Source organism: Pedobacter gandavensis, assembly GCF_032677645.1.
GTDB lineage: Bacteria > Bacteroidota > Bacteroidia > Sphingobacteriales > Sphingobacteriaceae > Pedobacter > Pedobacter gandavensis_A.
Genome location: NZ_JAVTSB010000010.1, coordinates 230,686 through 288,356 on the forward strand (window position 1 = coordinate 230,686; position 57,671 = coordinate 288,356).

The 57,671-nt window shown below is 40.3% G+C and carries 47 protein-coding genes and 1 pseudogene (1 of these 48 running past the window's edge); 21 read left to right on the plus strand and 27 right to left on the minus strand.

Translation table 11 applies throughout. The annotated features are described in order from the left end of the window. Positions 1 to 133 precede the first annotated feature (133 nt). From R2Q66_RS17630 to R2Q66_RS17645, 4 genes are all read left to right on the plus strand, one after another. Positions 134 to 1,390 carry a DcaP family trimeric outer membrane transporter gene (locus R2Q66_RS17630; RefSeq protein ID WP_316751430.1) on the plus strand — a complete coding sequence of 419 codons (1,257 nt, stop codon included), beginning with the start codon at positions 134 to 136 and terminating at the stop codon, positions 1,388 to 1,390. A gap of 46 nt (positions 1,391 to 1,436) precedes the next feature. Further along, entirely contained in the window at positions 1,437 to 2,483 is a 1,047-nt protein-coding gene (locus R2Q66_RS17635) for a type II asparaginase (protein ID WP_316751432.1), read from the plus strand. Positions 2,484 to 2,622: 139 nt separating this feature from the next. Then, a complete protein-coding gene (gene aspA, locus R2Q66_RS17640; RefSeq protein ID WP_410479441.1) occupies positions 2,623 to 4,035 on the plus strand; it encodes an aspartate ammonia-lyase in 1,413 nt (470 codons plus the stop codon). Next, positions 4,032 to 5,378, plus strand: coding sequence for an anaerobic C4-dicarboxylate transporter (locus tag R2Q66_RS17645; protein WP_316751436.1), 1,347 nt, complete (start codon positions 4,032 to 4,034; stop codon positions 5,376 to 5,378). The genes aspA and R2Q66_RS17645 overlap by 4 nt, the downstream gene beginning before the upstream one ends. Before the next feature lie 123 nt (positions 5,379 to 5,501). On the opposite strand, the gene hxlA is transcribed toward R2Q66_RS17645, so the two are convergent. Together hxlA and hxlB are read right to left on the minus strand one after the other, a co-directional pair. Continuing rightward, entirely contained in the window at positions 5,502 to 6,134 is a 633-nt protein-coding gene (gene hxlA / locus R2Q66_RS17650) for a 3-hexulose-6-phosphate synthase (RefSeq protein ID WP_316751438.1), read from the minus strand. 85 nt (positions 6,135 to 6,219) lie between these two features. Next, on the minus strand, positions 6,220 to 6,810 hold the full coding sequence (gene hxlB, locus R2Q66_RS17655) for a 6-phospho-3-hexuloisomerase (RefSeq protein ID WP_316751440.1): 591 nt from the start codon (positions 6,808 to 6,810) through the stop codon (positions 6,220 to 6,222). Between the two features lie 201 nt (positions 6,811 to 7,011). On the opposite strand from hxlB, the gene R2Q66_RS17660 reads away from it, so the two are divergent. Both R2Q66_RS17660 and R2Q66_RS17665 read left to right on the plus strand, forming a co-directional pair. Further along, complete coding sequence (locus R2Q66_RS17660; protein ID WP_316751442.1) at positions 7,012 to 7,869, plus strand: helix-turn-helix domain-containing protein; 858 nt, start codon at positions 7,012 to 7,014, stop codon at positions 7,867 to 7,869. A 20-nt stretch (positions 7,870 to 7,889) separates the two neighbouring features. After that, positions 7,890 to 8,621 carry a DUF92 domain-containing protein gene (locus tag R2Q66_RS17665; protein WP_316751444.1) on the plus strand — a complete coding sequence of 244 codons (732 nt, stop codon included), beginning with the start codon at positions 7,890 to 7,892 and terminating at the stop codon, positions 8,619 to 8,621. Between the two features lie 40 nt (positions 8,622 to 8,661). On the opposite strand, the gene R2Q66_RS17670 is transcribed toward R2Q66_RS17665, so the two are convergent. From R2Q66_RS17670 to R2Q66_RS17690, 5 genes are all read right to left on the minus strand, one after another. Continuing rightward, on the minus strand, positions 8,662 to 9,534 hold the full coding sequence (locus R2Q66_RS17670; RefSeq protein ID WP_316751445.1) for a pirin family protein: 873 nt from the start codon (positions 9,532 to 9,534) through the stop codon (positions 8,662 to 8,664). Between the two features lie 72 nt (positions 9,535 to 9,606). Continuing rightward, on the minus strand, positions 9,607 to 10,248 hold the full coding sequence (locus tag R2Q66_RS17675; protein ID WP_316751449.1) for a hydrolase: 642 nt from the start codon (positions 10,246 to 10,248) through the stop codon (positions 9,607 to 9,609). A 46-nt stretch (positions 10,249 to 10,294) separates the two neighbouring features. Further along, positions 10,295 to 10,849 carry an NAD(P)H-dependent oxidoreductase gene (locus R2Q66_RS17680; protein WP_316751451.1) on the minus strand — a complete coding sequence of 185 codons (555 nt, stop codon included), beginning with the start codon at positions 10,847 to 10,849 and terminating at the stop codon, positions 10,295 to 10,297. Positions 10,850 to 11,037: 188 nt separating this feature from the next. Continuing rightward, entirely contained in the window at positions 11,038 to 11,607 is a 570-nt protein-coding gene (locus R2Q66_RS17685) for a Crp/Fnr family transcriptional regulator (protein ID WP_316751453.1), read from the minus strand. 117 nt (positions 11,608 to 11,724) lie between these two features. Further along, a complete protein-coding gene (locus R2Q66_RS17690) occupies positions 11,725 to 12,360 on the minus strand; it encodes an isochorismatase family protein (protein WP_316751455.1) in 636 nt (211 codons plus the stop codon). Positions 12,361 to 12,571: 211 nt separating this feature from the next. Between R2Q66_RS17690 and R2Q66_RS17695 the strand changes: the two genes are divergently transcribed. Next, positions 12,572 to 15,037 (plus strand): YfhO family protein, encoded by a 2,466-nt coding sequence (locus R2Q66_RS17695; protein ID WP_316751457.1) that lies wholly within the window; start codon positions 12,572 to 12,574, stop codon positions 15,035 to 15,037. A 104-nt stretch (positions 15,038 to 15,141) separates the two neighbouring features. On the opposite strand, the gene R2Q66_RS17700 is transcribed toward R2Q66_RS17695, so the two are convergent. From R2Q66_RS17700 to R2Q66_RS17710, 3 genes are read right to left on the minus strand one after another with little or no spacing between them, the layout of a single operon-like run. After that, complete coding sequence (locus R2Q66_RS17700; protein ID WP_316751460.1) at positions 15,142 to 16,065, minus strand: metallophosphoesterase family protein; 924 nt, start codon at positions 16,063 to 16,065, stop codon at positions 15,142 to 15,144. A gap of 50 nt (positions 16,066 to 16,115) precedes the next feature. Beyond that, a complete protein-coding gene (locus tag R2Q66_RS17705; protein ID WP_316751462.1) occupies positions 16,116 to 17,906 on the minus strand; it encodes a RagB/SusD family nutrient uptake outer membrane protein in 1,791 nt (596 codons plus the stop codon). A gap of 29 nt (positions 17,907 to 17,935) precedes the next feature. Further along, positions 17,936 to 21,139, minus strand: coding sequence for a TonB-dependent receptor (locus tag R2Q66_RS17710; protein WP_316751465.1), 3,204 nt, complete (start codon positions 21,137 to 21,139; stop codon positions 17,936 to 17,938). A gap of 239 nt (positions 21,140 to 21,378) precedes the next feature. Here R2Q66_RS17710 and R2Q66_RS17715 point away from each other — a divergent pair, with 239 nt between their 5' ends. After that, positions 21,379 to 21,981: a TetR family transcriptional regulator gene (locus tag R2Q66_RS17715; protein ID WP_316751467.1), complete on the plus strand. Its 603-nt coding sequence runs from the start codon at positions 21,379 to 21,381 to the stop codon at positions 21,979 to 21,981. Here R2Q66_RS17715 and R2Q66_RS17720 read toward each other — a convergent pair. Then, entirely contained in the window at positions 21,978 to 22,259 is a 282-nt protein-coding gene (locus R2Q66_RS17720) for a CBU_0592 family membrane protein (protein ID WP_316751469.1), read from the minus strand. The two genes, R2Q66_RS17715 and R2Q66_RS17720, sit on opposite strands and share 4 nt — an antisense overlap. Before the next feature lie 273 nt (positions 22,260 to 22,532). Here R2Q66_RS17720 and R2Q66_RS17725 point away from each other — a divergent pair, with 273 nt between their 5' ends. The 3 genes from R2Q66_RS17725 (at position 22,533) to R2Q66_RS17735 (ending at position 28,734) form a co-directional block, all read left to right on the plus strand. After that, positions 22,533 to 26,399 (plus strand): TIM-barrel domain-containing protein, encoded by a 3,867-nt coding sequence (locus R2Q66_RS17725; protein WP_316751471.1) that lies wholly within the window; start codon positions 22,533 to 22,535, stop codon positions 26,397 to 26,399. A 172-nt stretch (positions 26,400 to 26,571) separates the two neighbouring features. Beyond that, positions 26,572 to 27,318: a carbonic anhydrase family protein gene (locus R2Q66_RS17730; RefSeq protein WP_316751473.1), complete on the plus strand. Its 747-nt coding sequence runs from the start codon at positions 26,572 to 26,574 to the stop codon at positions 27,316 to 27,318. 57 nt (positions 27,319 to 27,375) lie between these two features. Continuing rightward, positions 27,376 to 28,734, plus strand: a complete 1,359-nt coding sequence (locus tag R2Q66_RS17735) for a hypothetical protein (RefSeq protein ID WP_316751475.1) — start codon at positions 27,376 to 27,378, stop codon at positions 28,732 to 28,734. 25 nt (positions 28,735 to 28,759) lie between these two features. Here the strand turns inward: R2Q66_RS17735 and R2Q66_RS17740 are convergent, their stop codons facing one another. Continuing rightward, on the minus strand, positions 28,760 to 29,233 hold the full coding sequence (locus R2Q66_RS17740) for a 3'-5' exonuclease (protein ID WP_316751477.1): 474 nt from the start codon (positions 29,231 to 29,233) through the stop codon (positions 28,760 to 28,762). Between the two features lie 264 nt (positions 29,234 to 29,497). Between R2Q66_RS17740 and R2Q66_RS17745 the strand changes: the two genes are divergently transcribed. Continuing rightward, entirely contained in the window at positions 29,498 to 31,888 is a 2,391-nt protein-coding gene (locus R2Q66_RS17745; protein ID WP_316751479.1) for an ABC transporter permease, read from the plus strand. Positions 31,889 to 32,153: 265 nt separating this feature from the next. Here the strand turns inward: R2Q66_RS17745 and R2Q66_RS17750 are convergent, their stop codons facing one another. The 10 genes from R2Q66_RS17750 to R2Q66_RS17795 all read right to left on the minus strand — a co-directional run bounded on the left by R2Q66_RS17750 (position 32,154) and on the right by R2Q66_RS17795 (position 46,559). Then, positions 32,154 to 33,425 carry an amidohydrolase family protein gene (locus R2Q66_RS17750; RefSeq protein ID WP_316751481.1) on the minus strand — a complete coding sequence of 424 codons (1,272 nt, stop codon included), beginning with the start codon at positions 33,423 to 33,425 and terminating at the stop codon, positions 32,154 to 32,156. Positions 33,426 to 33,443: 18 nt separating this feature from the next. Continuing rightward, complete coding sequence (locus R2Q66_RS17755) at positions 33,444 to 34,592, minus strand: TlpA disulfide reductase family protein (RefSeq protein WP_316751484.1); 1,149 nt, start codon at positions 34,590 to 34,592, stop codon at positions 33,444 to 33,446. Continuing rightward, positions 34,589 to 35,668, minus strand: a complete 1,080-nt coding sequence (locus R2Q66_RS17760) for a TlpA disulfide reductase family protein (RefSeq protein WP_316751486.1) — start codon at positions 35,666 to 35,668, stop codon at positions 34,589 to 34,591. The genes R2Q66_RS17755 and R2Q66_RS17760 overlap by 4 nt, the downstream gene beginning before the upstream one ends. Positions 35,669 to 35,684: 16 nt before the next feature. Beyond that, complete coding sequence (locus R2Q66_RS17765) at positions 35,685 to 37,175, minus strand: PKD-like family lipoprotein (protein WP_316751488.1); 1,491 nt, start codon at positions 37,173 to 37,175, stop codon at positions 35,685 to 35,687. 11 nt (positions 37,176 to 37,186) lie between these two features. Then, positions 37,187 to 37,948, minus strand: a complete 762-nt coding sequence (locus tag R2Q66_RS17770; protein ID WP_316751489.1) for a DUF4843 domain-containing protein — start codon at positions 37,946 to 37,948, stop codon at positions 37,187 to 37,189. An 11-nt stretch (positions 37,949 to 37,959) separates the two neighbouring features. Continuing rightward, positions 37,960 to 39,402, minus strand: coding sequence for a RagB/SusD family nutrient uptake outer membrane protein (locus R2Q66_RS17775; protein ID WP_316751491.1), 1,443 nt, complete (start codon positions 39,400 to 39,402; stop codon positions 37,960 to 37,962). Between the two features lie 18 nt (positions 39,403 to 39,420). Next, positions 39,421 to 42,792 (minus strand): SusC/RagA family TonB-linked outer membrane protein, encoded by a 3,372-nt coding sequence (locus R2Q66_RS17780; RefSeq protein WP_316751493.1) that lies wholly within the window; start codon positions 42,790 to 42,792, stop codon positions 39,421 to 39,423. 361 nt (positions 42,793 to 43,153) lie between these two features. Continuing rightward, on the minus strand, positions 43,154 to 44,374 hold the full coding sequence (locus R2Q66_RS17785) for a FecR family protein (RefSeq protein ID WP_316751495.1): 1,221 nt from the start codon (positions 44,372 to 44,374) through the stop codon (positions 43,154 to 43,156). 95 nt (positions 44,375 to 44,469) lie between these two features. After that, positions 44,470 to 45,069 carry an RNA polymerase sigma factor gene (locus R2Q66_RS17790; RefSeq protein WP_316751497.1) on the minus strand — a complete coding sequence of 200 codons (600 nt, stop codon included), beginning with the start codon at positions 45,067 to 45,069 and terminating at the stop codon, positions 44,470 to 44,472. 857 nt (positions 45,070 to 45,926) lie between these two features. Continuing rightward, positions 45,927 to 46,559, minus strand: coding sequence for an NAD(P)H-dependent oxidoreductase (locus R2Q66_RS17795; RefSeq protein ID WP_316751499.1), 633 nt, complete (start codon positions 46,557 to 46,559; stop codon positions 45,927 to 45,929). A gap of 104 nt (positions 46,560 to 46,663) precedes the next feature. On the opposite strand from R2Q66_RS17795, the gene R2Q66_RS17800 reads away from it, so the two are divergent. From R2Q66_RS17800 to R2Q66_RS17810, 4 genes are all read left to right on the plus strand, one after another. Further along, on the plus strand, positions 46,664 to 47,014 hold the full coding sequence (locus R2Q66_RS17800) for a helix-turn-helix domain-containing protein (protein ID WP_316751500.1): 351 nt from the start codon (positions 46,664 to 46,666) through the stop codon (positions 47,012 to 47,014). A 199-nt stretch (positions 47,015 to 47,213) separates the two neighbouring features. Further along, positions 47,214 to 47,540 carry a transposase gene (locus tag R2Q66_RS23920; RefSeq protein ID WP_410479438.1) on the plus strand — a complete coding sequence of 109 codons (327 nt, stop codon included), beginning with the start codon at positions 47,214 to 47,216 and terminating at the stop codon, positions 47,538 to 47,540. A 194-nt stretch (positions 47,541 to 47,734) separates the two neighbouring features. Next, positions 47,735 to 48,484 (plus strand): glucose 1-dehydrogenase, encoded by a 750-nt coding sequence (locus tag R2Q66_RS17805; protein ID WP_316751502.1) that lies wholly within the window; start codon positions 47,735 to 47,737, stop codon positions 48,482 to 48,484. Positions 48,485 to 48,554: 70 nt separating this feature from the next. Further along, complete coding sequence (locus R2Q66_RS17810; protein ID WP_316751504.1) at positions 48,555 to 49,136, plus strand: TetR/AcrR family transcriptional regulator; 582 nt, start codon at positions 48,555 to 48,557, stop codon at positions 49,134 to 49,136. Positions 49,137 to 49,336: 200 nt separating this feature from the next. Here the strand turns inward: R2Q66_RS17810 and R2Q66_RS17815 are convergent. The 3 genes and pseudogenes from R2Q66_RS17815 to R2Q66_RS17825 all read right to left on the minus strand — a co-directional run. Then, positions 49,337 to 49,703: pseudogene (locus R2Q66_RS17815) on the minus strand (transposase); the annotation flags it as partial. A gap of 211 nt (positions 49,704 to 49,914) precedes the next feature. Next, positions 49,915 to 51,021: an NAD(P)-dependent alcohol dehydrogenase gene (locus tag R2Q66_RS17820; RefSeq protein WP_316751506.1), complete on the minus strand. Its 1,107-nt coding sequence runs from the start codon at positions 51,019 to 51,021 to the stop codon at positions 49,915 to 49,917. A 141-nt stretch (positions 51,022 to 51,162) separates the two neighbouring features. Further along, positions 51,163 to 51,702: a DUF4334 domain-containing protein gene (locus R2Q66_RS17825; protein ID WP_316751508.1), complete on the minus strand. Its 540-nt coding sequence runs from the start codon at positions 51,700 to 51,702 to the stop codon at positions 51,163 to 51,165. 301 nt (positions 51,703 to 52,003) lie between these two features. Here R2Q66_RS17825 and R2Q66_RS17830 point away from each other — a divergent pair, with 301 nt between their 5' ends. Together R2Q66_RS17830 and R2Q66_RS17835 are read left to right on the plus strand one after the other, a co-directional pair. Further along, positions 52,004 to 52,915, plus strand: coding sequence for a helix-turn-helix domain-containing protein (locus R2Q66_RS17830; RefSeq protein ID WP_316751510.1), 912 nt, complete (start codon positions 52,004 to 52,006; stop codon positions 52,913 to 52,915). A 952-nt stretch (positions 52,916 to 53,867) separates the two neighbouring features. Beyond that, entirely contained in the window at positions 53,868 to 54,974 is a 1,107-nt protein-coding gene (locus R2Q66_RS17835; protein ID WP_316751512.1) for a hypothetical protein, read from the plus strand. A 437-nt stretch (positions 54,975 to 55,411) separates the two neighbouring features. On the opposite strand, the gene R2Q66_RS17840 is transcribed toward R2Q66_RS17835, so the two are convergent. Both R2Q66_RS17840 and R2Q66_RS17845 read right to left on the minus strand, forming a co-directional pair. After that, entirely contained in the window at positions 55,412 to 55,867 is a 456-nt protein-coding gene (locus R2Q66_RS17840) for a hypothetical protein (protein ID WP_316751514.1), read from the minus strand. A 48-nt stretch (positions 55,868 to 55,915) separates the two neighbouring features. Continuing rightward, positions 55,916 to 56,356 carry a hypothetical protein gene (locus tag R2Q66_RS17845; RefSeq protein ID WP_316751515.1) on the minus strand — a complete coding sequence of 147 codons (441 nt, stop codon included), beginning with the start codon at positions 56,354 to 56,356 and terminating at the stop codon, positions 55,916 to 55,918. 163 nt (positions 56,357 to 56,519) lie between these two features. Between R2Q66_RS17845 and R2Q66_RS17850 the strand changes: the two genes are divergently transcribed. The 3 genes in view from R2Q66_RS17850 to R2Q66_RS17860 are tightly spaced (each overlapping or abutting the next) and all read left to right on the plus strand, a layout consistent with a single transcriptional unit that may run on beyond the window. Continuing rightward, a complete protein-coding gene (locus R2Q66_RS17850) occupies positions 56,520 to 56,900 on the plus strand; it encodes a metalloregulator ArsR/SmtB family transcription factor (protein ID WP_316751517.1) in 381 nt (126 codons plus the stop codon). Continuing rightward, a complete protein-coding gene (gene merTP / locus R2Q66_RS17855) occupies positions 56,897 to 57,502 on the plus strand; it encodes a mercuric transport protein MerTP (protein WP_316751519.1) in 606 nt (201 codons plus the stop codon). Before R2Q66_RS17850 ends, merTP begins: the two co-directional genes overlap by 4 nt. Next, on the plus strand, positions 57,492 to 57,671 hold the 5' portion of the coding sequence (locus tag R2Q66_RS17860) for a GDCCVxC domain-containing (seleno)protein (protein ID WP_316751521.1). 39 nt of this gene lie beyond the right edge of the window; the window shows 180 of its 219 coding nt (coding positions 1–180); it begins with the start codon at positions 57,492 to 57,494; its stop codon lies beyond the right edge, outside the window. The genes merTP and R2Q66_RS17860 overlap by 11 nt, the downstream gene beginning before the upstream one ends.

Here is a 57,671-nt window from a genome sequence, read left to right on the forward strand (position 1 = left end):
TATTTCCTTCATTCTGCTACCTCTTTATGAAAAACTACTCTCTACGCTTGCAATTGCTATTCCTGGCGATGTTAAAGGATTTTTTCTTTTTGAAGGATTACTCATGCCATCATTTTCCCTTTAAATCGCAACTATGAATACAACCTTTACTAAAGTTAAAGTATCCTTTGGCTTACTTCTGGCTGGCTGCTCGTTAATCACGACCCAGGCACAGGCTCAGCTCATCAAATATGAAAGCAAGGACTCGCTAAATGGCAAGCCAAAAATCAGCTCTGCATTAATTGGCCGGTTAAAGCTCAACGGCATTTACGACATCAGTGGAAATCTACATGGCAACAGCTCATTTCTCATCCATGAGAACGATGTTTTTGGTCGCAATAAACCTGCGTTTTGGGTGGATATGCGCCAAAGTCAGATTCGATTCACGACGACTACTCAATTGAAAAACGGCAAAGAGATCAGATCCATGCTGGAAGGTGATTTTGAAGGTGGACCAAACCGGACTTCCTTATTCAGGTTGCGTCATGCCTGGATCAAGTACAACAATTTCACGTTAGGCCAGAATTGGTCAACTTTCGGTGATTCTGATTTATGGCCGGCAAGTTTACTGGATTGGGATGGTCCAACCGGAATGGTCTTGAGCAGAAGAATCCAGCTGAATTACAAAAACAAATTCAATCCAAACGGTAAGGCGGGTTATGAGGTTGCAGTAGAGCAGATGGAACCTCGCAGATTATACGATTATACCACTAACGATGCGTTGGGAGTAGATTATGCGCCCAAAAGGATGCCCGATGTGATTGGTGCTTTAAGGTATGATTACGACAATGGTGGCTTCTTAAAAGTTGCCGGTATCTATAGAAACGTTGGTTACGACTCTAAAAATCTCTTAGAAACTGCACCTGAAGTTAAGTTCAAATCAGAAAATGGCTGGGGTGCAACTGCTATCGCCAGCATCTTTTTCAATAAGAAATCTGGTTTAACAAATAACCTACAAGCTCAATTTAATGTAGGAAAAGGCATTGCAGATTATTTTCTGGCAGTTGGTGGTTCTGGATTAGATGGTTTTGCCAAAGAGAACAAAATGGGAGAATTAAATCTATTAAATGTACATGCCGGTTTCATTTCTTATCAACGTTTCTGGACGCCAAAATTCCATACGATGGTGATCGCTTCTTACAACCACTTTTATGGTGCAGAAGCAACGGCAAGTCCATGGAATGAAATGACGAATTACCACTTCACACTAAACCTTTCTTACAACATACTTGACAATTTAATGGTTGGTTTTGAGCCTCAGATCGGCTATAAAGAACTCCATCTGGATGAAGGCATCAAAAAAGGAAAGGATGCAGTGCGCATCAACTTCGGCATGTTATACAATTTTTAAAAGCAGCAAAACATCTATCTACAATACATCGTATAAATCTACAATTATGAAAAAACTACTATCACTTTTAGTCATGGTCCTGTTGCTACAGGTAGCGTATGGCCAAAAACCAAGAATCATTATACTCGCTACCGGTGGCACTATTGCCGGAGAGGGCGCTTCCGCAGATCGTGCGGGATATACGGCCGGTAAAATCCCTGTTTCTGAGCTGATTGGCTCTATTCCTACAATTAGTCAGATTGCAGATGTGAGTGGCGAGCAGATTTCTTCGGTAGGAAGTCAGGATATGAGCCTGGAGATCTGGAAAAAATTAGCCCTGAGAATCAATGAAATTTTCAGTAAAAAAGAAGCGGATGGCATCGTGATTACACATGGTACAGATACGCAGGAAGAAACGGCTTATTTCCTTGATTTAGTGATTTCTTCTGATAATCCGGTTGTATTGACCGGTTCTATGAGAGCTTCTACAGCGATTAGCGCGGATGGTCCTAAAAACCTTTTTGATGCCATTACCGTTGCTGCAAGTCCGAAAAGCAGAAATCGTGGGGTATTGGTTTCCTTCAATGAGTCTATTTTCAGCTCCAGAGATGTGACCAAATTGAGTACAACAAAAGTGAATGCATTTGGTGCGCCAAACAGCGGTCCGGTTGGACAGGTTTTCGACGGAAAAGTAGAATATTACAAGACTTCTGAGCGTCGTACGCCACATGTTGCCCCATTTACCATTACTAAAAACACGGTTTTCCCTAAGGTAGAGATTTTTTACATGTATACAGATCCCTCTCCAAGCTATTTTGATTGCCTGTTAAAGGATAAAGTAGCAGGGATTGTGATTGCAGGTGTAGGTAATGGAAATTTCTCTAAACCAATTACCGCAGCCGTTAAAAAAGCAATTGCAGACGGCATTGCCGTTTGTCGCGGGAGCAGATGTATTTCCGGCCGCGTGGTAGAAGATGGAGAAGTAAATGATAAGGAATTGGGAACTATTGTTTCCGACGACTTAAACCCTCAGAAAGCAAGAATACTGCTGATGTTGGGCTTAACAAAAACTCATAAAGCTGCTGAACTTCAAAAATATTTCCTTCAATACTAATTTTTGCTTCGATTAATCCCGGGTGCATTGTTCCGGGATTTTTCACCAATCAAAAAGATTCCAGCATCATTAAGCTGATGCTTTTCTTTCCAACAAACAAGATTTTAACTATTCAAAACATACTATTAAACTTTATACTATTATGGCAACTTTTCGAATTGAACACGATTTTTTAGGCGAAAAAGAAATCAGCAATGACTGTTATTATGGCGTTCAAACGATGCGCGCAAAAGAGAACTTCGACATCACTGGTATTCCGATTGGTTCTGAACCTCTTTTTATCCAGGCTTTCGGTCATGTTAAAAAAGCGGCTGCACTGGCCAACAGAGACCTTGGAATTCTTGATGCTAAAAAAGCGGAAGCCATTGTTTATGCTTGCGACAGACTAATTGCCGGTGAGTTTACCGATCAGTTTATCAGTGATTTGATTCAGGGAGGTGCCGGTACTTCCACCAATATGAACGCCAATGAAGTCATTGCGAATCTTGGTCTGGAATATTTAGGTTATAAAAAAGGTGATTATGTTCATTTACACCCAAACAACCACGTTAACCTTTCTCAAAGCACCAATGATGCCTATCCAACGGCCTTCAGAATTGCCGTTTACCTGAAAATCAACCATTTCGCCCTTGCGTTGGAAGAGTTACAGGAAGCATTTTTCTTCAAAGGGAAAGAGTTTAAAGATGTGCTGAAAATGGGAAGAACGCAGCTTCAGGATGCGGTTCCGATGACCTTAGGTCAGGAGTTTAACGCATTTGCTACTACTTTAGGAGAAGATGTGTTGCGTATTAAAGAAGCAGCATTGTTGATTACCGAAGTAAATATGGGCGCTACGGCCATTGGTACGGGCGTAAATGCACCAGAAGGTTATTCTGCTTTATGCGTTAAATACTTAGCGGAAATCAGTAAAGTTCCCGTGATTCTGGCGGCAGATTTAATTGAAGCTACTTACGATACCGGCGCTTTAGTGCAGTTGAGTGGTACTTTAAAGCGTAACGCTATTAAATTGAGTAAAATTTGTAATGATTTAAGGTTATTGAGCAGCGGCCCAAGATGTGGTTTAAACGAGATCAACCTTCCTCCGATGCAACCGGGTTCTTCGATCATGCCTGGAAAAGTAAATCCGGTGATTCCTGAGTTGATGAACCAGACTTGTTTCTATGTGATTGGTGCAGATTTAACGGTTACAATGGCTGCTGAAGCCGGTCAGTTACAATTAAATGTAATGGAACCAGTAATTGGAATGGCATTATTCACTTCCCTGCAATACCTGACAAAAGCGTGTCTGACGTTAAAAAACAAATGTGTTCTGGGCATTACTGCGAATGAAGAACACTGTAAAAATATGGTGATGCAGAGTATTGGTATCGTGACTCAGCTGAACCCAATTTTAGGTTATGAAGAATGTGCTTCCATCGCTAAAGAGGCGCTTAAAACAGGCAAATCTATTTACGAGATTGTGGTGACCGAAAGAAAGTTGATTTCCCAGGCGAAGTGGGATGAAATTTATTCAATTGATAACCTGATCAACCCTAAATTTATCTCACAATGATCTTCGTCCAGCTCGGCATATTACTGGCCATGATCCTAATCGGATCACAGATGAAAGGTATTGGACTCGGGGTGATGGGAATGGTAGGCTTAATGATTTTCGTGCTGGTGTTTAAAATGACACCTGCCGAGCCTCCTGTTGCCGTGTTGTTGATTATTCTTGCTATTGTAACCACCGCTGCCACTTTACAGGCAGCTGGTGGTTTAGACTATCTGGTCAGTATTGCGGAGAAAATCATTAGGAAAAACCCAAGTCAGATTACTTTTATTGCTCCTTTCACCACTTATTTCCTGTGTTTGTTTGCGGGGACTGCACACATCGTTTACTCTCTTTTACCAATCATTGCGGAGGTGGCAGCGAAACAAAGAATCAGACCGGAAAGACCTTTATCGGTTTCTGTGATTGCCTCCCATCTGGCGATTACAGGGAGTCCGATGAGTGCGGCGACTGCTGCATTGGTGACCATCCTGGCTTATTCTTCCGCTTCTATAGACATCATGAAGGTATGTATCCCGGCTTCCATTATCGGGATATTTGTCAGCATTCTGGTGGTGCGTAAGAAAGGTATTGAACTAGATAAGGATCCGATATTTATCGAGAAAATGAAAGATCCTGAATTTGCGCGTTCGATGGATCCTACGGATACCAGTGGTGGCGAAAGTCACTATGTAGCTGCTCCGGGGGCTAAAATTGCCGTTGGCATATTTGGCCTGGCCATTCTGATGATCATTTTATTTGGTGCATTTCCTCAATTAGTACCTCATGTTGGTGGTGCCAAAAGTTTCAGTGTAAATGCGGATGGAACGATTAGCTTAACCAGTCTGATCATCATGATCACACTAACCGCTTCGGCGCTCATGATGCTGATCACTAAAACTTCGGCGGCTAAAGTGGCCAAGATGAGTTTGTTCACTTCCATGGCTACCGCAGTTGTTTCTGTGTTGGGTGTGGTTTGGATGAGTGCAACTTTTATGGCTGCAAATGAAGCGGTCATTGCGCATACATTTAAAGATATTGTTTCTGAACATCCATGGACTTTCGCTTTCGCACTGTTCATTATGGGAGCTTTGACCTTTAGTCAGGCAGCAACCACCAAAACGATTATGCCAATGGGTGTTGCTTTAGGAATTATAAATCCGCATTTGATTGCGATGTTCCCGGCAGTGAGTGGTGATTTCTTGCTTCCAGGCTACCCTACCCTTGTTGCGGCCATCGATTTTGACCGAACGGGGAGTACGAAAATCGGGAAGTACGTATTGAACCACAGTTTTATGGTACCAGGGCTGGTGGCCTTATCGGTAGCGATTATAGTTGGTTTTGTGCTGACAGGGATTTTATTTTAGGAGCAGATTATACTTTCAAAGGTTTCTCTTTTTCAAGACCTCAAAAACAAATTCCTTCCCATACAAGAATGCCCCATGATCAAGATGATTACGGGGCATTCTCATTTAATACTTTAATGCGGATTAAGCTGCATCAATTGCTTCGCGCAATGCTTTTGCTGCTGCTGCCGGATCTTCAGCTCCGTAAATTGCAGCACCTGCAACTACTACTGAAGCACCTGCTTTAACTACTGCTGCAACATTATCAATGTTTACACCACCAGCTACAGAAACAGGAACACCTACTCTTGCTGCTTCATCAATTAATACCTGGATTGAGTATCCTGGCGTCCATTGCTCATCTAATCCAGCGTGTAATTCTACGAATTCTACACCTAATTTAGTTACTTCCTGTGCACGTCTAACACGGTCAGGGTAACCAATTGTGTCTACTACAATACCTTTTCCGTGTGCTTTTGCAGCTTTAACGGCACCGATAATTGTTGCATCACCAACAGCTCCCATTACAGTAACTAAATCAGCACCTGCATTAAAAGCGATTTCAGCTTCTAATTCACCAGCATCAGCTGTTTTCATATCTGCAAAAACCAGTTTATCAGGGTGTGCCGCTTTCATTGCAGTAATTACTGCTGCACCCATGTTTTTAATTAATGGAGTACCCAGTTCAATAATATCTACATAAGGGGCAACTTTTGCTGCCAATGCTAATGCTTCTTCTGTCGTTAATAAATCGATTGCTACTTGTAATTTTGCCATAATGATTTTATATAATAAATGATTTAATTCTTGATTATTTCGGGTTTAAACTAGGTTTAACCCGTTTTAATTGTGCTTAACCGCATTATTCCAGATTTGCATGTCTTGTCCACAGTTCCGCATTAGGAGTATCGTCCATCTTCCAAAGCGACTGAAATACAGCATCTGTAAGCAACAGGAGAAACTGTTCAAATAAGCTTCCTGCATATTGCCTCGAACGACTACCTTCATGGTCTTCTTTTTCCGCAGCGGGGATGAGTATCAATTGATCTGCGCTATTGGCAAGCAGTGATGTTGTCTGCGTAGAAAGTGCCACTACCGTTGCGCCTACTGATTTTGCTTTTTCTGCTGCTTTTACAATAGAACTGGTGGTCCCAGAACCGGATGCTGCGATTAACAAATCACCTTGTTTGATGGCCGGAGTGGTAGTTTCTCCAACAAAATGGGCATTTAATCCCAGGTGCATCAGGCGCATTGCTGCTGAACGCATGGCGAAACCAGAACGACCTGCGGCGATGATAAAGATGTTATTCGCTGTTTTAATGGTATTTGTAAAAGTTGCTACTTCATTAAAATCTATCTGTTTTAACAACCAGGTATTTTCCATGAGTATCATTTCAAGGTTATTGCGAACCTCTTTTGCCAGTTGTTTATCCGTTGTTGTTTGAACCTCCATTGTAACCGTTTTTAATCTGGTGTAAAGGTAGGCCGGCTTTTCTGCCCTCTGGTTACACAATCAGCCATTTATATGGGACAATCAGGAAACTTAGCCCTTTCTAAGTCATGCTTAAGCCACAAAAAACAAGCTATTTCTGAATAGTCCACCATATTTTCCAAATCGTCCTATACGCCAGATGGAGTTACTTATCTTTGTAGCATGATGAATGTTGCATTACCGGCGGGTCTGGAAAAATCACTGATTTATATTCGTAATCTGGGCAATTGTCCGCCGAGTTACCTGAATGATCCGGGAAGGAAAGACTTTTTTGAGATTGTGTGGTTGAAGAATGAGGATGCTTTACATGCCTTAAAGGATACGGATTTGGATGCTAAAGGCGACTGGATTTACCTGATTCCTCCGTACCGTGTACATCAATTGAATAAAGCCGGAAAAAACGGGGAGCTGATCTCTTTTAAGCGAGATATGCTGGAAGAGGAAGACAAAGAGTTTCTTTTAGACCTCTTTAAGATTTTCAATGTACAGGGGGAATTCTCTTGTCTGCGGTTAAATGAGGCTGCTGCTGCTGAACTTTCAGGGATTTTCAGTTTACTGGAAAAGGAGTATGCCAATCACAGCATGACGATGGTAAAAGCGCTACTCAAAGTCTTTCTTTTGAAATTGATTCAGGTAAAAGAACATGATTTCACCAGTCAGGACATCCATCAAAAGCGGGTTTATGAGTTTTTAATGTTGCTGGAAAGCAATTATCAGCAGGTTCGTAATACAGACTTTTATGCGGGAAAACTGGGGATTAGTTCTAAGCGACTGAACCAGATTCTGAAAGAAAAACTGGACAAAACAGGGATGCAGCTGATCCATGACCGCATTATTCTGGAAGCAAAACGGAGTATCATTCATAGTGAGATCACCATCAAAGAGATCGCCTATGAACTGGGTTTTTCCGACAGGCCATATTTTAGCCGGTTTTTCAAGAAACAGACTGGTCAGACGCCGGAAGAGTTTCAAAAACAGGCAAAGGAACACATTAAAGTTAAATTCAACACGCTGGTTTAAACGCTTATATTCCCGAAAAAATGGCTCCCATTCTTACAGATCCTTTGCTGCAAATTATACTGCTCTTACTATTAGTTCTCATGGTAGTTTGCGTAAAACTCGGGAAACTGACCTTTTATGCAGCTATAACGGCGGCATTACTGGGTTTTCTCGTTGCAGCAACGGCAGGATTGAAAGGCATTGCCATGTTAGGGGTATTTTTCGTTTTAAGTGTATTGGCTACTTCGCATCAGAAAAGGATCAAGCAGTTGATACATCCGGATTCCGCTGAGAAAACGGGCCGTGATGCCCGGCAGGTACTCGCAAACGGTGGTGTTGCCGGAATTACCGCCATACTTTCGCTATTCAATCCGGAGCACAAAGAATACTACCTATTGATGATGGCTGCAAGTCTGGCCTCGGCTCTTGCCGACACTTTATCTTCGGAATTGGGAATGGTTTACGGCAAACGCTTCTACAACATTATTAGTTTTAAAAGGGAGGCCAATGGTCTGGATGGGGTGATCAGTCTGGAAGGCACAATAATCGGTGCGATTGGTGCAGGTATCATCGCTTTGACCTATGCTGGATTCGGGAAAATAGCAATTATTGTGGCTATAGCAGGGGTACTAGGCAATTTCAGCGACTCCCTGCTTGGTGGATTATTAGAACGAAAAAATCTGATCGGGAACAATATGGTCAACTTTTTAAACACAGGGTTTGCGGCCCTGGCCGGTTTGCTATTGTATTTATTGTTCCAGATCAGGGGCTAAAATCATTGATCTTAGCCCGGCAAGCCATCTCGTTTTTCTGTTACACGACTTCATTCTCCAGGGAACCAAATTTACCGGCTGCAACATCGGCAAAAGCCTGTTCGATTTCCTCTTCCGTGTTCATCACAAATGGCCCTTTATGTACTGCTGGTTCGTTCAAAGGTTTTCCGTTCAGGATTAAAAACTTAGCATCTTCCATCGCAAGAATCTCCAGAACTTCCCCTTCATTTTCAAACAAGACAAACTGCTCTTTACCAGCTTCCACTTCATTCAGTTTAAGCTTCCCTTCGAGGATCAGAATACCCATATTATACTCAGCAGGACAGTCGATTTTCATACCTCCATCTTGTTTCAAAGTAACGTCTAAGAGATTCATCGGGCTATACGTTTTCACCGGACTTTCTACGCCCTGATAACTTCCTGCAATTATCCTGACTTCTCCTTCTTCCAGTGTTACCTTTTTGATCTCGTCTTTGAGTAAGGTTTGATAACCGGGTTCTACATATTTAAAGGCTTTTGGCAATATCGTCCATACCTGAATCATTTGAAGATTTCCTCCTTTACGGGAAAACTCCTCTTCGAAATATTCCTTATGCAGGATTCCCTTTCCGGCAGTCATCCATTGTACATCGCCAGGCCCTACTATCCCATGATGACCAGCGCTATCGGTATGCGCAACAGCACCTTGATATACCAGTGTAACCGGCTCTATCCCACGATGCGGGTGTACATTTACGCCACGTTTTTTATCGCTGGGTTCATAATAGGTTTCCGGTTGATAATCGATCATATAAAAAGGGCTCATTTTATCCCCCAGATTATTCCCGTTAGGAAAGATATTGATCACTTTAAAAGCGTCTCCGACAGCATGTTTGTAACCACTGCTGTAGACTCCTGCTATTTTCTTTTTCATATCATTTGTATTAAACAATCCCGGCAGGAGTAAACAATCTGCCGGGATTCTTATTTAAAATAAGCTTTAGAATTATTCTGACTTATCATAAGAAAACTGGATACCCGCGGTACCACCCGTCTCGATAAACAACTTCATAAATCCTGGTACTGTTTCTGATCTTCCCCAGTCTCTTTGTAGTTCACAGAACAGCTGTGCTACACTTACCGGCTGTGCACCTGCCTGCTCCATCCTTCTCAAGGCGGCATCATGTGCCGCTAATGATGTTCCACCAACGGCATCTACGACTGGATAAACCTCATAACCTTCTTTCAGCGCATCTAATGCGGGGAAAGAAAGACAAGCTTCTGTCCAGAGGGCGGTCATAATTAGTTTCTTTCTTCCGGTTGCGATTACAGCTTCCAGAAATTCAACATCTTCCCATGCATTAATTGTGGTGCGGTCATAGGATGGTATTCCTTTCAGTTCTTTACGCAACTGAGGGATGGTTTCAAAATTCAAACCGGTCTTTACGTTTACGGTAGAAAGGATAATTGGTAAATTGTACAGTTTAGCCATTTTTGTGACACCGACAATATTATTAACCAATAATTGTCTGTCCATTGAGGCGATTGAATTCACCTGAACCGGCTGATAATCGATGATGATAAATGCCGCATTTTCTGGTGTCAAAAGGTGATCATTTTTCTGATCTCTGATTGGGAAACTACTCATGATGTTTTGTTTTAACTGGTAAAATTCAAACTATTTACTCAAGCGTTTATTTTTGTAATTTTTGGGTCCACCACAGCAATTCCTTTAGCATTCCTTCGGCCGTACGGAGATGTGCTTCATCGCCTGTAAATCGTTCCTCATCATCCATGTATTTGGTAAAAAAGGGAACGTGAACCGCTTCTACCAGGGGCACCATTTTCATCGCTGTTACCACTTGTTTCAGCATCTGAACTGCTCGGGTACCACCGGCAATGCCGCCATAACTCACAAATCCGACAGGTTTATACGTCCATTCCTGATACAGGAAGTCGAGTGCATTTTTAAGGGTGGCAGGAAATCCGAAATTATACTCCGGAGTCACAAAAATAAAGGCATCAGCTGCTGCGATTTTCTTACTCCAGGCTTTGGTATGTTCGTGTTGATATTTCTGTAGTCTGGGATGCTCCGGCTCATCCATAAAAGGCAGATTTATTTCTTTGAGGTCGATCAATTCGACTTCAAAGTCCGACTGCTTATTTAACAAGTCCATCATCCATTTTGCAATGGCTGGTCCTTTTCTTCCCGGCCTGGTACTGGCCACAATCACTTTAAGCTGATACATATTTCTTTATTTAAGGATTAATGTCCAGACGTTACAAAACCTCTCCTATTCATCGTCTGAAAAGGCCGTTCATTTTTAATCAACAGGCCTTTCCCCTATAACAAAATTAGCGGGTAATTAGATCAGAAAAAATAACATAGGTTAAGAAAATCGCTTAATCTACCATAAGAAGATTTTGGGATTAATGCTTAAGCATGCAGCATTTTACTCAAAAATTCAGGGGTAACTCCGATGTAAGCGGCGATCTGCTTTTGAGACAGGATGTTGGTTAAGGTTGGGTAGCGAAGGCAAAACTTCCCATAGCGTTCTTTTGCGCTAAGTCTCAGATTTTCCATGGAACGCTCCTGGAAAGAAACCAATGACCGCTCAGCCAGGATTCGGAAATAATAGTTGAATTTTGGAATCTCTTTATACAATTTTTCCAGGTTTACTTTGGAAATTAAGAGTAAATCTGCATCTGTAAGGGCATCAATATATAAATGACCCGGTTCCTGCGTAATCAGGCTATACATATCTCCTATCCACCAGCCTTCCGGTGCAAACTGCTGAATATATTGAAAGCCGTTTGCATCCAGGTGGTAGCTCCTCAAACATCCTGAGACCACAAACATAGCAAACCTGTTCACATCTCCTTCCAGCAATAAATGCTGCTTCTTTTTCACTTTCTTAACTTGGAGGTAAGCACAGAACTGTTGTTTTTCATCCTCACCAAGCTGAATATGCTTTGCGATGTTTGCTAAAAGAAGGTCATGGCTCATAAAGGAGGATTAATAAGAATAACTAAGGTAAAGCTTATCGCAGGTAAAAAAAAGGCTTTACTACCGATTACTTTGGAGATTCGGTAGCAAAGCCTGATCTGGCAAAAGCCATATTTATTAAACGCCTTTACCTACGCTTACCGCTTTTTGATAGCTTTCGATAAGTGATTGATAAGGAGGCATTACTTTTGAAAATGCGTCAGCAAATTCCAGGGCATCCTCACGTTTCCAGGTTTTCTGAATCTCACTCAATACGGCAACCGTACTGATTGGTATCACATCGGCCATTGCCAAACGAGTCATCGTAATTTGTGTAGACAATGGGCTCATGTCCCCTGAAGCATCGATTACTGCGAAAACGTCGAAACCTTCTGCCTTAGCAGAAATGGCTGGAAATGCCACACAAACACTAGTTAACACTCCTGCTATGATCAATTTCTTTCTCCCTGATTTCCTAACGGCTTCGGCAAAAGCCGGTGTATCCCAGGCATTGATTTCACCATTACGGGGAATATATATGGCATGTGGAGCCAGTTCATGAATTTCAGGCATCAAAGGGCCATTTGGTCCATTCGGTTCTGATGCAGTAGTGAATACCGGAATATTTTCAACTGCGGCTACTTTTGCAAGTGCAGCAACATTGTTTCGTAGCGCCGTTACTTCGATGTCTTTAACGGTTTGGAATAATCCACTTTGGTGGTCGATCAAAAGAATTGCTACTTCATCCGAATTGATTCTTGTTAGTACTGACATAATCTTTAAATTTTAGTTTACAGTTTTTAGTTTAAAAGGGCTTTCAATTTCTTTTGATTTAGCTCCTGATTTTCAACACCACAAAGTTAGAGTGCCCCCGAAAAACAAACAATGGAGTAGATTAAGACAAATAGTTAATGTAGGTTAAGGAATTTGGATGGCTAAGGAATAGCCCTATGTTTTTCTATATTTATGGAAAATTTTAGCTGCTATGAATAACTGGTTTAAGCAAAATGGCCAACATCTGATGGTCATTGTACTTTTCTTTGGAATCACCTTTTTATATTTTAACCCCGTATTCTTTGGAAAAACGCTTGGACAAAATGATGTGACCAGGGCGCAATCGACGACTACCGAAATCAATCATTACCGGGAAAAGGGAGAAACGATTTTATGGACCAATCAGATCCATGGCGGGATGCCTGCCTTTCAAATCTGGGCTCCTTATCCCAATAACATGACCACCTGGTTGGTAAAAGCCATTAATTATTCTTTTCCGCAGCCGGTTGGAACTGTACTGGTATTACTATTGGGCAGTTATTTTCTGTTTTGCGTGCTAAAATTGAATCCCTGGCTCTCCGCAGCGGGGGCTATAGCTTTTACTTTCTCTTCTTATAACATCATATTATTCGGTGCCGGACATGCCAATCAGGTTGCTGCGATCTCTTTCTTCGCCCCTGTTGTTGCCGGTATCCTACTCATTTTTAGAGGTAAATACATTTATGGCGCAGCGGTAACGGCCCTATTTTTAGCGCTGGAGATCAGGGCTAACCATATCCAGATGACCTATTACCTGTTTTTAGCCATCTTGATTTTAGTGGGAATGGAATGTTATCATGCCGTAAAGTCAAAACAGACAACCGCATTTTTTAAGGCTGCCGGGTTTGCATTTGTTGCCGGACTACTGGCCCTAGCAGTGAATACTTCTTCTTTGTGGAGCACTTATGAATACAGTGCGGAGACCATCAGAGGCCATGCGAACCTGACGCAAAAAGTGGCTAAAACCAGTACCGGATTATCCAGGGAATATGCCTATCAATGGAGCCAGGGGGTGGAAGAGTGTATCACTTTCCTGATCCCAAATGCTTTTGGCGGCAGCTCCAGAGGAAATTCGGCAGCACATTCGAATGTGGTAAAAACGCTGACAGAAATTGGTGCTGATGCCAGTGAGGCGGATTACCTTTCTAAGTCGCTGATGCCTTCTTACTGGGGTGAAAAGCCTTTTACAGAGGGATCGTTTTATTTTGGAGCGGTGATCTGTTTCCTGTTTGTACTCGGCTTATTTATCGTCAAAAACCATATTAAATGGTGGTTATTATCTGTTGTGGTCTTAACGATGTTGCTTTCTTTTGGAAAAAACATGCCGCTGGTGTCGGACTTATTCTTCTACTACGCGCCATTTTACAACAAGTTCAGGGCAGTAGAATCGATCCTTGCTGTAGCCGGATTGTGCTTCCCGATATTGGCTGTGCTGGCGGTAAATGAATTGTTGCTGAATAAAGATAAAAAGGAGCTATTTAAACAGGTAAAGCTTGCTTTTTACCTGACTTTTGGGCTTTCCTTGCTGATTGCGATTATTCCTACCTTATTTCTATCCTTTAAAAGCAGCGACCATCAGTCCGTTGTGGCGCAATTTACCGAGGCACTTAAAATAGATCAGTCAACCGGAAACACCATTGGAAATGCTTTTGTGGCTGATAGAAAAGCAGCTGCGCAGGCTGACGCGATGAGGTCTTGTTTGTTTATTTTGCTTGCTTTTGCAGGGATTTGGGCCTATCTAAAAGAGAAGCTGAGTTTCAATATACTTTCCATTGCTTTTCTTTTTCTGATCTTAACAGATCTATGGGGTGTCGATAAAAGGTATTTAAATGAGGGTACTTTTATGGCGAAACAGGATACGGAGAAGCCACAGCTCCGGGAGGTGGATCGTTTTATTGACCAGGATAAAGATCCGGACTTTAAAGTGATTGACCTGACGCAAAGCATCATGAACGATGCCACTACCCCCTATTTCCATAAATCTATAGGCGGTTATTCGGCGGTACGTCTGAAGCGATTCGATGAGGTTATCGAAACACATTTCAAGAAAACCGTTAACCTGGATATTCTGGGCATGATGAACACCAAATACCTGATTATTACAGATCCGAACTCCCCAAAACTGATTGCACAGTTGAACCCGGATGTTTGCGGTCATGCCTGGTTTGTCAATAAGATCCAATATGTAGCTAATGCAGATCAGGAAATGGCGGCTATAGGGACATTTAAACCTAAAGAAACGGTGGTGATCGACGAGCAGTACAAGCCACTGGTTAAAGCGCAAGAACTAAGCGCTGTTCCTGCCTCCTCCGGAACGATTAAACTGAGCCGTTATTTCCCAGACCGCATGGTTTATGAAAGCAGTTCGCCACAAGCCAATATTGCCGTGTTTTCGGAAATCTATTACAATAAGGGTTGGAAAATGTTCATTGATCAGGTAGAGCAGCCCTATTTCAGAGCAAATTACCTGTTAAGAGCAGCGCATATTCCGGCAGGGACACATCAGATCGAGTTTGTATTTCATCCTGCTTCTTATTATACAGGAGAAATCATTTCTCTGATCGCTTCGATTGTGCTGATTATCGGCTTATTGCTGGCGGGATATCTGGGTTATAAAGAACGAAAAACAGCTAAATAACCAATTCGGATAAACTCATAAGTATACACACCAAAGCCTTTAAATCTGCGGATCTAAAGGCTTTGGTGTGTAATAAAAGCAGGTTAAATTTTTCTTAGGTTCAATTAAAAAGTATGCGGGTGATAGTCATTCTCTACCGTTCCATCTTCATACAATTTCAACATGGCATAGCCCGGAGGCGTTTCCAGGTAATAACCTGGTCCGGCGGATTCCGCATCCCCTTTTCCCCACCAGAAACCACTCATTGCGCCATTACAGCAATACAGCACCCCATTATAACTGGTATGATCGGACATATGGTTATGCCCACTTAAACAGACCTTCACCTTATCACGATGTTTATAAAACAAGTCTTTTAACTTCTTACAATCCGAGTGACCACCACCTACCAGAACCTGCGTAGTTCCTAAAATCGGATAGTGAGACATTAACAAGGTTGGCGTACCTGGAGGCAGTTTTTCCAGATCTTTCTCCAGCCAGGCATACTGTTCCGGGTCTAAGGAAATGTCCTTATTATTCCCGTCCAGCACAATAAAATGCCAGTTCTTCTTCGTAAATGAATAATATCGGTTTGGGATTTTAAGTCGTTTCACCACATAGTTTTTCCCGTACATTTCATGTTCTTTAGAAGGTGCTTTCCACCAGGAATCATGATTTCCGATACAGCTATGGATTTCATACTTATCGAGTGATTTTATACAGTCGTCCCAGATCCCCCATTGCTCAATCACCTGATCATGTACTACATTATCGTAAGAGGCATCATTAATGGAATCGCCACCATTAAGGAAGAAATCGGGTTTATGTTTAGTAACGATCTGGTTTAAACACTGTTTAAATCTTGCAGGCGCATTCTCTCCTGCTCTGATGTGCACATCGGTTATGTGTGCGACAGTTAGTGCCGGTTTTTTACCTTTTTCCCCTTGTTTTTCCGGGTTTAAGGCCAGTGCCGGCAAACCACCGGTTACCACTGCGCCAACAGCCAATCCGGCTGCTTTCAGTAAGGATCTTCTTTTTAGTTGTGTCATTATTATGGTTTCATTTTAGGTGTTTACAATTAAACAGAACAACAGACTGGTTACCAGCCAAATATTTGCTTCAGATTTTTATTTAGGAGCATCTGTTTTTGTGGAATCGGGCGATAATAATACTTAGGTTCTTCGAATTTACGTTGGAAAGCTTCTGTGACGATATTTCCCCCATTCTGACCATTTTTGAGGTAGACGGTAGTTTCAGTTCCGAACACACCGGTCAGGTAATAAGAAAGGGTGACTCCTAAGGAGTTCTTTTCCTTATGATCTTCATCAGGAATCGTCTGTGAACCATCGATTAATATAATATCTTCAATGCCATCGCCAGTTAGGTCAAACTTCCCTAATCCGGCGAAATACATCCCCTCCGGACTTTTGGTTAGTAGTTTACCAGCTTTCCAGCGCATCAGGTCATCATATCTAAAGTCCTCAAAAGCGAACTCTACCCTACGTTCTCTTCTGATTTCGAGGATTAGCCCTTGATTGGCTTCGAGATTACCAAACTGTTGTAAGAGTACAGGATCAGGATTTCCGTTTGCCAGGGCCATATTCAAATCTGGTAAACCGGCTCTTTTTCTAAGCAGATTCACCGTAACATCTAGTTCAGACTGGCTTAATGTACCGAGTTCTGCTAAAGCTTCCGCCCTGGTCAATAGTACTTCCGCATAGCGGAATACCGGAAAATCGACCCCGGCAATCACGTTATTGTCATTACTGTTTACATAACCTTTTAGCTGATGATAACCAGTAAAGTTTTTATTTAAGCGTTGTACATAGGGTTTGCTATCCGGAACACGAATCCAACCCGGGTAAGCTATAGTTTGCGACAATCGCGGATCACGGTTTTCGAACTCCTTTACAAATCCAAACTGCTCATGGTTAGGAATCGCGTTGTAACGACTGCCATCTTTCATCAGGTAAGCTTCGATCAGGTCTTTTGCAGGAGCCTGCTCATACTCCCCAAATACAGTTCCATTCACATTCTGACCTATGCCTTTCGCCTGATCAAAAACATTAACCAATATCATTTCCGGATTCTGCGATAAATCCTGACTGTTAAACAAGGTTCCATAATCACTGGCAGATTTCCCGGTATTATAGATAGAGAACTTGTTTGCGGCGATGATTTCTCCGCTCACTTTAGCGGCAGTTTCTAAAAACTGATTGGCAGAAGCTTTTAAATTCAGTTCCGTATGGTACTTCCGGTAAGTCCCCTCGTACAATGCTGCTCTGCTATAAACCACAGCGGCAGCCCATTTCCCAGGTGTTCCTGAAGGCACCTTTTCCCTTACATTTTTATAAGCGTAATCCAGGTCGGCCATCACGCTATCCATGACTAATGCGCGGGGATCTTGTGGTTTAATCAGATCTGCATCTCCCGGATTCAGGGTTTTTGAATACCAGGGCACATCAGAAAAGCGTTTCACCATACCCAGGTAAAAACCAGCACGGTAATATCTGGCTAATCCGGCATAGTGCCTTTTGGCCTCATCGCTAATTTTCGCTTTATTGTAGTTTTCCAGGAAGTAATTGATATTGCGGAGTCTCGACCAATCCCAACCCGAGGTGATATTCTGGGCAGTGGCATTGCCTCTCATGATATTTTTAATCTCTACTGCGGCAGTAGTGGACGTATTATCGCTACTTTGATCGTTTAAATAAGTGCCTCTATCCGGCATCGATAACAAGCCATTGACATAAAGAGCCAGGTCTTCTTCGGTATTAAAGAAAAGATCCGGAGAAATAGAGGTCTGCGGAAAACGATCCAGGTCTCCCTTTTTACAGGCGCCCAATCCAATGGCCAACGCTGCAAACATGATATATATATTCTTTTTCATGATGATTTCAAATGATGATTAATACGTTGTTAAAAGTCAAGGTTTAAGCCAACAGCATACCTTCTCTGGAAGGGATATGCCCAGGCACTTGTGCTTTGATTGATAGACTCCGGATCGATGAATTTCTTTATGGCAGAAAATTCATACATATTTTCGCCAGATACATAAACGCGCAAACGGTTTATCCCGTAACGTTTGGTTAATGTTTTAGGCAAGGTATAGCCCAGCGTTATGTTTTTAATCCTCAGGTAAGCACCGTTTAACAGGTATTTGGTTTGTGGAATATCCAGACCGCCACCAGCATTGGCATCTGCCAGCCAGGATTGCATCACCGGATATTGGGAATCTAAATTCACATCCGCCAGTCCCGCAGCGATATAAGAAGCGGAGTGTTTTGCTCTTTGTTCAGGAGAATCTGCTACCCCTCTGTAGAAGTCTAAATTCCATGGATATACGTTTGCGTAAGGCTGCTGATAAGGACCCCAGAACAGGTAATGGTGTGGGTAAAAATCTCTTTTTAATACGCCCTGCATGAAAATAGAAAGATCGAAACCATTCCAGTCCATATTGATATTTGCACCAACACTATAGCGATCTGTGGTATTTCCGATTACTTTAAGGTCTTTCGGATTATCGGAACTTAAACCTCTTTCGATCTTATGATCACCATTGAGGTCTTTATATTTTGGCCATCCCGGAACAATATCCAGGGCTCCCCATGGTACAATATCCTTTTGATCTAAGGCCGCAATTTCTGCTTTATCTTTAAAGAAGCCATCACTCTCCAGTCCCCAGAGCTCGCCGATGGTTTGTCCGACGCGGAAATCGGTAAACAAGTTTTGAGCATTGGTAAAGCTGGTGATTTTGGAACGGGAATCGGAAAGGAAAAATTTAGTACTGAAGTTAAAAGATTTAGCTGCGATATCGAAGCGGTCACGGTAAGTAACCGATAATTCCCAGCCTTTGGTTCTTAAATCTGCGACGTTTTGTTTTGGCGCACCGGTTCCAATCACACCCGGCAGCTCTTGTCCGGCTACCAGCATGCCTTTAGTATCACGGATATAATAATCAAAAGTGATCAGGAACTTATCCTCCATTAAGCCGATATCTGTTCCCAGATTCAGCGTTGATACGCGTTCCCAGGTATAGGTCTTTGGGTCGATGTATAATTTCGGAGCTTCTTTAATCACCGGACGTATCGAACCATCGATCAGATATTTAGAATTCTCAGTTGGTAGGGTCTGGATATAATCGAAGTTACCTACGTTCTGATTGCCGAGGTTACCATAGGTTGCCCTTAATTTAAGGACAGATAACACTGGTGCTAATGGTTTCAGGAAGTCCTCTGAACTTGCAATCCAGGCAAAGGAAGCGGAAGGAAAAAAGCCCCATCTACTGGCTACCGGGAAGCGTGATGAACCATCATAACGTCCGGTTCCTTCCAAAATATAGCGGTCTTTATAGGTGTAATTTATCCTACTGAACACACTATTGGTTGCATAAGCATTATAATCTGCTTCAATGAGCGCTTGTCCGGTAGTTAAGCCAATAAAAGGAAGCGAAGAAGACATCAGTAAATCGCGTTCGGCATTTACAGTGGAGTAATCGTAGATCTCCGAGTTATAGCCAACCATAGCGCTGAAGGCATGATCACCGATGGTTTTCTTATAGGTAGTGTATAAGTTAAAAGCCGAATTGGCCAGATAATTATTACTTTCTCTGACATAACCATTACCACCTTCCTCTCTGATATCGCCGGGACCGTAACCTATTTTAAATTTCTTTGAGTCTTTATGGTATCTCCAGAGTTCTCTTTTAAAGGAAGCATCACCATTTACTTGCAATTCTCCATTAAAAAAGGTCGCAACAGCGCTGGTTACGTTTTGAAAACCAAACATATTACCGGTGTTTCCACCCCCATCTACCAGCCTGGCAGCCAATCTTCCGGCATTTGTATTTGCCCAGGTACCGTCCGGATTTTTAGCCACATCAGTTGGTTTCAGGTAATAAAGGTCTCTGATATCTGTAAGGGGTTCTTCGCGTTTAGTTTGATAAACGTTAAGGTTATTGTCTAATCTAAGCCAGCTTAAAGGAGAAAAGCCAACTCTGGTACGTAAGCCATACCTACTCCAGTAATCCGGAGCCAGCTTGTTTAAACCATTGTCTTTTGCATAATCCGCAGACAAGTAATAGGTTAATGGTTTATCATTAATTTTTGCCCCTCCAGATAAGGAAACCGCATGACTCTGAGAGATACTCGCATCATTAAAGAAATAGCTATACCAGTCGTTATTACCCATATAAGCCCATTTTGCTTTATCCGCAGGGTCTAAACGGGTATCCGGAAGGGAAGGATCATCAGATCTTTCTTTCGCCCATTTATAATACTCATCGGAAAAGTTTACATAATCCCATGGCGTATTGTCGGTGGCCGTTTCTAATACTCTGGAAAAGATATAAGGATCGGTTACCGGTCTGGCCAACACCGTTGGCTTGCCCCGGGAAGTGAACGTATTGTAAGTAATGACTTGTTTACCTGCTTCTCCTTGTTTGGTGGTGATCAAAATCACGCCAAAAGCAGCTCTGGCCCCATAAATAGCAGAAGAAGCGGCATCCCGTAATACGGTAAAAGAAGAGATATCTGAAGGATTTAACCTCAGCATATCGTCGTTACTTGTAGCAGGAATTCCATCAATGACCACCAATGGGGAACCACCATTTACTGAGGTATAGCCCCTGATATTGATCTTGGGAACCGAGCCTGGCGCACCACCGGCATAGGAAATACTTAATCCAGGGCTTAATCCCTGCAAGCCTTGCATCACATTGGCAACCGGTCTGGACTCGAGTTCTTTTCCGGAAATCTGGTCGATGGCTCCTGCGATGTTGATTTTCTTTTTAGAACCAAATCCGACCACCACGACTTCATCAAGGTTGCCGAAATCGGGGGTTAAGGTTACATTTAACTGGGTTTTCCCATTCAGGGATCTTTCTTCTGTTTTATATCCGATATAGGAAAAAACAAGGATTGCTTTAGGATCTACGTTAGCTAACGTATACATCCCATTTCCGTTAGTACCGGTCCGGTTGGCCGTTCCTTTCACACTCACATTAACTGAGGGAATAGGCCCTTTGGTTTCGGCATCCTTAACTTCACCTTTTACAGTGATGTTCTGAGCGAAACCGCTTGCCCCAAAAAGTAGCAAGCAAATCAGTAGTAGATTTCTTTTCATAATTACAATAAGATTTTAGGTTGGTGCTTTCTTTGGATTGGTTTTGTAGATTGATTGGTTAGTTCATTTGGTTGGTTTGGTTGGTTTGGTTCATGATATTGTCTGCTGCGCGGCAAAGATCTACTAACAATATTAACAGGAAGTTACAAATAAATTAATTGAACATACATTCAATTTAAAATAAATAATTTGTGAAGACGGTTTAGTTTTCAGTAATTTGGAGCAATCAGAAATTCCACATGGGCAGAAAAAGTCTCAAAGAGACCAGACAATTAGAAATCATAAAAATCTTTTATAAAGTGGCCAAGAAAGAGGGTTACGAAAACACCTCAATCGCGAAGATAGCCAAGGTGATGGACATCAATCCGAGCCTGATCATTCACTATTTTCAAACCAAAGAAGAACTCACTTATGCGCTGATTGATTACATTCTTGACCGGTATTTATTGATTTATACCATTAAGAATAAAGAAGCCGTGACGCTTGCGGACTTACACAAAGTGATTGAGATGCTTTTTTCCAAGAAGTGGAACTTGCTGTTTGATGATGGGTTATTTTACACCTTTTATGCATTGGCATTTCGGGAGAAAAAGATCAAGGCAAAATACAAGACTATTTTAGATTCACTGCGCCTTGCTTTGGCCACGATGATTGAGCAATGTCATGAAAAACAACTGATCAAGGTTCCGGATGCAAAAACGGCAGCAGATCTGATCTTTGTATTGGTGGATGGCGCCTATTTCTATCTTTCTTTGGAAAGCGATAAAAAAGCTTATGCAGAAAGACTGGAATACTATAAAGGCAAAGCTTATTTTATTTTAAGTGGCGCCTGGACGCCTTAATCCTTTTCGGAGACTCTATTTAATTTAACAGCCTGCCTTACTTTTAAGCGCCTGCCTACCGCATAAATCCCAATAAACACCCAAAGTAGATTGGCTACTGCATTTGGCATATCACTACTTTGCAGTGCTGAGGTTACTAAGCATAATCCCCCGATGATGTTTAGTGCCTGAAAGTTCAGTGATTCTGAGGTCAGCACCTTTAAACTCAACAACAAATAGCCAAGTGTACATAAAATAACGCCGAGCCAGCCTAGCCCCGTGATTACAATTTGAAACATAATTCCCCCTGTTTTTAATAGTTAGCAAATTACCAGTTTTTTTATAACCAGCGCATAATTGCCTGGAAACTTAATACTGGCTTATGATTTTTAGCCTCCGCATTATCAAATCGTTAAGTTATACACTAAAATAATACAATTTTGCAAAAGCAAAAACCAGCAGATAATTTCTATATTGGCAGCTTCAACGAAAGCTTTCAGAATGACCTTGCAGGAATCCCTTAGATTCTTGTGGATTCCAGCCGTCCGCGAAGATTTACTAAAACAATTAAGATGAAAATATTTTGGAGTTTTAAACCTCAAAACACCGCTTTGCTTGCCTTAGCACTTCCCTTACTGATTTCCCAATTAAATGCAGGAGCAGTAACCATACCCCTTACTTTACAACAAGTTATACAGAAAGACCATAAGATCATTTCTGCGAAAAAGATTAGTCCGACTGTGATTGAGATCGTATTTTCTGACCAACAAAAGTTAACATTTGACTTCTACGGTGATCAGATTTTCAGACTTTTCCAGGACAATAATGGCGGGGTAATGAGAGATCCGGTAGCTAAACCGGAAGCCAAAATTCTGGTAGAAAACCCAAGAAGAGCAGTTGCAAAATTAAATCTGACGGACGAAAACAACCTGATTACGATTGCTACCGATAAAATTTCGGTTCAGATAGATAAAAACACGAATCTTTTAAAAGTAATTAATCTGGCCAATAACACGGTTGTTCTGGAAGAAGCGGCACCTGTTCGTTTTGAAAAGAATGAAGTGATTTTAACTTTTAAAGAAACACCAAAAGAATATTTCTACGGTGGTGGTGTTCAGAACGGTCGTTTCTCCCACAAAGGAAGAGCGATTTCCATTGAAAACCAGAACAGCTGGACGGATGGCGGAGTAGCCTCCCCTACGCCTTATTACTGGTCTTCTAACGGTTACGGCCTGTTATGGCATACCTTCAATAAAGGTAAATATGATTTCGGAGCGAAAGAAAAAGGTATTGTGAAGTTATCACATGACACCAATTACCTGGATGTATTTCTAATGGCCAGCGATGGTGCTGTTCCTCTTTTGAAAGATTTTTATCAATTGACAGGAAATCCGGTATTGTTACCGAAGTTCGGTTTTTACCAGGGGCATTTAAATGCGTATAACCGCGATTTCTGGAAAGCAGATGAAAAAGGAATGCTGTTCGAAGATGGCAAACATTATAAAGAAAGTCAGAAAGACAACGGTGGAATCAAAGAATCCTTAAACGGAGAAAAAAACAACTACCAGTTTTCTGCACGTGCGGTAATTGATCGTTATAAAAAGAACGACATGCCTTTTGGCTGGTTGCTTCCAAATGATGGTTACGGCGCTGGTTATGGTCAGACGGAAACGTTAGACGGTAACATTCAAAACCTGAAAAGTTTAGGCGACTATGCCCGTAAGAACGGTGTAGAGATTGGTTTATGGACACAATCAGACCTTCATCCTAAACCAGAAGTTTCTGCGTTATTACAACGTGACATCCTGAAAGAGGTAAAAGAAGCTGGTGTTCGCGTCTTGAAAACAGATGTGGCCTGGGTTGGTGCCGGATATTCTTTCGGACTAAACGGTGTGGCCGATGTGGCGCAAATCATGACTAAATACGGCAATGACGCCCGTCCTTTCATCATCTCTTTAGATGGTTGGGCAGGAACACAACGTTATGCAGGCATCTGGTCTGGTGATCAAACCGGTGGTGTTTGGGAATACATTCGTTTCCATATCCCTACTTACTTAGGTTCTGGCTTATCAGGACAACCAAACATCACTTCTGATGTAGATGGTATTTTTGGTGGTAAAAATGTGGCGGTAAATATCAGGGACTTCCAATGGAAAACCTTTACGCCGATGCAATTGAATATGGACGGTTGGGGATCAAATGAAAAGTATCCACATGCTTTAGGGGAGCCGGCTACTTCTATCAACCGTACTTATCTGAAGTTAAAATCGGAGTTGATGCCTTATGCTTACAGTATTGCAAGAGAAGCGGTAACAGGTTTACCAATGATCAGAGCGATGTTCCTGGAATATCCAAACGCTTACACACAAGGTCCGGCAACCCAATATCAGTTTTTATATGGTCCTAATTTCTTAGTTGCTCCGATTTATCAGGCGACTAAATCTGATGAGAAAGGCAATGACATTCGTAATGGTATTTACCTTCCTGAGGGTTCATGGATTGATTATTTCTCCGGAGAAAAATATGCGGGTAATGTGATCCTGAACAGTTTTGCAACGCCAATCTGGAAATTGCCGGTATTCGTTAAGAACGGTGCAATTATTCCATTGACTAATCCGAATAACAATGTAACGGAAATCAACAAAGCTGTTCGTATTTATGAGGTTTATCCAGCGGGAAAAAGTTCATTCACAGAATATGATGATGATGGGACTACAGAACAATATAAATCAGGTAAAGGTGCTTCCAGTTTAATTGAATCGGAAGTAGACAAAAAGAACCGTGCTACGGTAACAATCCACCCTGCAACAGGTGATTTCGATGGTTTTGTAAAAGCGAAAGCGACTGAACTTAGAATCAATGTTTCGCAGAAACCTAAGAAGGTTTTAGTGAAAGTTGGCAAGGATAAAATCAAGTTAACGGAAGTTAATTCGATGGCTGATTTCTTAAGCAAAGACAATGTATATTTCTATGATGCTGCTCCGAACTTAAATAAATTTGCGACTAAAGGAAGCGAGTTTGAAAAAGTAGCGATGGTTAAAAACCCTCAGTTACTGATTAAAGTAAGCGCGACTGACATCACGGTAAATCCGGTTGTTGCCACGATTGAAGGCTTCAAATTTGAGCCGGTAGATCAATTGCGCATCTCTACAGGAGCTTTAACTGCTCCGGTTAATGCAATGGTGACCGAGAAAAATAAAGAAGCTTATACGTTGAAACCAACCTGGTCGAAAGTAAACCATGCAGATTTCTATGAAATTGATTTCAATGATATGCATTATACGACGATCAGAGATACTACTTTGTTGTTTGATGGTTTAACTGCTGAAACTGCTTATTCTTTTAAACTGCGTGCGGTAAATAAAGATGGTCAATCGGCATGGACGGAATTTAATGCAACAACGAAATCTAACCCACTGGAATTTGCGATTCAGGGCATCACTGCTCAATCTACCGCAGCTGATCAGGAAGGTTCTGAAATCACGCAGTTGTTCGACTTTGATGAAGGTAATAACTGGCATACGAAATGGGGTGTAAATGCCTTACCATTCGAAATGGTCATGGACTTAAAAACCATCAACCAGCTGGATAAATTCCATTACGTTCCACGTTCCGGAAGAGGAAATGGTATCATTCTAAAAGGTCAGGTATTCTATAGCAATAACAATAAAGACTGGACGCCAGTTGGTCCGTTTACCTGGGCAAATACAGATGAGGTGAAGGTATTTAACTTCCCTACGCATCCATCGGCCCGTTATATTAAAATGGCGGTTACTGAAGGTGTTGGTGGTTTTGGTTCTGGTAGAGAATTGTACGTATTCAAAGTTCCCGGAACAGAGAGTTACTTACCTGGAGATATCAACAATGACCGTCTGATCGACAGAAATGACTTGACTTCTTACATGAACTATACTGGTTTAAGATCAGGTGACGGTGATTTTGAAGGTTATATCAGCAATGGTGACATCAACAAAAACGGATTGATCGACGCTTATGATATTTCATTGGTAGCGACAAGAATCGATGGTGGTGTGAATATGGATGCTAAAATTGATAAGGTTGCCGGTAAACTGGCTATCAGCACTGCAAAACAGGACTATAACAAGGATGAAATCATCGAGGTTAAAGTGAAAGGAAATAACCTTAAATCTGTGAATGCTTTAAGCTTTGCCTTACCATATAATGCTGCTGATTACGAATTTGTGAGTATTCAACCTTTGAACGCGAAGCACATGGAAAACATGACTTACGATAGGTTACATACCAACGGTAAGAAAGCTTTGTATCCTACTTTTGTGAACTTAGGTGACAAAGAAGCTTTAAACGGTAGTACAGAATTGTTTATCATTAAACTGAAAGCTAAACGTAAGTTGAAGTTTGACCTTAAAGCCATTGATGGTTTATTGGTTGATAAAAACCTGAATAGCGTTACTTTTTAAGCTTTTTAACTCCTATTAATCAGGCCTCTGACCTTTGATAAGTTATCGAAGGTCAGAGGCCTTTTCATTTGCAGCTTAATTCTTTCAAAAAAAAACACTAACTTAATATACCCAATAGCTAGCTGATTCCTCAAATGTTTTCGTGAAAGAATAACCTCAAATCCATAGTGTAATGAGCATTTCAAAACTTCTGATGATCTCCTTCCTGGGGATAACTGGTTTAGTTGCCTGTCAAAACAAAACTAAATCACCAAACGAACTAGAAAAAATCGAAATTGACAGTACAGATGTACTTTCTGAAAAGGTTTTAACAGCTGCACAACAGGCTGCATTAAGCCCTGACAGCGTCATATCCATTCTAAAAAAAGGCAATGAAGAGTTTGTTTCCGATGCCTTAACCATTCGTAATAATACGGTTAGAGTTCGTGAAGCGGCACTTGGACAATACCCTAAAGCCGTTATTCTATCCTGTCTGGATTCCCGCGTACCTGTGGAAGATGTGTTCCACCGGGGACTTGGAGACCTCTTCGTGGCCAGAGTAGCAGGGAATATTGTAAACGAGGATATTTTAGGAAGTCTGGAATATGCCTGTAAAGTATCCGGTTCAAAAGTGATTGTTGTGCTGGGTCACGAACATTGTGGCGCGATAAAATCAGCAATTGACGATGTAAAGCTCGGTAACATTACCGCTTTACTCTCCAAAATTCGTCGTGCAGTAACCACAGATGCAACATTCGAAGGTGAAAAAACCAGCGCAAATAAAAGCTATGTTCATCAGATTTGCCTTGAAAATATAAAGCTTAGTATCCGTGATATTAGAGCGCATAGTCCTATTCTAAAAGAAATGGAGGCCAAAGGTGAAATTAAAATCGTTGGGGCTATTTATAAAATGGAAACTGGTAAAGTAGAGTGGAACTGACCTCCTGAATGGGTTACCAAAGCGCTATTTCGGTATCAATTGAAACGCTAATCAAGTATGAGCCACTTCAATCGATTAAAACCATTAACGACTTTACCTTTCCTGGCCTGCCTTTTACTACTGATGCTCAACGACTTCTATCTAAAAGAAGCATTTCATAATGTATTTACAGGCAAGCTATCTGATTTCTGTGGTTTGTTTATCTTCCCGATCTTCTGGTCTGTGTTCTTCCCTAAGCATAAGATCCATGTGTTCTTTCTTAGCGGGCTGTTTTTTATCTACTGGAAAAGTGAATCTTCTGCTGCTTTCATTGCTATTTTCAGCAGGTATTTCTTTCCCATACAGCGGGTCGTAGATCCTACAGATCTTATGGCGTTGCTCATGTTGCCATTGGCCTGGTACCATTTAAAGGTTCCTGCTTTGAATCTGAAGCTTAATCCTTCTTTTATTGCGGTACTTTCCTTTTTTGCATTTTGTGCGAGTAGCGCCCCGAGGTATTTTCAGGGATTCGATCAGCCACAGTATGTACTTTTTAAGTCTGGTGTAGTGCCTGATTCCAACTATTATGACGGGGATTTTGCAGTCTACCATTTCGACTCCCTGCTTGTGGTGGAGGTGAAACAACTTGTGGGCACCAGACGTCCTGTCAAATATGATGACTACCAAAAAAACATAGCCCTTAAAGAGCTGGAGGAGTCCGTCCGCAATCAGATGCAAAAGATTGAAGGGTCGATGACACCAGGAAAAATCACCCTGTTAAGTATTAAAACCCCGGATTACCAGGATTCCCTCCGATTTAAGGGCGGCCGTTTAGACGGTAAATTCGTCCGGAAAAAGGGAAATGAGGTATTGATTGAGGGCTTTTATAAAGATGGGATTGAAGATGCTGTCTGGACCTTTCGGGATACTGCAAGCACGCTGATTACTAAAAAAACCTTCCTGGCAGGAGAAAATACATTAATTGAGAAATTTGAAGGTGGCCGGCTGGTCTTGTCTGACCAGGTAAGTACCCGGGCAGATACAATTACGAAGAAGTATGTCCAGTTGGTGGTATTGCTACTGTTGGTTGCCCTGATGGTGGTGCTTATTGTGAAAAACTACCGAAAGACCTACCCTGAGATCCTGCCCATGAAATTGGTATGGAAGTGGGTATTATGCTTTACCCTCCCTATTGCGGTATGGTTGGCGCAAATGTTTATTTCTTTGTTCATCAGCGATCATTATACGGCGCCTTTAGCGGTGGTTCTTAACTTCGTTGGTATTTACCTCTGTACCACTCCCCTCTTTGTAGTAGCCATATTTATGATTAAATGGAGGAGAGAAATTGACATCCTCTGGTACTGTTTATTATTCGCTTTGATCTATACCTTTATGCTGGAATGCGTGATGTTAGGGGAACTGTCTGGCATGGCTTAATCGCCATGCGAAAGCAGAGAAATAACTATTTATTTAAATGTCTTTTATACAATTCTGCACAAGCCAGCGCATCACTTAAGGCATCATGATGATTCAAGGGAATCCGGTATTCCTGACACAGGGCGGCTAATTTCTGTCCGTAGATCTTATAGGTACACTGCTTCTCATATACGGGCTGGGCAATTTTATAATAGTCTAAGGTTTGTGTAAGACAGCTAAAATCAAAAGCACCATTGTGAGCGACAACCGTTTGTCCGTCAATAAAAGAAGAAATCTCCTTCCAGACTGTAGAGAAATCCGGTGATCTACGCGTTCTTTCGGCGGTAATGCCATGGATTTCTGTGTTCCGGTAGAAGTAAATATTGTCTGGCGGACAAACCAGGCGGTTAATGGTTTCTTTAATGATCCCATTTTCAACACGGACCAGGCCTACCTGACAAATACTCCATCGTTTCCCCTGGGCAGTTTCAAAATCAATTGCTGTAAAATTATGTTTCATAAATTAGAATACGGTGGAATGCTTTTTTAAAAGCGCTGGCAAAAGTAATGATTAAAAAGGGTTAATCCGGATAGGAAAGTGCCTTAGCAGTCCGTGTATCTATTACAAATGGAGTTGAATTCCGCTTTAAATTGTGCATTTCCGGTCAGCCGCTGTACGTTTACGAACAGTTTAAAATTATTGAATGTGACCTAAGGGTTGATTATTGCCTATTTTTAGGTTTGGCATATTGTTAGCGAATGCCTGGAGAAATAACCTGTTTATATGTTTAGGATCAATTTAAAAATCGCATTGCGTAATCTCTGGAAAAATAAGAGTTACACCTTGATTAACATCCTTGGTCTTTCCATTGGCATGGCAAGCTGTATCCTGATTTTTATCTTTATCCGTTTCCAGCTGAGTTTTGATGAAGGCTATAAAAATGAGGATCGGATCTACCGGGTGGTTACCGATTGGAAATACAATTCTTTCGACGATTATTCTTCCGGTGTACCCATCCCTGTTACGTCGGCTGCCAGAAATGAAATTGCGGGCATAGAGAAAATCGGCGCAATCGCCAAAGGGGGAAATGTAATTCATGTTAAGGATAAAACAGGCAAAGAAATCATAAAAACAAGGGAAGATGTGTACTATGCAGAACCGGAGTTTTTTGAGGTACTTCAAATAGACTGGTCCTATGGTACTCCATCAGAAGCTTTAAAAGAGCCTAATACAGTGGCCTTATCGCGGGCAACTGCCATAAAATATTTCGGTAACACTCAAAATGCGGTTGGCAAAAGCATCACATTTGGTAATAAAACAGAATTAAAGGTTACGGGGGTATTTCAGGATATGCCTCAAAACAGCAGTTTTCCTTTAAAAATAGTCATTAGCTACAAAAATTCTCCGGAAAGAAATAGTACCTGCTGGGATTGTACAAGCTCTGGCAACAGCAGTTATGTATTGCTAAAAGAAGGGCTAAAAAGTGCAGACCTGGAGGAGACACTGGCGAAATTCAATAAAACACATTATGCTGACCAGCATATTGCAGGTAATCAAATGAACAGACTTCAGCCATTAAGAGAGATTCATTTTTCTGAACTGTATGATAATTTCGCCAATTCGACGATTAACAAACACCAGATTTATGGTCTTTCCATCATTGGCTTATTTTTAATTTGTACGGCCTGCATCAACTTTATTAATTTAAATACTGCTCAGGCGGTTAACAGATCTAAGGAAGTTGGTGTTCGTAAAGTAATGGGCGGTAAACGTAAACAGCTTATTGTTCAATTCTTAACGGAGACTTTTGCTTTGGTGCTCATCGCCTTATTATTTGCCTGTATACTTACTGAGCTTGCGATTCCTTCCATGGAAAATCTTTTCAAAAATCAAATCACATTCAGCTTGTTTGGACATCCGGTTATTTTTGTATTTATAGCGGTTTTGGTGATATTTGTTAGCTTTTTAGCTGGCTTTTACCCGGCAATGGTGGTATCAGGTTTTAATCCGGCACTGGCCATAAAAAACAAGGTTTCCCTGAATAACAGTGGCTTGAGCCTGCGAAAGGTCTTAGTGGTGCTACAGTTTTCAATTACCATCATATTGATTATCGGCACCTTAGTGATTGTCCGCCAAATGGAGTATTTACAGCAAAAACCTTTGGGATTTAATTCCAATGCGGTAGCCATGATCGGCATCCCCGGAGATAGCACCAGTAATAGCAGACGTGAGTTGTTCAAAGAGAAGATTCTGAAAATTCCAGGCGTACAGCTCTTGAGTTATTGTATGGGTGCTCCGTTGTCTCAGGACGTAAACTCGACTGATTTCGTCTTTGACGGACAGAAGAACAAAGATTTTGAAGTCAGGATGTGTAAAGCCGACGAAGACTATTTTAAGCTGTTTGACCTACAAATTATTGCTGGAAAAGTCTTTACGAAAAGTGACACGACCAATGGCTATGTGGTTAATGAAACCTTTCTTAAAAAAGTGGGTATTTTGAATCCTCAGGATGCAATTGGCAAAATGCTTAAGGCTTCCCATGTCAGTATCCCCATTGTTGGTGTGGTAAAGGATTATAATGACAAATCCTTAAAAGAAAATATCTCCGGCCTGGTGATTTCTGCAGATAAGGATGATTATTGGAATGCAGCCATAAAGCTGGAGGGCGACCTGATGGTCCCTGCAATGAAACAAATTGAAGCCTTATGGAATGTTACTTATCCAAACAGTGTTTACGAATCTAGCTTTGTAGAAGAACGGATCAATAGTTACTATGAGAGTGAAGCAGTCATGGGTATATTATTTAAGGTTTTTGCTACGGTAATCATTTTCATTTCTTTTATTGGTTTATTCGGTCTGATCTCCTTTGTTGCTGCTCAAAGGACTAAAGAGGTTGCCATTAGAAAAGTGCTGGGCGCTTCAACGTTCGAACTGGTTAAAATGCTGAACGGATCATTTTTAATGATGGTTTTTCTGGCAAACCTGGTGGCCTGGCCCCTGGCCTATCTGTTTGTGTCGAAATGGCTGTCTACTTTTGCGTATCGGATTGAGTTGAGTATATGGCCTTTTGTGCTGGCCATGTGTATTTCTATGCTGATCACCCTGATCACAGTTAGTATCAGGTCTTATAAGGCGGCAAGAGCCAATACCATTGATGCACTTAAGTATGAGTAAGGATATTTTCATGAGATTTGTCTTATCAATGCTTAAAGGGTCCTTTTATACTAATACAAGCATCTAGTCGTAGCTACAAATATTTCACCAATATTCTGAATATTTCATTTAATGACAACGAAGAAAATTAACAGTTCTTATCGAGCAATCTGATTTTCTTACATACCTATTAAATTGCTCTCCTATAATTATCCCTATAGTTGTTTGGTCAAATGACCAACACTAAAGGCCCCGTCGCCGGAGCCTTTTTTCGTTTCAAAAGCTGCTATAGTCTTGCTGATGAAACCGCGACCTTACCTTGTTTGATCACCATTTCTGGCCGCTCAAAAGCATTCAAGGATACCAATGGGTCTGAACTTAGAATCAGTAAATCGGCTCTTTTACCAACACGAATAAGGCCCCTGTCTTTTAATCCGGTAACCAACGCCCCATTCCATGTTGCTGCCTCAATAACCTGTAGTGGAGAAAGACCACATTTCCCTAACAAAAGTTTCATTTCATCAAGCAGAGGAACGCTTTCATTTTTGGTAGGATAAATCCAATCAGTTCCGGTCACGATCTTTACACCCAGTTCATTTGCACGACGAGTAATCAATACCGCATTTACCATTTTGTTGTTCTCCGCATGAAAAACGGTAGGATCTAAAAATGTGCCTCGTTTTTTCATTTCCAATAACAATTGGTCGCGAACCTTATCATCTAGCTTTAAGCCCTTGTAAAGCTGTGCCCAGGCCGCTCCGATTTCAATCGTATCTCCTTTGATCTGCTGAAAAACAAGATCATTGGCATGCGACATACTGTTCACATTGGATTTTGCCACATCCATTGGTTTCGAAGGAAAAATGGCCCCATGCGCCCAGGCCAATAGCCCTGCCTGATGTGCTTCATTGGTAATTTCCAGGATCAGCTCCTTACTCAGGTCCGCATATATCTTAATCCCTGTTACTCCGGCTTTCTTTGCACTAGCAATCGCAGGCTTAACATCAGCTTTACTATTGATTGCCCTATACCAGGCAGAATTGCCCAAATCTACTCCACCATCCCGTCCATTTCCAATCTTCTTAAAATAGCCGGAACCGGCAAATTGAGCCGCGTAAAAGATCTCCGGTCCGGCAACCTGACCTTCCTGAACTTTCCTTTTACATTCCGCTAAAAATGGGGCATTACCCGCCATATCTCTTACGGTAGTGATGCCATGTTTTAACAGATTTCCCATGATGCTATCCGTTGTAGCATGCGCTCTTTTAAGATTTTTCAGGTCAGCTGTCCCCAAATGGACATGAGCATCCATTAGTCCGGGAGTAATAAACTTACCGGTACAGTCGATCACTTTTGTCTGACTGCTGATGTCTTTCATAGGTACATAGGACACAGATTTGACCTTTCCATTTTCGATCAACACCGATCCAATGCGCGGTTTCACAGTCGCTTCACCATCAATAATAGTTGCGTTTTTCAATAAAATTTTTTTCGGATTTTGAGCGTATATCGCCCCCTGCCACAACAATAGTGACACCAATATTTTTAGTTTATACATTGCTGATTTTTTATGAAATTATAATATGTCCTTAATTATAAATTTTTCCAGTGCTTTTTCCAATTCAGCACCTCTTAAGTTCGTTGCGATGATTTTCCCCCTTGGGTCAATCAAAAAATTGGCAGGAATTGCTTTGATCTCATACAAAGCATTCACCCTGCTTTTTTTATCATTGATGACCTGCGTCCATGGCATTCCATCCTCTTTAACCGCTTTTCTCCAGTCCGCTTCCTTCGCATCTAAGGACACACCGAGTACAGTAAAGCCTTTAGCTTTATACCCCTCGTAAGCCTTGACTACATTCGGATTTTCCTTGCGACAAGGGCCACACCAGCTTGCCCAGAAATCCAGCAGCACATATTTACCTTTAAAATCTTTTAAGCTAATCAGCTTTCCTTCCAGGTCTTTCAACTCAAAATCTGGTGCTTGAGCACCGATAGCAATAGCATTTAAACGGGCTATTTTCTTTTGAATTTGTTTCAGGTAATAGCAATGTTGAATAGCGGGATCAAATTGCGCTAAAAAAGCTTCCATTTCTGAGACATCATCGCTATGCATTGTGTAAAGACTTGCCATCACCGCTACTGGCATACTTTTAGGATGTTTTGGAACCAAGGCCTTAATTTCTTCCTGCTTTTGCTCAAACGACAAATCCATCTGTTTCCCTGCAGCGTTTAATCTGGCCTTATTCTCCGGAGTTTTTGCTACACGATTGTACAACCTGAACGCCTCATTATAGGGCTTAGATGCCGCTTCTATGGCTTTATTTGCCCTCAAACCTTTATATATTTTATCGTATTCCTCCTGACATGCTGAGCCCTTAATAGAAACAATTGACAGGTTTTTATCTTTCAGCAATGCCTGAATTTTAATTTTGGTTCCACATCCAAAAAAAGAGAGTATAGGGTTACTCATGGATGGACCTAAAGGTCCCACTGAAGGAGCATACAGGGAATACATTCGCATATCACCGATCTCCATATCAGCGATAATTTGAAATTTACCATCCTTAGTCTGCGTCTTTTCAATTACACTTTGATCCACATTCAACAACATCAGCTCATTGTTTCCTAAGCCTTTTACTTCGCCTTCAATGGTTACTTTTTTAATTTGCGCGGTAGCGCTAACCGCAAAAAGCAGGCATAAGCCTATTAATATTTTTCTCATAGTTTCTCTAGATCAGCGATTTCTACTTGCTGTTTAATGATTACTCCTTGTTTGTTCAGTAAAAAGGTGGTTGGTAATGACTTTACCTGATAATTGGTAACGAAACTGCCTTTCATGGCATTGTCGCTCAACAGTTGAATCCATGGGATTTTATCTGCTTGTACTGCCTTTTCCCAGGCAAGATGGTTTTCATCCACTGAAATGGAGACAAACTCAATTCCTTTCTTTTTCAATCTGGCATATACCGGAGCCAGCTTACGGTTCGCTGCCCTACATGGCGTACACCAGGAAGCCCATACATCAATTAATACGTATTCGTTTTTCTGCAAAACACTGTCCAACGACACCGAATTCCCCTTCATAGAGGGAAGTGTAAATGCAGGTGCCTTTTTACCAGTCATCTGTATTGAATTGTGTTTTGCGAGTTTGGCCGATAATTGGGCATAAGTTGTATTTGCCCATGCTTGTTTTTGAAATAAGGGTATCAGTTCTTTCAATACCTCTGGCGACCAGGCAAAAGCGTAGCTACTGGCCATCCAGGCCCCTGCAGTATTCTTCCTGTTTTGCTTTATAAACATTAACCTTTGAACCATTACTTCCTCGGCTATTGTTTTTATCCTTTTCTCCAGGAGAATTTTTTGCTCCATATCAGATTCCTTCCCATAGGCAGTTCCCAGCCCTTGCCATTCCTTTTCAAGGGGGGCCAAAGAACTATGGTGCTTTTGCAAACTCATTTCCATTTGTCCACCGCTTACCTTTGTATCGGCATCATTGAAAGAAATGGTCGCGCCCTTAGCATCCAGTAAAACATTGGTATTGGCATAGGGCTTTCTGATACTGAAAGAATATACTGCCGGTAAGCTATCGACAATTGAGAGCTCTTGCTGACCTTCCTTTAACCGCAGTGTATCTATTAATTTTCGCGTCGGCCATTCCCGATAAATACTGAGTTTAACATTGTTAAATTTCGAAGCTGCGTTAATGGATATTTTCGAATTACCTTTTATGCGCTGCTGAGCAAGTGAAGGCAAGGCCATGCTGATATACAGCATGGCCATCATTAGTTTTTTTATCATTTCCAGGTATTTATGATTAGCGTAACTCTTTATAAGCCATGTCAACTATGGTATCGAACCCATCATTCCTTGTCGCATACCTACCGGTTTTTAACGCTCCGGTAGCCGATAAATCAAAAGTATAAAGTATGCCTTCTGCTCCTTTATTTACCGCAACTACCAAACGGTTATTCACCAAGGGGTTTACTGCTTCATTCATTTTAATGGTTTCTCTAAACATCTGAAAGGCTGCCACAGTCTCTTCCTCAGGAAAAGTATACAATGCCGGCAAAGATTTCTTTTCGCCCATTTTATAGAGGTAGAGGCTATTGTCAATGATGTAATAAAGCAATGGTAATTTCCCTGAGACTGCATAAAATGAAGGGCTAACATTATTTGGTATGTCCAATTTAACTACAGAAGATGCTGGATATATATCCAGCGCTTTGTCTAGCTCCAGGGTATACAAATGATGCTCTCCTTTGGAATTTTTACCTACAATATAGGTCTTATTACCAGCGCCCAAAGCTGTAAACCTGATCTCATCAGTAAAGTCGCTCATGCTAAAAGGGGCATTAACAGGTTTACTTTGGAAGGGTAACAATTTATTCTGCTCATAGGGTTGATACTGGAAACCTTTCGATTGCTCATCGTAGAAAACGGTGCTCACTGGATAGCCAGATACGACAGGAAAAGATATTTTTGATGCTTTGTAATTACCTGTCATTGGCTGATCAAATCCTGATGGATAATTTACATTTCCACCTCCATCACTCTGGTATACCAAACCATCCTTATCCCACATATAATAAGTACTAAAAATCAGATCGGCATCAAAATGCGTAATCGTTGGACTTGCTCCACCATTAAAAGCGGCATTTTCGTCGTTATGTATTTCAAAAGTATTGTGGTCAAGGAAGAACAATTTAGGCTCTGCGGTTTGAATTACGATGGGTTGAATGGCACGATTCCAATGATTTAAGCAAAATATTCTTTCAGGTTTAGTATGGATTGGAAATTCGCTTGAAGGAACCAGGAAGTCTTTGAACACCTCATTTTCAGAACTCACAATAGACAGGTTCGTTTTATTGTCTTTCCATGTCAGTAGCAGCCAACCTTCTGAAGTCAGTCTCTTCACCGTTAATTTGATCTTTTTAAAGGCTTTGACCCCGGTTTTATTATCCATAGATTCTACTACCAGAATATAGGAACCAGTAGCCATATCAATTTTAACTTTGAGCTCTGCCGTATTACTCAACTCAATATTTTCAGCTTCTGTATCACTTGCTGCGGGGTAATAATACCATTTATAGGTTAAATCACCGTCGCCCTTACTTTGTTCCACTTTAGCATTCACGTTCAATACATCATTTACATTGACCAGGTAAGCATCTTTAAGGCTGCTGTTGATGGTCAGGTTATTTACTTTATCAGGGGCATAATCGCCTAAATTTTTCTTTAGGCAGGCACTCAGCAATACCAGCAATAGCGAGGCGATGCAGTAGGTGGTTTTATATATCTTGTTCATATGGATACTTTTTAAAAAGAAATGTCAATTCCATTCTCATCTTTAAGCTTTTCAGGATGCGTGGCATTGTATTTAGTCAGTGCAGTTCTCAGCTTTGTTCTATTGCCATTCATTAAAGAAACCTGAGTATCACTTGGGAAGCTGATTTTAGCCAACACATCAATGATAAACCGGTATTTTACTTCGCTATAGGCACCAAAAAAAGTCGCAATAAAAGTGTCCCAATTGGCCGGTTTTATGGCGATGTCCCTGGCTATGAAATTAATGGCGACCAAACTCATAACTCCGCTATCACTAAAAAATCTGGTACTATCTGCTTTCGGTCCAAGCTCGAAATGCTCATTCTCTTTTAAATTATAGGCAAAAGACACCTCTTTTTGGGTCATATTTAGACTTCGTCTTATCACCACCCGGATGCTGGTTTTATACTGCCCGGCAGGGATGACAAAATCCTTGTCCAAAAAGTCAAAATCCACACCTTCAATGGCATTCCCTGGATTGCCACTTCGCTCCAGAATAAATGACCTAGGGCTACTGGAAGCGGTGCCGCTCGCCTGCAAGGTTAGGGCCAGGGTATCCGTTTTCTTACTGCTATTTTGTGGCAGGTAGTCTACTCTTAAATTTCCAGCGGTTGCTGTTGGGAATGGGCCATAAAAAGGTATCTTTTCTAATCTCAGATAGATTCTTGGCTTTTCGGAATATTGCTGTAGCTCCTGTTTTTTACAGGCCACAAATATTCCACATATGATTAACAGGATTAGTAATTTCTTCATTTTTGATTCAATTAGTTATTAAAAATCAACTCATCTTCAGGCACAGGCAATACATATACACTGCTGTTTGCAGCTACATTACTACCTGGAATCTTATTGAATTTGTTCCTCTTATAGTAATAGAACAATTGTCCTTCACTAAAAAATTCTTTTTGGTATTCCTTGGTTAAGGCTTCTTGTAAGGCGGCCTTACTATTGATACCTATTAACGGATCCAGGCCACGGTGGCTCAGTACCTCATTAATCAGGTCAGCTGATTCATTGAGGTCTGGCGAACATTCGGCTGCGATATAATAAACCTCGCTTACCCTCATCACCGGCACTACATTTTTAGGCCAGACACAGAATCCTGCTCGATTTTCCAGCTGCAGATATTTGGTACTGATCAATTTACCTTCTGTACTTGACCATAGGTATTGTCGCCTGTAATCGGTACTTGAATTCTCAAACAAGGCTTCAATTACTGTGTTGTCGTTATTGAGTTGAATGCCTTCAAATGTTTTAGGATTTACATTAAAATAGTCATCCGTATACTTTTTCATATTGTTGATCTGCAAGGCAAACAATTGCTCGTTCCTAAAAGTTCGATCGCGACAAAAGCCATCTTCAGAAACCTCCTGACTGGTTACAAAACTGTATTTGCCAGAGGCAATTACTTTTTTCGCATAAGCATAGGCTTCATTAGGCTGATTATTATACTGATATACTCTGGCCAGGGTTGCTTGTACGGCTAGATAGTTCATTCTGAACTTTCTATTGGCTACATTAAAATCATAATTATCATTAGCAGCTCCGCTTACTATCGGATCTTGTTCCAGCAATTTCTCTGCAGCTAAAAGATCATCAATAATCAATCTAATAACCTCATTTGCTGGCAATAGAGGCTGGGCTTCCCTACTCAATAGGGTACGGTAAGGTATTGCCTTTGCTGATGGGTTCTCAGAAATCATTGGACCATACATCCGCAGCAAGTCAAAGTGAAGAAATGCCCTAAGACCTAAGGCTTCCCCTTTAATCAGGTTGTAATTGTTACCTGTAAATATGGATTTCTTCTCTTCTATATTACTTAAAATATTATTCGCATTGGCGATGGCACTATAGGAAGAAAGCCAGATGGTGCGGATTGTAGTTTTTACCGGAAGGAGTGCTTTATTACTACCTCTATCATCGCTATTATAGTTATAATTGATGGCGTTATAATAGGGACTGGTCTTTCTTTCTCCGCGGTAACGCTGCGCCAATACGTCCAGAAAGGACATTGTTAAGTTGTCGCCATAGAGTTCTCGTCTGGCCATCAGGGTATACACCCCTGATAAGGCGTCCATAAATCCTTTTTCTTTTTCAAAAATGAATTCTTCTTTTATCTGCGATTTCGGTCTTACATCCAGATATTTTTTACAGGAGTAGCAACAGCCGATGATCAGAAGGAATAAAAAAATATATTGTTTTTTCATGACTTTAAATTGATGGGATTAAAAACCGGTTTGGATAGAAAGGGAGAAACTTCTGGCAAAGGGGTAATCAATTCCCCGTTCCATCTTAATCGAGCTTAGGCGGAATAGATTGTTCATATACATTCCGAAATTCAGGTTTCTTAACTTTAATGATTTTAGTTTTGAAGGGTTTACGCGGTACAACAAAGAAAGGGAGGTCATCTCTAAAGTATTGTCGTCTTGCACAAACCGTGATGAGGCATTTGTCTGCGCGCCCTGAATGGCAATTGATTTAAAATAGGCTACATCACCGGCTTGTTGCCAACGTTGTGTTAATACGCGCACATCTGCATTGTCTACCAAGTTTACGTTTTCAACTCTGTCTAACAACGTTTGGTTAAAATGTTGTCCGCCGAAACGGTAAGAAAAATAAGTGGTCAGCTGTAAACCTTTGTAAGCCATTGTTGCCCCTAAGCTCCCACGGTATTTAGGATTGGATACCCCAACTGAAACCATGTCCTTAGCATCCCATAGAAAAGTGGAAGAGCCATCCTTTTTCAGGAATAATTCTTCTCCGGTGGCTGGATCAATGCCCAGAGATGGGACTACCCAAATCGCATCCAGAGATTGTCCCTCTTCATATTTTTGGAACGGACTGGTGGTAATTGTGGAGGCCAATAGCTTTTCATTTTGTGCCTTCAACTCATTACTGATTTTTTTAACCTTGGTATTATTGCTTCCAATGTTACCCATCAACATTAAGCTGAAATCATTAAAATTGGCTGCAGTAACGGCTTGAAAGCTCGTTCTTACTTCCCAACCATGGCTACCCAATGAGCCTAAGTTGCCTTTATAGGTTTCAAAACCAGTAGACAATGGCAGGTTAAAGTCTGCAATAAACTTATCTGTATAATCGTAATAATAATCAGCGTTGATCTGCAAGCGGTTTTTAAACAAGGTAATGTCTGTCCCGATATTGTACTTCATGGTACTTTGCCAGGTCAGGTTTTCGTTCCCAATACTGAGTAAGCTGGCGCCGATACTAGTTCCATAGGCTTCCTTTAGGAAATAGTTATAGGTACGGTAGGCCATATATGGATCAAATTGCTGTGCACCAGTTAAGCCGATTGAGCCTCTCAATTTCAATTGAGAGATGGTTCCATTGTCTAGTAAATGTTTTGCAAAAGCTTCATTATGTATGTTCCAACCGGCCCCTACAGACCAGAATGGGGCAAATAATTTATCTGAGCCCAAACCAGATGAGCCATCCAGGCGGTAAGAGAAATCAGTAAAATAGCGGTTATCATAACTATAGTTCAGATTTCCTAAGAAACCCAATGATCTTACCGTCGCCTCAGAACCAGAAGGGCGATCGTTCACATACTTTCTACCATAAAAGATGTTGTCGGTTAGGGCACTTGGTAATCCATTGACCTGAACAATTACATTTTCATTGCTCTTTTCATTTCCCCTTGCGCTGAAAGTGGAATAGATCTGACTTTTACCGATTTTACGGTTGTAATTCAGGTCGATGTTAGCATCATAAGAAAACAGTTTACCAAAGCCGGTGGTGTAGGAACCACGTTCAAAGATATCAGTTCCTAAAGCTCGGAAAGTAGTATGATCAGCAGGTAAGAAAATTTCACTATTGTCGTTTTGAGAAGTCAGCGAAAGGCGTCCTCTTAAGCTTAGGTCTTTACTAAAATTATAGGTGACTGCGGTATTGTTGACCAGATTATTAGTTTTTCTGAAATCTTTGCCATTCAGTGTGGTATTATAGATCGGGTTATAGATATCTCCATAGACTTCCCTTTGACTAGCTATCGTATTTCGTTGCAGATAAAGTACGACATTACCATTCTCATCATAAGGACTAAAATAAGGGTTCATTTCCACATACTGAGAAAAAGAGCCCCATGGGGAATTGGTTGCATTGGTAAATTGTAGACTTAGTCTGTTACTCAGCAAAAACTTATCGCTGCGATAGTTCAGATAAACCCCTCCATTATAAGAAGTACGATCTGAACCTTTCATGACACCACTGTTTTGGTTGTAGGTAAAATCCAGACCGTAAGTCATGCGATCAGTACCACCATCCATGGTTAAACCATGTCTTTGACTTAGTGTATTTCTCAGTGGTTCTGCAGGCCAAAAGGTATCACGGCCACGCAATATCTCCTTATATCGATCATTGTAAAGGGATTTAAGATCTTGTTCTGTATTTGTTAAGTCAGAATTATAAACACCAGCCCGTTGCTCTGATTCTAATTTCTGTCTGGAATTCAATAAATTATAATCGTGTAAATCAGGAAGATCAACTGTTAAATCGAGTTTATAGTTGAAGCGGAGCTCACCTCCCTTTGGCTTTACTCTTTCTACTACAATCACGCCACTTGCACCCCTTGATCCATAAATAGCGGTTGCCGAAGCATCTTTTAAAATCGTGATACTCTGAATCATTGTGATGTCCAGGTCATTGATCTGACTGATGGATACTTCAAAACCATCCAGAACAAATAAAGGAAGGTTGGGATTAACGGTGTAGGTGTTTTTGATCTCATCCACACGTTTGCCATAAGCACTATAATAATCCTTGTTGTTTCTATTTTTACTTACACTTAATGGATCTACGATGGTATTGGTTGGTAAGCTAGAAGTCCCTCTCAATTTTATCTGCGCCATTTTATTTGGATCAGAACCATTTAGAATGTCTTGTGGAATTTGAACTGATGGATCGAGAACACCCAATATGCCCAGTACATTCTGGTTTCCTATTTTACGGATGTCGGTAGCGGTGATCGTATTTGCAGAACCAGTATAGGTTTTAGCAGAACGCTCAAAAATACCGGTCACCACTACATCTTTTAAAGCAAGAGTACTTACTTTCATGCGGATCACAATTGGCTCCTTATCTTTGATGGCGTACTCGAAAGGATCATATCCTATATAAGACACTACCAGCACAGCCCCTTTATCAGCAGCAATAGCAAAGGCACCATTTTTATCGGTACGGGCAATCGTTTTTGTCCCTTTAACGACCACACTGGCACTCGGCAATGGAATACCATTTTCGTCCAGCACGCGACCTTTGATTTCATCAGCTACGATGTAGTTGTACAATTTATCTAGCACCGTTTTTTCCTTTGGTTTAATGGAAATCGCGTTGTCTTCGATAGAGAATGCCAGTTCCCGTTCATCCAGAATTTTGGTTAACACCTCTTTTAATGGGGTGTCTTTAAAATTTACAGTGACCGGTGTGGTTCTATCCAACTGCTCGGTTTCGTATAGCACTGTATAACCGGTTTGTTTTCTGATCTCTAGCAGGATACTTTTTAAACTTGCACGATCTCGCTTGAGGGTAATGTTTTGGGCATTGGTTTTGGCACTCACTTGTAATAAAAAAACAGTCATTATCACAATGATCAATTTCATAGTACGGAGTAATTGGTTAGGTATAACTAAAGGCACACCATGCCTAAAGAGTTGATTAAAATTCATAAATTTGGTTGTTTTGGTTAGTTGCGGAAGCCTCGAAACCTCGAAAATTAACAGGCTCCCGTAATTGTAAAACTTATTATGGTTGGTTCTTATTAAAGAATTAACAAATCAAAACAGCTTACCGGGGATGGGTCCAAGCATCTCCGGTTTTTTACTTCCAATCTATTGATTTAGGTATTTCAAAAGACTTTCGGTATGTTTTTTACAAGCAAGATTTTTGTCAGCTTGGTTTAGGTTGATTGTTTTCATTTGCATTCTAAAGGCGGGAGTAGAGTTACTTCATGGCGATGATCCTCCCTTCTTCAATTTTAAAATGAACACCGCCGGTTAATTCCAGCTGTCTCAATACTTTGGATACTTTATCAAACCGCGATACACTTCCTCCAAATCGTTTATTTTTATCCAGCCCTGGCTCATACACCACTTCTACGTCGTACCAGCGGGATACTTTTTTCATGATGCCTTCCAGAGGTTCATCATTGAATACGAAGAGGCCATTTTTCCAGGCTAGTGCTTCTTCTAAATCTGCTTTAGCCACTGTGATTTCGCCCTTTGACACCACCGATTGTTCTCCAGGTTTAAGAATGATGTGACTACCTTCTTTATGGAGATTACTGACTTTAACAGACCCTTCAAAAAGTGTGGTTTTCACCGCCAATTCATCAACATAACTGCTGATGTTGAAATGTGTTCCTAAAACTTCTACTTCCTGTTTAGGGGTATGCACTCTAAAAGGGTGTTTTGCATCTTTGCTAACTTCAAAATAGGCTTCGCCAGTCAATTCAATATTTCTTTCCTTTTGGTATGTAAAACTCGTAGGAAACTTAAGGCTGGAAGCCGCATTAAGCCATACCTTGGTACCATCAGGTAATATGACATGATAAGTACCACCTTTTGGAGTTGAAATGATATTATAGGTATAGGCTGTACCTAACACCTGATCTGCGGCAACTTCATAAACCAACTGTCCATTTCCAGTTTTGCGGATCAGCATCCCTCCTACCTTTAACAATTCTCCATCCGAAGCTTCGTTAAGCACAATTACTTTTCCATTGCCAAGCGTTAGTTTTGCTTTATCACCACCTGCTGAGATATCCTTACCTGCATAAGTTAGAGAAGACAAATTTTGAAATTCCGAATTAGAATCCTTACTGTAAAACAAAGCGATGGTACCGCTCATAATTAAGGTCATACAGGCTACTGCAAGATAAAAGAAAGCCTTGCGCTTGTGAAAAGGAAGCGCAACAACCTTAGGACCATCATCTTTTCTCAAGTGGGGCACCATGTTTTTATAGAGTTCAGCCAGGTGTTCTTTTAAATCCGCAGTCGCGGAAAGGACATCATCGCCTTCTCCTAAGGCTTCAGATATTGATTTCCTCAGGTCCTTTTCTGTCAAAGTACCGAAATGACTGAGCAACAACTCGATTTCGTCTGTTGTGCAAGCATTTTTCAGGTACCTATTAAACAATTCTGTATGGGGGATCTCTTTTTTCAAATCGTTGCTTTTTTACCCTAATACGTTTGTCAGGGAAAAAGACACTACTCCAAAATGCAAAAAAATATTTTTTTTTAGAGATTGCCTTTTAAGGCTTAGAGGCTACCGATGATAGCGATGATAAGCAAGGCTGGAAGCAAGTCTTCAGATTTACTGAGGTATGCGCGGATAGTGATATTTGCCTTTACCAAATGATTACTTACTGTAGAAATCGAAATACCCATAATTTCCGCAGCTTCTTCATAGCTTTTCCCTTCCATTTTACACAATACAAATGCAGTTTGGCGTTGTGGAGGTAGCGTAGAGATGGCTTTATTGATGCTTTCCATGCTTTCCTTTATTAAAAGATCTTCCTCAGTATGGGTATACAGTTCGGTAGTGATTTGTCGGAATTTCTCTTGTAGTTTCCGATCGCGGGCAACCTTCCTAAAATGGTCATATACCAGATTTTCTGCGATGGTGTATAAGTAAGATTTGAATGACTGCAGTGGATTAACCTGAGTACGTTTCTCCCAAACCTTCAAAAATAACTCCTGAATGATCTCATCGGCCATGTCTGGATCTTTGAGTAACCTGAGTAATCTTCCATAAATCATTTCACTATAATGCGCATACAACTTTCCAAAGGCAGATTCTTCTCCTGATTTCAATTGAATAAGTAGCTGTTGTTCGTTCCAGCTTTCGGGTGACTGCATTTGTATTTTCGGTTAATTTCCGGGCTCCATAATGACCTTAGGAATTGGAAAACCAATATTATATATAATTTCTGAATTAACTACCATAGTTTTTCCGCTTTTTAGCGTTGAAATCCTCTTAAAGTGCCTTTTTAGGCTATTACTATCCGTTGTGTAGTACATAAAAAAGAAATGGTTTTAATCTGTCTTTGGTTAGTATACAATTGCAATTTAGAAATACTTTTAGTTTCAAATATTTAACAATACAAAACTAACGCTCTATTAGAAATTGAAGTTAGAAACGATGAATTATTTAATCCATTTGGGGATCAATTCGACCGTTCTCAATTATCGAATATCTTGAGTGCCCGTTTCCAGAACAATGGCTCTTTGGAACAGATAGACTACTCTTTTGAACGTGACCTGGATAAGAATTAGGTCCATAGGTTTGTAGGACTCGAGGTTATCAAAGAGCACAAAAGATAACTTTACCGGTTACACCGGAACCGGTAAAGTTATCTGGCAACTGCGTCCGGCTACCATGCGTGTCAGAACGGTTACAAAGTAATGTACGTGAATACCGCTAAGCTGATGGGGCAGGCTATAAAACAATTAAAGTAGAAGTTGAAAAGACTACTCTTACTATTAAAAGGTGCTTTGATGTCCTCCGAAAAGTTCACATTTAACCACCTATAAGAACGAACTGCCAATACCGATCCGCTATGCACTGGATTAATAGCTAATTATTAGTAAAAGAAAATACAAACGAGAATTTCTTCTGTTTGCCTTCTATTGCTCCCTAAGGGAGTAATTCTCGAACCAAGTTATCGCCTGACTGACTAAATTGGGTATTCTAGATGACGGTTTACAGTTAAATATTATTTAATCTCTGTAATAAATACCTCTCTAGGAGTCCTTACTTTCTTTAGATTAACGAGCCAATCGTTTTCTTCTTCTCGATACCCAATAGGCAACATTACAACACTTTTTAATCCTTTTTCTCTGAGTCCTAACAACTTATCCATTTCAGCAGGTATAAAGCCTTCCATAGGTGTTGCATCAACTTTTTGCTCCGCAGCAGCAACCATTGCTAATCCCAACGCTATATAAGCCTGGTGGGCCGAATGGTTACTATGCCATTCGTTGCTCAGGGGTTCATACATACCCCAAACTGTCTTTTTGTAATCATCCATGGCATTGGCCGGCAACCCTCTTTCGGCAATCGTTCTGTCAAAGACCTTATTCATCCTTTCAGGTGAATAGCCATCCCAGGCAGCAAAAACTATCAAATGCGAACAGTCCGTAATTTGACTCTGGTTCCAGCCGAATGACCTTATCTTTTCCAGTATTTCACGGTTACTAATTACAAATACCTGATAAGGCTGTAAACCAGATGATGAAGGAGTTAGCCAGATTGCTTCCAAGATATAGTCCAGTTTTTCTTGTGGCACTGTATTCCCATTCATTTTCTTTGTGGCATAACGCCATTTTAAGTTTTCTAACAAATCCATATTTTTTATTTAAGATTATTGAACTGCAAAACTCTATATTATTTGTATACATTTGTCACTTATTGACAAAAAGTAATAGTGACATATAGGTAACCAACTAACACATGACGACAAAAAAACACGATAATTACGAGTGTAAAAAAACAATTATGGCGGTGCATGATGCTATGGATGTTCTTAACGGCAAATGGAAAATTTCAATTGTTGCTGCACTTTGCTTTAATAGGAAAAGATATTCTGACCTTTTAAAAGATGTAAGAGGTATATCCGGCAAAATGCTGAGTAGAGAGCTAAAAGAAATGGAATTAAACCAACTGGTTAAGCGGACAGTGTTTGATACCCAGCCGGTAACAGTACAATATGAACTTACCCCCTATGGTCAAAATTTAAAAACAGTAATTAAAAACCTAGCGATGTGGGGTCTTGAACATCGCAAACAAATTACAGGTAAGTAATACTCAAAATGCCAGGAATGCTAAAATAGATGATGAGTGTTCGTTAAAATTTTTACAGAACGCTATGAAATCGTTTCAAACCATGCAAGCGGACAACAAATCGTCTGGAAGAAAAGCTATTTATACTGTTTTGGAATTGGGCGGCAAACCAGCAGAATGAATATGTTGCCATTTTTCAATACCAGTCAGCGATACTACTTTGCTAAGACTTATCAACAGGGCTCCTTTACCTCATCCTTGTGTTTTTACAGCTATAAATGTTGATGACTGGGTTTACAAAAAGTGGGAAAGGTATGGCAGTATTCGGGTAAATTTAACAACAAGAAGAGTAGTAGATTTGCTGCCCGACAGAGAAGAAAAGAGTTCAATTATCCAGTTACAGCAACAGCCAAAATTTGAAGTAATAACCAGGGATAATTATGGCAAATACAGTCGGGCGGCAATAAAGGGTGCTCCTCAGGCTATGCCAGTAACCGATCACTCGCATTTATTAAAAACCTCGGTGAAGGGATTAACAGTCCATTGAAAATGCGATCAGCTTGCCTTGGAGCAACGGCTAGGTAGAAGGTAACGTTAACGACAAATGTATGGCAGAGCCAGTTTCGAATTTTCCTATTTGTCATCCAAAACTAATAATAAATAATAACGGAACAATCGTTCCTATTTGGAATTTATATTTGCGGAACGATTATTCCAATAAGGGAGTGATCGAAAATAGATATGAAAAAATTAGCTAGTAAAATAGCCGTAATTACAGGAGCATCGAAAGGTATTGGTGCTGGTATCGCTAAAGGTCTTGCAGCAGCGGGTGCAAGTGTAGTTGTAAATTATGCTTCGTCAAAAGTTGGTGCAGATCAGGTGGTGGAAGAAATTACTGCAGCAGGAGGTAAGGCAATCGCCATTCAGGCCAACGTAACAATTGCAGCAGATCTCGCCAGGTTATTTGAAGAAACCAATACCACTTTCGGACCGGTAGATATCCTGGTAAACAATGCGGGTGTTTATCAATTCGGTCCAATTGAAGAAATTACAGCAGAAGAGTTTCACCGTCAGTTTGATACAAATGTACTTGGTCTGTTGTTGAGCACACAAGGCGCATTGAAACATTTCAATGCAGCTGGTGGCAGCATCATCAATATTGGATCGGCAGTAACTGCCTTCACGCCGCCATCAAGTTCAATTTATACTGCAACTAAAGGCGCAGTTGACTCGATTACTCATGTATTGGCTAAAGAGCTCGGTGGTAAAAATATCCGTGTAAACTCAATCAATCCAGGCATGGTAGAAACTGAAGGCGTACGTACTACGGGTATTATTGGCAGTGATATCCAGAAAGAAACCATTGCCTCTACGCCATTGGGTCGTGGCGGTAATCCAGATGATATAGCTGATATCGCAGTATTTCTTGCATCTGAAGATTCGCGTTGGTTGACAGGCGAAATCCTCATTGCAAGTGGTGGCTTAAGGTAATCATCTTAGTTTTACGGGAATTAATTTAAAATGAATAGCTTTGCTTTATTAAGCAAGGCTATTTTGGGTTATGGCAAGAACGAAAGATTTTGATGAGAATGAGGTGCTGACCAAGGCAATCCAACTTTTTTGGCACAGGGGCTACAATGCTACGTCTATGCAGGATTTGGTGGACGCACTGGGCATTAGTCGCTCGAGTTTATACGATACCTACATTGATAAACACACACTATTTATAAAAGCATTAGAAAGCTACCAGCTAGCTGGGAAGACGAAGATCAACGAAATTATAGATCAATCAATTTCAGCAAAAGAAACGGTGATCAAATTAATAGAACTCGCTATCAATCAATCCATTGGAAACCAACAGCAAAAAGGTTGTTTTATGTTAAATACCGGAGTTGAGGTAGCACCGCATGATCAGGAAGTAGGTAAACTGGTTTGCCAAAATGAACAACAAATGGAAACTGTTTTTTTTCAGGTCATTAAAAAAGGTCAGCAAAGCGGTGAAATTAAAAATGCTGAGGATGCAATGGTATTGGCTAAGTTTATCTTAAATGCGGTAAAAGGGATGCAGGTTACAGCAAGATCTAGCCCGGATGCTACTGGTTTTGGGAATATTATTAGGCTAACAGGTCAATACTTGGATTAACCTTAGCTAAATCATATAATACCCTTGTTTGTCCTGACTGCTCCTATCCCGCCTTTGGAAAGGCTTGCAGGATTTTTCTTAGATCCCGGTAGACATCATTGTCTAACGGATGAGTGTCCACTTAGAATTTTACTGAACGCTATAAAGATCATTTCAAACCCTGCAAACGGACAATAAAACGTCTGGAAGAAATGTTATTTAATAGTCTTGCCGATTAATAGATTCAGCAAGTCCTTTAGGCTGAGTTTGTGAAACTTGGTCAGAGAACTGGGGTCGATCACTTCTGCTTCAGGTTTCATCTCAAAGAACTATTTAAAGGTAGCGAGTGCGCTCAACCACGTCCACATCTGAAATAGTAAAAAATCTTCTTAAGTAAAAGGTACTTGAACATGCGGAAAGGGCTCTCGGCCGTATGTCCGTTGTTCTGACAGTACATCTCAAAAGCTGATTATAAATGAAACTGAAATCTATCAGATCGTTGATCTTTCGAAGAAAGTTATCTTTGGGAACGATCAGATCATACAATCCTGAGTAGAAACTGAACTGGATATTTTGTTGAGCCAGCATCGGGTACCTTAAAATCTAATTTAAGATACAAAAAGCGCAGATAACCTTGGTTTCTCTGCGCTTTTTGTATCTAATTATTAAGAGGACTTTTTCAGTGCCCTCCAGAGATATAAGGCTTTTTTATGTTCTCAGTTATTTTCAGCGGTCACCAGCCTAATGCGAAGCATTCTTACCCAGCAATTGACCTGTTACGAGTTATCCAGGATCGTTACTAATGTGGCATTCTTAATACTGCCTTCAAGGTTGTTCCGTTTTCAGAATCCTCCACAGCCTGATTGATATCTTCCAGATTGTAAAATTTAATCAGCTTATCAAAGGGGAACAGGCCCCTCTTGTAAAGTTCAATGAGCTGGGGTATAAAAATATCAGGCACACTGTCGCCTTCTAAGACGTATTGCAGTGATTTTCCCGTCATGAACACAGCATAGTCTATTTCCAATTTTGGCGTAGGAGCTATGGCGACAATAGCAGCTTTCCCCATATACCGAAGCGAACCTACCATCTGGTTGATTACATCATTACGTCCCGTAGTGTCAATGCCATAATGTACGCCTCCGGGATAGATATTATTTACAATCTCATCAGAAATAACCGTATTCCTACTGTTAATGGTGTGTGTGGCTCCGAGTTCTTTTGCAAGTGTTAAGCGGTTTTCATGTACATCCACTGCGATGATCGTAGTGCATCCCGCAGCCTTTGCAGCCATGATAGCGGCAAGCCCGACCGGGCCAACACCGGAAACAACAATACCTTCACCAGCTTGGGGTCTAAGTACGTTTAGCACTGTGCCGGAACCGGTTTGTAGGCTACAGCCAAGCGGTCCAAGTATCTCCAGAGGAACATCGGTTGGCACCTTTACCAGATTATTTTCAGAGGCCAGTGAGTAGGTAGCAAAAGAAGACTGCCCGAAAAAGAAACCTGCAACGTTTTTGCCTTCATGGTCATGATATGGACAGGAACCATCTCCCCGCGTACCGCCCAAGTTTAAAAGGAAGAAGTTCGAGCAGTAGGATGGATGGCCAGATTTACAATAACTACATTTGCCGCAGCTTGCAGGAACCAACACAACATGGTCCCCCTCCTTTACCTTGGTCACGCTGCTGCCGATGCGTTCTACGATACCTGCTCCCTCATGTCCGAGGATAGCTGGTATTTCAAAAGGTATCTGTTCATCACGTATGGACAGGTCAGTGTGGCAGAGGCCTGTTGCTACAATTTTGACAAGTACTTCATCTGCCCTTAGCTCAGTATCCAGATTAATTTCTGTTAACAGGAAGGGCTGCTGGGTTGCGGGCAATACCGCCGCTTTGATTTTCATAAATTTAAAACATTTAAAAATATACGATATTATTTACCAACTCTTTTTTTTAGAGACGACCATGCCTATATAAAGTCAATGCCTGCAAGTGCTCGCTGCACTTGTTTGCAGGATATCTTGTAATGTCGCTATATTCAAACACTACTGAGCATTGCCTAATCGTATTAATAGAAAATAATAAGGCTGATCACCGCCTTTAAAATCCATAACTCCAATAACCATATTGTCGTCTATTTTTCTGAAAATATCGTTTATAGGAAGATTGTCATAAATCATAGTGGCACTTACTTTACCTTTGAATTCAACCATTCGCAATCTTGCTTTTGATGCTTGTGTTTCTACCACTTCTCTGATTTCGCCAAGAGTTTTGCCAGCATATTTCGTTGCCATATCGGGCGACATTGCAATAAGCGGGTCTACATTAAAAGTTTCTGTTTTTGAACTGTCGGTGAAAAAAACTAACGGAAATACGTTTTCTGCATTTTCAAAAGTTTTACCGGCCCAACCAGTTGTCTCCAAAATGCCATCTGCTGGATTTCCTGTGTAAAGTTCTTCGCCTTTCCATCTGCCTAACATAAATTCAATAGATACTGGCTCTAAATTGTCAAACAAACGTGTCGCTTCTTCTGAGCTGATTTTTCTGCTTTTAAGTGCTTCTTGTGCACTGAATCCTGTACTCATATTTATATCATTTTATTTCTTATAAAATTAGATAATGGGATTTTCGTAAAAGTAGCCGAATTGCGGTTTGTTGTAGTTGGAATGAAGCAAAGCAGTACTATTGAAAGTATCAAAAAACGTGAAATGAGCTCTAAAAAAAGTTGTTCACAGACAGATTTTGCTATTTCAAAAATCACTTTCAACAAGATTGCTATAGCAAAAAATGTTACATTCTATAAATGATATTGAAAAATGGCTAGCACACGACATCAGGGCAATAAATATCAGATTATTAAAACAAAAAAATTAATAAGTTTGAAAAATGAAAAATAGTTCAAAACCTATAATCATAAACAGCATTTCCGAACTGCACCGCATAACAGGAATAGAAAAACCACTGCATCCAATGATTAGTCTTATCAGTTTTGGCGAACTTCCTACACAAATAGATTTGATGGGAACCAAAGTAGTTTTAAATTTGTATAGCATTTTTTTGAAGAGAAACCAGAAAGGAAAATTGCAATACGGACAAAACATTTACGATTTTGATAAAGGCATTTTAGGAATGACCGCCCCAGGGCAACTATTATCTACACACGGTCAATACGAAGCACAAGGTTGGTGGTTGATTTTTCATCCCGATTTCATACAAGGTTATCCGCTTACAAAATCAGTTAACAAATATGATTTCTTTTCTTCCTCAGTAAACGAAGCGCTTCATTTATCTGCCAAAGAAGAAACTTTAATTGAAAACATTTTTCAGAATATTGCACAGGAATACAACACTCTTATTGACATCTACAGCCAAGACGTAATGGTTTCGCAATTAGAACTTTTGCTTAATTACACCAATCGCTATTACAGCAGACAATTCATAACAGGAAAGACGAACAATCAAACCATAATCACAAAGTTCGAAGTTTTACTTTCAGACTATTTTAAAACTAAAAAAACTGCAGACAATAGATTGCCTAACGTACAGTATTTTTCATCGTTATTATATATATCATCACATCATTTAAGTGATATTCTTCGCAAGTATACAGGGCAAAATACACAACAACACATTCACAACAGAATTATAGAACTAGCTAAAGAAAAGCTATCTACAACTGATTTGTCCGTTTCCGAAATTGCTTATGAATTAGGATTTGAACATTCGCAATCTTTCAGCAAACTTTTTAAAAGTAAAACAAATCAGTCTCCTTTGAAGTTTAGACGATTATTTTATTAAAAAAGGAAGGGCGAATTTTCTCTAAATAATACAGGTTGATAAATAATTGGTGTGATTACAGAGATTTGAATTTTGATATTTTAGAAAAAGCATTGAGATTAGGCTATTTAGATCAAAGCTAGAATGGTAAATAATTCAATGGAATAAGTGTTGACTATCGACATGGTACTTTTCATGCTCTAAACTGTTTTAAGCCTGTTTATGCCCTCTTCCATTTTTTGTTAAAATCAGAGGCAAAATTCAGCGGCAAAAAAGGCGGTAAAATAAAAAACTCAAGCAGTGACTTTTACATTTTCTAACAGGACAATTATAGCTAAAAAAAAGAGGGTTTAGAATAGGGCATAATAACCTTGATATTCCGTTCCTTTTCTTTGATATGACTAAAACGAAAAAACCCTCTAAACTGTGACAGTTAGAGGGTTTCTGATAGAATTTGACATCTATGTTGTCGGGGTGGCAGGATGCCGTACCGACGTTTTAAATATCTTATTTTCAACCACTTACATCCTCCTGAAATATCAGGGTGTAGATTAGGGCATAAATCATTTCAAATCAAATCAGCTTAAACCATTTTATCAACTTGTATAACTATCGTCCGATAGTAAAGTATAAATAACTGCTTATTTGATGGCTCAAAGATAGGTTTTTGATGTCATCCTACAAAATAAACTTTAAACAAAAAACACCATAATTCGCTAAGTACTTTTGTATCTTACAGTTCAATTTCATTATTCCAATAAAAGCTCCTCCTCACTCCTCTCCCCAAGGCCATGATGGGCTCCAACCACTGACCAAAAAATCATGAGTTTTATAGACTGCTGTATATTTTATGGCAAATAATCGCCGCTTCTGCTCAACAAAGTCTTAAAATAATGGATTGTAGAAATATTCTAAAAACTTATTAAATTTAGATCAATAAATAATGCTCACATTTTAACTCTCAAAACTCGCTATGCACAAGACACTTTTTGATCAAAAAGAACGCAGTTTACAAGGATCTGCGGATTATAATTCCGATCCTTACGAATATTACAACGACAGCGCTAGAACTGATGTTGGCATCGTACGCGAAACTATAGAGAGTTGGTTTAAAATGTATCCCGATGAAGAAAAAGATGAAATGATAGCGAGATTCAAAGTAAGTTTCGATGATACATTTTTTGAATTGTATATATACACGCTTTTTAGCGCGATGGGTTATAAACTAAGCGTTCACCCAGAAATACCCGATACCTTAAAAAGACCGGACTTTAAAGCCGAAAAAGGAACTGAAATGTTTTACATTGAGGTGAAACATATTTCAATGCTTTCGCAAACAGAAAAGAGCCAAAAGAGAAGGGAAAACGTATTGTTAGATGGCATGAATAAAATTGATGCATCCAATTTTTTACTAAACTTAAAAAAGATAACATTCAAGGATCAAAGTCAGCCAAGTAACAAAATGATTATTAAATTTTTCAACGAAGCAATTGGAAAAATTGATCCCGATGAGTATGAGAAAGAACTACTCAGAGTTGGTTTTGGCGGGATGCCTTCGATCACATACGAAGATGAAAAGGTAAAGATAGAACTTAGCTTGTTTGTAAAGGTTGAACATAAACGTGGTATCCAGTCACGGTCAATTGGATCACATCCCTTTCAAACACAATGGGGTAATGATAGTGCGACTATAAAGTCTGCCTTGGGAACAAAAGGTTCCCGTTACGGAAAATTCAATGCACCATACATAATTTGTCTAAATAAGCAATCGATCAGTCTTGATATATTAGAACTTCAGGAATCATTGTATGGTTCTATGGAATACAGCTGGTCAACAAATCCAGAAAACAGAGATGAAAAACTGAGATTGTCAGGAAATGGCTTTTTTGGTTCGTCAAAAAACAAAAAATTTACCAGGGTTTCCGGCGTGTACCTTACAAATGCGAACACGGCAAATTTGGTATCAACCGGCGACCATGCCTTTAGGCACAATCAGTTTGCTGAATTTCCAATTAGTCTTAATATAACCTCTTCAATACAAAACATACTTCAGCTGAAAGAAACCTATCCATATAGTTAGTTCTATCTAATTATCTTTGAGTTTTCTAGATCAGAAACAGATCGATCATTTTCTAACATCTTGTTCAGCCATTCAGGGGGCATGGCCTGGGGAATAAACGGATTATGGTCACATTGCCAAAAAATAAACTGATCACTCTGATTCGCTGAAAACTGGCCAATCGGCTTATTTTAAGGGTTTTTAAGCTTCTGTGGAGGTCTTGCTGACTACTTTCCGCGCAACCCCCACCCGCACTGGCATAATTCATTTCGGTTCGTTTTCAAGGATCAATTATGAGCTTTAGTTATAGATAGTACATTAATCACATCTAAATATACAATACCAATATTAAACGATAGAAATTTAAGAAATCCGTTTTCTCATCTTATCTTTTATGCTGCTGGTCGATACTGCATTCAGCCCCCCTTCCCTAGATAGTTTATTAGAGCAAAGAAAGGTTATGCAGCATTTCTTTGCTTAAAAATGGCTCCATCAGATTTCATAGTGAAAATCTTAACAAATGTCCGTTTGCTTTCATTTCTGTATTTGAAAGATAATTTTAAATCTTCCTTACAATCGGATTTCATTTTAGCTGTTAATACACAATATTTGTCTTGTGGAATATCACTCTTGAAAAGTTCGAAACTGAGGGTATAATTATCTCCACTAACTTTAGTTACTTCAAGATCATAAATATTCTCGTTCAAACATTCTATTTTAAGGTTGAAATCTACCACTGTGTTATTCCATCCAAACGATATAAGTGTTCCATTATCAATTTTTATGTCTGCCTTTGGTTTCTTTTTCCATGTTCGTACAATACCAAATATCGTGAGCCCTATTCCTAGCCAAGCTGCAATACTTCCCCATTGAGAAGATTGAAATGGAAAGTCAAAAATTTCTTTAAAATTCATTTATAGTATTTTTCTGATTAACGTAAATTATGATGTATCTTCCCATTCCTAAAGCTTTATCTTGTGATAAATAATAGTGTCACCATATTTGGTTGGCCATTTTATAGTTCGCTTTTCCAGATCAACCTTCATGATTCTGACTGAACTGGACATCGGTTCCTCTATTCTCAATGTATGATCACTTTTTTGAAATGTGGCTACATTAATTCTACCGGGGCCATAATTAATCCAAAAACCAGCTTTTTTATTTTTGCTTGGACGTTCCGGGTCATCTTTTTTGGCAGCTGACCAATTAGAGAGCGCTTGAATATCAAATTTACCGTCATCCGTAGGTCTAACTTCAATAGTATCTTTAAAATGATCATAGTTGTTCTCACTTTGAGAAGCATACTTACCCGCAATTTGGCTTTCGGAAGATGATGAACAAGACATTAAACAAGTCATCAATAGTAGGCAAGATATTAAGCCGGTATTCTTTAGTGTTTCCATAAGAGCTTTAAAAATGTAATTAAACTAAATATACATGACTAACTAAGGTAACAACTTTCCTTAAAAAATCACATTGAAAATCAACAATATCAAAAACTAACCTATTTAAGCATTTGCTTAAATAATTAAAAACTATTACCTTTGCTCTTATTAATGTAAATATATGGGAGATGTAAACAGTTGTATTCGGGAAAAAGCTAATCCAATACAGATTAATGAATGCAGAAACAAGATCGCAACAAATGAAACTTCATTCACCCAACTATCCGGAATACTATCCTTGGCCGGAAACGAAGTACGCTTAAAGATTCTCTATTTATTGGAACAGGAAAGAGAGTTATGTCCCTGTGATCTAAGTGACATATTAGGAATGAGTATTCCAGCGGTTTCACAACACCTGCGGAAAATGAAAGATGGTAATATCATCGAATTTCGGAAAGAAGGACAAACAATCTTCTATTCCTTGAAATCAGAACATTTAAAACTACTTCAGCCTTTCTTCAATATTATTAATCAAATAAACTTAATCACAGAACACGCATGAGCAAAGCAAACACCAACAAACTTTTAGGTTCGGGCATATTGTTGGCCTTTACTTCTTCCTTGTGCTGTATTGTACCTCTGTTGGCGCTATTTGGTTCCGTTGGTAGTCTAGCATCGATGTTCAGCTGGGTAGAGCCAATACGTCCTTATTTGCTTCTAGCAACAGCTTTAGTATTGGCCATAGCATTTTACCAAACTTATAAACCGACTAAAAAAGATGATTGCGGCTGTGAGGAAAAAAAGACTGGTATGCAATCAAAGACCTTTCTTTGGGTCGTAGCACTTCTTTCTTTTACCCTATCTGCCTTTCCCTATTATGCTCCATACTTTCAAAAAAAGCCTATACAACAAAGCACGACAAGTAATTTCAATTATAAGCAATCCGTACTTCATATACGGGGAATGAGTTGTTCAGCTTGTGAAGGACACATTAATCAGGCTTTACAATCCAAAAAAGGGGTAAAATCAGTTGTTACCTCATATGGGAAAGGACAAGCAGTTGTCAAATTTGATTCTACTCAGATTTCATTGACACAACTGAAAGAAATTGTAGAAAAAGAAACAGGTTATAAAATCATAAATAAATCAGCCAATGTCAACTAAAGAGATAATACTAGAGTCTACTATAACTTGCCCTGTTTGTCAACATCAGAAAACCGAAATAATGCCGACAGATTCCTGTCAGTACTTCTATGAATGTGAAAAATGTCACGAAAGGTTAAAGCCTTTAAAGGGCGATTGTTGTGTGTTTTGCAGCTATGGAACTGTGCCA

Excerpts from the sequence above, each read along its gene's own strand:
- R2Q66_RS17845 (WP_316751515.1), bottom strand. The coding sequence starts at position 56,356 with ATGGAAACACTAAAGAATACCGGCTTAATATCTTGCCTACTATTGATG.
- R2Q66_RS17660 (WP_316751442.1), top strand. The coding sequence starts at position 7,012 with ATGATGAATGTTGCATTACCGGCGGGTCTGGAAAAATCACTGATTTAT.
- R2Q66_RS17680 (WP_316751451.1), bottom strand. The coding sequence starts at position 10,849 with ATGTATCAGCTTAAAGTGATTGTGGCCAGTACCAGGCCGGGAAGAAAA.
- R2Q66_RS17805 (WP_316751502.1), top strand. The coding sequence starts at position 47,735 with ATGAAAAAATTAGCTAGTAAAATAGCCGTAATTACAGGAGCATCGAAA.
- R2Q66_RS17765 (WP_316751488.1), bottom strand. The coding sequence starts at position 37,175 with ATGAACAAGATATATAAAACCACCTACTGCATCGCCTCGCTATTGCTG.
- R2Q66_RS17635 (WP_316751432.1), top strand. The coding sequence starts at position 1,437 with ATGAAAAAACTACTATCACTTTTAGTCATGGTCCTGTTGCTACAGGTA.
- R2Q66_RS17800 (WP_316751500.1), top strand. The coding sequence starts at position 46,664 with ATGACGACAAAAAAACACGATAATTACGAGTGTAAAAAAACAATTATG.
- R2Q66_RS17755 (WP_316751484.1), bottom strand. The coding sequence starts at position 34,592 with ATGAGAAAAATATTAATAGGCTTATGCCTGCTTTTTGCGGTTAGCGCT.
- R2Q66_RS17750 (WP_316751481.1), bottom strand. The coding sequence starts at position 33,425 with ATGTATAAACTAAAAATATTGGTGTCACTATTGTTGTGGCAGGGGGCG.
- R2Q66_RS17720 (WP_316751469.1), bottom strand. The coding sequence starts at position 22,259 with ATGTTTCAAATTGTAATCACGGGGCTAGGCTGGCTCGGCGTTATTTTA.
- hxlB (WP_316751440.1), bottom strand. The coding sequence starts at position 6,810 with ATGGAGGTTCAAACAACAACGGATAAACAACTGGCAAAAGAGGTTCGC.
- R2Q66_RS17760 (WP_316751486.1), bottom strand. The coding sequence starts at position 35,668 with ATGATAAAAAAACTAATGATGGCCATGCTGTATATCAGCATGGCCTTG.
- R2Q66_RS17820 (WP_316751506.1), bottom strand. The coding sequence starts at position 51,021 with ATGAAAATCAAAGCGGCGGTATTGCCCGCAACCCAGCAGCCCTTCCTG.
- R2Q66_RS17780 (WP_316751493.1), bottom strand. The coding sequence starts at position 42,792 with ATGACTGTTTTTTTATTACAAGTGAGTGCCAAAACCAATGCCCAAAAC.
- R2Q66_RS17630 (WP_316751430.1), top strand. The coding sequence starts at position 134 with ATGAATACAACCTTTACTAAAGTTAAAGTATCCTTTGGCTTACTTCTG.
- R2Q66_RS17715 (WP_316751467.1), top strand. The coding sequence starts at position 21,379 with ATGGGCAGAAAAAGTCTCAAAGAGACCAGACAATTAGAAATCATAAAA.
- R2Q66_RS17740 (WP_316751477.1), bottom strand. The coding sequence starts at position 29,233 with ATGAAACATAATTTTACAGCAATTGATTTTGAAACTGCCCAGGGGAAA.
- R2Q66_RS17810 (WP_316751504.1), top strand. The coding sequence starts at position 48,555 with ATGGCAAGAACGAAAGATTTTGATGAGAATGAGGTGCTGACCAAGGCA.
- R2Q66_RS17700 (WP_316751460.1), bottom strand. The coding sequence starts at position 16,065 with ATGACACAACTAAAAAGAAGATCCTTACTGAAAGCAGCCGGATTGGCT.
- R2Q66_RS17645 (WP_316751436.1), top strand. The coding sequence starts at position 4,032 with ATGATCTTCGTCCAGCTCGGCATATTACTGGCCATGATCCTAATCGGA.
- R2Q66_RS17730 (WP_316751473.1), top strand. The coding sequence starts at position 26,572 with ATGAGCATTTCAAAACTTCTGATGATCTCCTTCCTGGGGATAACTGGT.
- R2Q66_RS17840 (WP_316751514.1), bottom strand. The coding sequence starts at position 55,867 with ATGAATTTTAAAGAAATTTTTGACTTTCCATTTCAATCTTCTCAATGG.
- R2Q66_RS17850 (WP_316751517.1), top strand. The coding sequence starts at position 56,520 with ATGGGAGATGTAAACAGTTGTATTCGGGAAAAAGCTAATCCAATACAG.
- R2Q66_RS17770 (WP_316751489.1), bottom strand. The coding sequence starts at position 37,948 with ATGAAGAAATTACTAATCCTGTTAATCATATGTGGAATATTTGTGGCC.
- R2Q66_RS17775 (WP_316751491.1), bottom strand. The coding sequence starts at position 39,402 with ATGAAAAAACAATATATTTTTTTATTCCTTCTGATCATCGGCTGTTGC.
- R2Q66_RS17745 (WP_316751479.1), top strand. The coding sequence starts at position 29,498 with ATGTTTAGGATCAATTTAAAAATCGCATTGCGTAATCTCTGGAAAAAT.
- R2Q66_RS17835 (WP_316751512.1), top strand. The coding sequence starts at position 53,868 with ATGCACAAGACACTTTTTGATCAAAAAGAACGCAGTTTACAAGGATCT.
- R2Q66_RS17735 (WP_316751475.1), top strand. The coding sequence starts at position 27,376 with ATGAGCCACTTCAATCGATTAAAACCATTAACGACTTTACCTTTCCTG.
- R2Q66_RS17710 (WP_316751465.1), bottom strand. The coding sequence starts at position 21,139 with ATGAAAAGAAATCTACTACTGATTTGCTTGCTACTTTTTGGGGCAAGC.
- R2Q66_RS17795 (WP_316751499.1), bottom strand. The coding sequence starts at position 46,559 with ATGGATTTGTTAGAAAACTTAAAATGGCGTTATGCCACAAAGAAAATG.
- R2Q66_RS17825 (WP_316751508.1), bottom strand. The coding sequence starts at position 51,702 with ATGAGTACAGGATTCAGTGCACAAGAAGCACTTAAAAGCAGAAAAATC.
- R2Q66_RS17685 (WP_316751453.1), bottom strand. The coding sequence starts at position 11,607 with ATGAGCCATGACCTTCTTTTAGCAAACATCGCAAAGCATATTCAGCTT.
- R2Q66_RS17790 (WP_316751497.1), bottom strand. The coding sequence starts at position 45,069 with ATGCAGTCACCCGAAAGCTGGAACGAACAACAGCTACTTATTCAATTG.
- R2Q66_RS17665 (WP_316751444.1), top strand. The coding sequence starts at position 7,890 with ATGGCTCCCATTCTTACAGATCCTTTGCTGCAAATTATACTGCTCTTA.
- merTP (WP_316751519.1), top strand. The coding sequence starts at position 56,897 with ATGAGCAAAGCAAACACCAACAAACTTTTAGGTTCGGGCATATTGTTG.
- R2Q66_RS17830 (WP_316751510.1), top strand. The coding sequence starts at position 52,004 with ATGAAAAATAGTTCAAAACCTATAATCATAAACAGCATTTCCGAACTG.
- R2Q66_RS17675 (WP_316751449.1), bottom strand. The coding sequence starts at position 10,248 with ATGAGTAGTTTCCCAATCAGAGATCAGAAAAATGATCACCTTTTGACA.
- R2Q66_RS17695 (WP_316751457.1), top strand. The coding sequence starts at position 12,572 with ATGAATAACTGGTTTAAGCAAAATGGCCAACATCTGATGGTCATTGTA.
- R2Q66_RS17725 (WP_316751471.1), top strand. The coding sequence starts at position 22,533 with ATGAAAATATTTTGGAGTTTTAAACCTCAAAACACCGCTTTGCTTGCC.
- R2Q66_RS17705 (WP_316751462.1), bottom strand. The coding sequence starts at position 17,906 with ATGAAAAAGAATATATATATCATGTTTGCAGCGTTGGCCATTGGATTG.
- hxlA (WP_316751438.1), bottom strand. The coding sequence starts at position 6,134 with ATGGCAAAATTACAAGTAGCAATCGATTTATTAACGACAGAAGAAGCA.
- R2Q66_RS17670 (WP_316751445.1), bottom strand. The coding sequence starts at position 9,534 with ATGAAAAAGAAAATAGCAGGAGTCTACAGCAGTGGTTACAAACATGCT.
- R2Q66_RS17690 (WP_316751455.1), bottom strand. The coding sequence starts at position 12,360 with ATGTCAGTACTAACAAGAATCAATTCGGATGAAGTAGCAATTCTTTTG.